This window comes from Pseudomonas sp. TWR2-1-1 (assembly GCF_049897045.1).
Classification (GTDB): domain Bacteria; phylum Pseudomonadota; class Gammaproteobacteria; order Pseudomonadales; family Pseudomonadaceae; genus Aquipseudomonas; species Aquipseudomonas versuta.
In genome coordinates this window covers 1-57671 of record NZ_JAFCVM010000009.1, presented here as the reverse complement: position 1 = coordinate 57671, position 57671 = coordinate 1, and the positions used below count along the sequence as shown (strand labels likewise).

Below are 57671 nucleotides of genomic sequence, written 5' to 3'. Positions count from 1 at the left end.
GGGTGCCCACTGCAAACACCGGCATGCTGTTCATGCCGGTACGCCACTGCTGGCCGTTGGCTTCAGTGAAGCGCAAGGCCAGGCTGCGGATCGGCACGCTGCTGTCGGGGGCATACGGGTTGCCGCTGGGCAAGGCAAAGCGCCCCACCACCGGCGTGCGCCCCGTCTCGAAAACCTGGGCTCTGGACAAGCCATGGGCATTGCCGCTGCTCTCGAAATACCCCACCACACAGATGCCCTTGGCATGGTTGCGTCGATACCCTGCAAACACACCATTATTGTGCTCCAGCGCGTTCACCAGAGTTTTAGGGCGCAGACGTTGCGAATCCAGCGTACCGTTGACGTAATAAAACGCCCCGGCAATAACGGCCACCACCACACCGATCCCCGCCAGGCGCAGCATCACACTGACGGGGCTCAGCGGTGGTTTGCCAGGCCCCACGGGCGGCAATTGATCTACCATAAAAAACTCCAGGGCCACGGGGCCGTCAAGGTGGATTGCCTATGAGACGAAGGCCGGACAGGCTTATTCCCGCAGTAGAGGACAATTTTTCAGGGATTTATTTTTGCGCCTCGGGAATAACCCTCAATCCTAGTCGTCTGCTGGGTTCTAACCCCGACTAACAGACCAACGCCTTGCAGGTGCCCATGCCACCCTTTGACGAGCAACTGCGCGAACTCATCCCGCGCCTCAGGCGATTTGCACTGTCGCTGACGCGCCACTCCAGCAATGCCGACGATCTGGTGCAAATCTGTCTGGAGCGGGCACTGGGCAGTGTTGCCAGCAAACGTCCTGACGGCGATTTGCGGGCCTGGCTGTTCACTATTTTGTATCGCCAGTTTGTCGACAGCCATCGGCGTTCGCGGCGCTATGCCCGCATGCTCGAATTTTTTACCGGGCGCGATGACACACAGCCCTCTACCGAACGCACGGTCATCGCGCAGTCGACGTTGCAGGCATTCGAACGCCTGAGCACCGAGCAACGCGCCCTGCTGCTGTGGGTCTCGGTCGAGGGGTTGAGTTACCAGCAAGTGGCCGACATTCTTGAGGTGCCGATTGGCACCGTAATGTCGCGCCTGTCACGCGCACGCCAGGCCTTGCGCCAACTCAGCGAAGGCGAAATCACCCGCCCTGCCCTGCGGAGACTGAAATGATCACCACCCCGCCCAGTGAGCGCGACCTGCACGCTTATGTCGATTACGCGCTCAGCGAGGCTGAACGCCATCAGGTTGAGCAGTACCTGCAGGCCAACCCTGAAGTCGCCGCCCGGGTGCAAGCCTGGCAGCGCGATGCACAGGCGCTGCGCACCGCCCTGCAGCAAAGCCTGCAGCAGCCGGACAATTCGGCACTCGACCCCGGCTCCATACGCCAGCGTCGGCGCCAGCAGTCACGTCGCCACTGGGCCACGGCTGCGGTGCTGTTGATCGCCGTCAGCGTCGGTGGTCTCGGCGGCTGGCAGGCCAGGCAAATCATTCAGCCTTCCAGTAGCTTGCCCATGGCCGATGCACTGGCGGCACACCGCATGTTTGCGCAACAGGGGTTTCTGCCTGCCGACTACAACGTGCAACAAAGCCATGACATTCAGGGCTGGCTGGACGGGTATTTCAATCAGGCCCAACGCTTGCCGGATTTAAGCGGTTCGGGGTTCAGGCCAGTCAGCGGCCGGTTGCTCACCACCGATCAGGGCGGTGCCGCGATGGTGCTGTACGAAAACAGCCAGGGACAACAAATCAGCTTCTACATCCGCCCGCCCGGCCCGCACAACAACCTGCTGCCACGGGGCAGTCGGCGCGATGGAGATTTAGAGGCTCAATACTGGTCCGGCCCTGGCTACAACTACGCCATGGTCGGCACGGCCGAGGGCCCAACGGCAAAATTGCTAGAGACAGGACACAACCTGTAGGAGCGAGCTTGCTCGCGAGCTGTTCCCGGCAAAGCTGAAGAGTTCGCGAGCAAGCTCGCTCCTACAGGGGGGGGCAGGTAATTTCAGGATTGGGTTTTATGGTCCAGGGCGGCATAGAAGTTGGCGCTTTGCTGCAGGTATTTCTGGGTATAACTGGGGGATTTTTTGTCGCTGATGAGCACGCTGGCGCTGGCAGGCAGGGCTACGGTGGCAGAGATGGCGGAGGCAGCAATCACGGAGAAAAGATTGAAATTCATGGCGGTAACCCTCGACGATTCAGTTGGCTTGCTTGCCTTTTCAGGCCGTGAAGCCAACTTAACGCCAAGGGTCATCGCACAGAAATTCATTGCAGCACTAGCCTCTATCAGCGCGATTGATAGAGGGCTGCAAGCCTGTGTTTACGGGCGATTGATGAACTTCAGATCTGAAGGCGCATCCATGGCCAGGGTTTGCAGGGTTTTACCCAGCTTGCCGGTCTGCGGGTCGCGCTCCAGCACCACGATGGCATTGCTCATCTGGTTGGCGATCAACAGGAACTTGCCGTTGGGGCTCAGGGCAAACTCGCGAGGATGATCCCCCTCAACCGAACGACGTTGAATTTCGGTCAACTCACCGTTCGCCGGATTGATCGCAAACACCAGGATTTCATTGGCCTTGCCGCGATTGCTCACGTAAAGAAACTTGCCATCGGGCGAAGCATGCACAGCACCCGCGGCACGATTTTGCGCTGGCTGGCCGTGGGCCAGTTCCAGCGCCTGGCGCTGCTTGAGCTGGCCGTCCGCATAGTCGAACACAAATACCTGGGCACTCATTTCAGTGGTCAGGTACGCGTGTTTGCCGTCCTTGGAGAACAACAAGTGACGCGGACCACTGCCCGCAGGCAATTGGACGTAGGCCGGATCGGCAGCTACCAAAGGATGCTCGGGGTTGGCAGCCGGATCGTACTTATAGACAAAAATCTTGTCGGCCCCCAGGTCACTGGCGAACACAAACTTGCCGTCCGGTGAAGACACCACCGAATGCACATGAGCCGACATCTGGCGCTCAGGGTTTACCCGGCTGGACGGGTGGCTGCTCATCTGGGTCACAGGTTGCAACTCGCCCTGGGCGTTTATCGGCACCACGGCCAGGCTGCCGCCCGGTTCGGCGTGCACACCATAGTTGGCGACAAACAGGTAGCGCTCGTCGCCGCTGAGGCTGGAATGGGTCGGCTCTTCGCCCAGGGTTTTGACCTGGTTGACCAGGCTCAACTGGTTGGTTTTCGGGTCGATCGACAGGCTGCTGACACGCCCCACCACATCGGCCTGGCCCTGCCCGTTCTCATTGACCACAAACAGGCGGCGCTGGTCACGGGACAAGGTCAGCCACGAAGGGTTGGCGGCCTTGAACACTTGCAACGGCTCGGGTGTGAGCCGCCCGCTCTGACTGTCGAACTGTAAACGGTAAATGCCCTGGCTCTTGCCCTGGGTATAGGAACCCACCAGCAACTCGACATCAGACCCGAAAGCCGCCTGTGCCGACATAGCGCCAATGCTTGAAGCCATCAACAAGGGTAACCATTTAAACTTCATCAACCACCTCAGTGTCATCGTCGTCATTGCTCGCGCTAAATGCGCTGAGGCAAACCAGGCGGTGCTCACCCGAGTCGCCGGTAAGGGTCCAGCTTTTCAACGCTTCGTCAAACACGGCTGCATCCAGCTGTGCGAGGGTGAAGCTCCAACGCTTTTCGGCACGACCATCCATGCACTTGATGAGCAACTGCACATCGTCCAGAGAAAAATCCCAGGCATGCAGCCCGTCAATTTCCAGCATGTCACTGGTTTCAAGGGCTGCACGCAAGGTCTGGTTTGAATCGCTCATTAATCATTCACCTGTTTGAAAGGCGTAATGATAGGTCAAACCTGCGCACTAACCCACGGCTGAATAACTCTGCCGGCTGATTAATGACCGGTGACAGGACGTGCACTGGTCGCAAATTCGTCGGATTCAAGCGCATGTTTGCGCTCCAGAGTGCGATACACCACCACCGTCAGGAATAGCCCGAACACCATCACCCCCGACAGGAAGTACAGGCCCGAGGCCAGGTTGCCGGTGTATTCCTTGAGCGCACCGATCACGAACGGACCGATATAGCCGCCCAAGTTGCCCACCGAGTTGATCAGGGCAATCCCGGCAGCGGCACTGGCACCGGCAAAGAAGCGCCCGGGCAATGTCCAGAAAATCGCCGTGCAGGAGAATAACGAGAAAGCCACCAGGCACAGGGCCCCCAGTTGCAGCACCGGCACCGTCAACCATGCACTCAGGAACAGGCCGATCGCGCCCAGTACATAAAGGCCGCCCAGGTGGCCATAACGATCATTCAGGCGATCGGAACTGCGGGGGATTATCAGCAGGCCGATGATGCCGAAGATGTAGGGCACCGAGGACACGAAACCGGTTGTCAGATCGCTGCCACCAAACTGCTTGATCAGCGTCGGCAGCCACAGGCCCAGGCCGTAGATGCTCAGGGTGACCGGTAGATAGAACAGCGCCAGCAGCAGCACCCGCTTGTCTTTCAAAGCATGCAGCGGATTGCCGTGGCGGGTCTGGCCGTATTGCTGCAAGTCTTTTTCCAGCTCGCCGGCCAGCCACTCTTTCTCGTCGCGGGTCATCCATTTGACCTGTTGCGGGCCATCCGGCAAGTAGCGCAGCACCGGCCAGGTCAGCAGGATTGCCGGCATGCCGATGACGATGAACAGCCACTGCCAGCCATACAGCCCCAGCACTCCGTCCATGCCCAGCAGGCCGCCGGACACCGGGCCGGTGATCATCATGGCGATGGGTTGCGAGAGAATGAACAGGCCCAGGATCTTGCCGCGGTGGCGAACCGGAAACCATTGGGTGATGTAGTACAGAACACCCGGAAAGAAGCCCGCCTCTGCAACGCCGAGCAAAAAGCGCATCACGTAGAAACTGTGCGGCCCCTGGACAAAGGCCATGCCGATGGTAATCGCACCCCAGGTCAGCATGATCCGGGCAAACCAGCGCCGTGCGCCGAAACGCTCCAGCATCAGGTTGCTGGGGATCTCCATCAAGAAGTAGCCGATAAAGAACAGCCCCGCACCCAGGCCGTAGGCCGCATCGCCAATGCCGATGTCTGCGCCCATATGCAACTTGGCGAAGCCCACGGCAGAGCGGTCTAAATAGGCAATGAGGTACAGCAGGATCAGAAACGGAATAAGTTTTAGCGTAATGCGACGAATAAGCCCGGATTCCTGGCTCATATGACGGTCTCCCATTGTTTTTGTTATGGAACCTCTGGAGTGGCCTCAAGCGGGAAAACGCCAGGGACAGCTCTCAGTTGAAGCGGACTATATAGTAATACTATTTACCCAACAACACTTCCAAAGTGCCTAGTTTGAGGATAACTTAGACCATCAAAAACCAATTAGTCATACAATAAGAGAGACCGCAATGTCTGACAAAACCCCTCCACTGCGTTCCGCCCAATGGTTTGGCAGCGCAGATAAAAACGGTTTCATGTACCGCAGCTGGATGAAGAATCAGGGCATCGCCGACCACCAGTTTCAGGGCAAGCCCATCATCGGCATCTGCAATACCTGGTCAGAACTGACCCCGTGCAACGCCCACTTCCGCACTATTGCCGAACACGTAAAACGCGGCGTGATCGAGGCTGGCGGCTTCCCGGTTGAATTCCCGGTGTTTTCCAACGGCGAGTCGAACCTGCGCCCTACCGCCATGCTCACCCGCAACCTGGCCAGCATGGACGTGGAAGAAGCAATTCGCGGCAATCCGATTGATGGCGTGGTGCTGCTGACCGGGTGCGACAAAACCACCCCGGCCCTGTTGATGGGCGCAGCCAGTTGCGATGTGCCGGCCATTGTGGTGACCGGCGGGCCGATGCTAAATGGCAAGCACAAGGGCAAAGACATCGGTGCCGGCACCATCGTCTGGCAAATGCACGAGTCCTATAAGGCCGGCAATATCAGCCTTGACGAGTTCCTTTCCGCGGAAGCCGGCATGTCGCGCTCGGCAGGCACCTGCAACACCATGGGCACCGCCTCCACCATGGCCTGCATGGCTGAAGCCCTGGGCACGTCGTTGCCGCACAACGCCGCGATCCCTGCCGTGGATTCACGGCGCTATGTACTGGCGCACATGTCCGGCATGCGCGCCGTCGAAATGGTTCGCGAAGACTTGCGCCTGTCTAAAGTGCTGACCAAAGAAGCCTTTGAGAATGCGATTCGGGTCAACGCCGCCATTGGGGGCTCGACTAACGCAGTGATCCACCTAAAAGCTATCGCCGGGCGCATTGGCGTCGATCTGGAGCTGGACGACTGGACCCGCATCGGCCGCGGTACACCGACCCTGGTAGACCTGCAGCCTTCCGGGCGGTTTTTGATGGAAGAGTTCTACTACGCGGGTGGCCTGCCTGCGGTCCTGCGTCGACTGGGGGAAAACAACCTGATTCCGCACCCCGATGCCCTGACCGTCAATGGCAAAAGCCTGTGGGAAAACGTTAAAAACTCGCCGATCTATGGCGACGACGAAGTCATCCGTGCCATTGAAAACCCGCTGGTGGCCGACGGCGGTATCTGTGTGCTGCGCGGCAATCTGGCGCCACTGGGCGCCGTACTCAAGCCATCGGCGGCAACCCCTGCGCTGATGAAGCATCGCGGCCAGGCCGTGGTGTTCGAGAACTTCGACATGTACAAGGCGCGCATTAACGACCCGGATCTGCAGGTGACTGCCGAGTCGATTCTGGTGATGAAAAACTGCGGCCCCAAAGGTTATCCGGGCATGGCCGAAGTCGGCAATATGGGCTTGCCAGCCAAGCTGCTGGCCCAGGGCGTGACCGACATGGTGCGCATCTCCGATGCCCGCATGAGCGGCACTGCGTATGGCACCGTGGTCTTGCATGTGGCCCCGGAAGCTGCAGCCGGTGGACCGTTGGCGGCGGTACAGGAAGGCGACTGGATCGAACTCGACTGCGCCAGCGGGCGCTTGCATCTGGACATCAGCGATGCCGAACTGGCGGCACGTCTGGCCGATATTGCACCGCCACAAAAATTGCTGATTGGTGGCTATCGCCAGCTCTATATCGACCACGTCATGCAGGCCGATCAAGGCTGCGATTTTGACTTCCTGGTAGGTTGCCGCGGTTCAGAAGTGCCGCGCCACTCGCACTAAGCCCTGTAGGAGCGAGCTTGCTCGCGAGCTTTTCTCTCGCGCGTTGAAGAGCTCGCTCCTACAGCTTGTTCGACAGGTTTTGTGCCACCCACAAAACTCCTGCCTGCTATGATCGGCGCTTTCCAGCCACAGGACCGACCTGCTCCCAATGGATTACCGTCAGCCTTCCGAGCGCAAAAGCATGCACGCGCGCATCGTTCAGGAACTCGGCATGCAGATTGTTTCCGGACGTTTTAAACCCGATGACAAGCTGCCCGCCGAAGCCTTGTTGTGCGAAGAATATGCCGTCAGCCGCCCGGTATTGCGAGAAGCCACGCGGGTGCTGGTGGCCAAGGGGCTGGTGTATTCCAGGCCGCGGGTGGGCACCGTGGTCAAGCCGCGCCGTGAATGGCACATGCTCGACCCCGATGTGTTGCACTGGCTGATGCAAAGTTCGCCACAAAACGAGTTCTTTGCCTTGCTGACCAGCGTGCGTAGCATTATCGAGCCTGCTGTAGCCGCTCTCGCTGCCCAGCATGCCACCGATGATGAAGTCGCCTCGATCCGCGAAGCCTATGAGCGCATGGAGCATGCACAAACGCCCGAAGCGTTGTTGCAGCCCGACCTGGATTTTCACAGCCGGATCGCCGACGCAACTCACAACGACCTGCTGGCCAATCTGTGCAACATGCTGTCGCTGGCGTTGCGCGAAGCACTCAAGCACTCCAATCGCCGGCCTAACCTGCACGAACTGGCGTTGCCCCGTCACAAGGCGATTTTGACCGCGATAGAAAACCACGACGCCCTTGGCGCCCGGCATGCCACCCTGGTACAGCTGGACGATGCGCGCACCGCGCTGGATGTGGTGTTAGGACAGACGCACTGACACATCTTTGAACCTGTAGGAGCGAGCTTGCCTCGCGAGCTTTTAACAGCTCGCGAGGCAAGCTCGCTCCTACAGATTATTCAGATGGTTCAGGCCAGGCTTTTGCTGACCACTTCAAACACGTCGCTGGAAAGCTCGCCCGAGCTGCGGATGCGTTCCAGCTCTGCTTTCATCAACGCCTGACGGGCGCTGTCGTATTTGCGCCAGCGAGTCAGTGGCGCCAGTTGCCGCGAAGCAATCTGCGGGTTGAAGCCATTGAGCTGAATCACCAGGTCCGCCAGGAAGCGATAACCCGAACCATCGGCCGCATGGAAGTTGATCAGGTTCTGCCCGGCAAAGGCACCGACCAGCGCCCGTACCTTGTTCGGGTTCTTGATGTTGAAGGCCGGGTGCTCCATCAACTGTTGAACCCGCTGCAGACCACCTGGCAAACCGCTGCCCGCCTGCACGCTGAACCATTGGTCCATGACCAGCGGATTGTCTTTGAACTGATCGGCAAAGCTGGCCAGCGCCGCCGCCTTTTCTGCCTCGTACGGCGAGTTGACCAGCACCGCCAGAGCCGTCAGGCGCTCGGTCATGTTGTCGCTGTGTTCGAACTGATCCTGCGCTGCCGCCAGCACTTGCGGCTTGCCGCTGAGCATCAGGTACGACAGTGCGATGTTTTGCAGGGCGCGACGGGCAAAATGCTCGGCTTCGGCCACATACGGCGTGACTTTCGACACTTCGCGATTGGCCTGATAACGCGCCCACAAGCCGTCAAACAGGCTGTCGGCGAGCTGCTTGCGGGCGAACTCGCGGGCCGCATGGATAGCTTCTACGTCAGCCACTTCGCTGATTTCAGTGAGATAGGCTTCACCCGGCAACGACAGCATTTCGCCAATCATTGCCTGATCCAGTTGCTGATTGCCCAGCACAGTGCGCAATGCTTCGACCAGACGCGGGTCCATGACCAGTGCTTCGCCACGCTGATGTTGGCCAATCAGCTCCTGGAGCACCTGCACGGCCAGTTGCTGGCCGGCATCCCAGCGATTGAAACCGTCACTGTCGTGTTGCATCAGGAACATCAACTGGTCACGGCTGTACGGAAATTGCAGTTTGACCGGCGCCGAAAACTCGCGCAGCAGCGAAGGCAATGGCTGCTCATTGATGCCAACGAAGGTGAAGGTTTGCTCAGCTTCAGTCACGCATAGCACGCGGCTGGTGCCGCAAGCCGCCGACTCACCCTTGAGTTGCAGCGCGATTTCAGCGCCACGGGCATCCAGCAGGCCCAGCTGCACCGGAATCACAAACGGCAGTTTTTCAACCTTGTCCGGGGTGGCCGGGCAGCTTTGGGCGAAGCTCAGGCTGTAGGTTTTCTGGGCTGCATCATAGTGCTCGGTGACCGCCAGACGCGGAGTGCCCGCCTGGCTGTACCAGCGCTTGAACTGGCTCAGGTCGGCGCCGTTGGCGTCTTCCATGGCCTTGATAAAGTCATCGCAGGTCACGGCCTGGCCATCATGGCGTTCGAAGTACAGGTCGCTGCCTTTGCGAAAGCCCGCTTCGCCGAGCAGGGTATGGATCATGCGCACCACTTCCGAACCCTTCTCATAAATGGTCAGGGTGTAGAAGTTGGAGATTTCGATAAAGCTCTCGGGGCGCACGGCGTGGGCCATCGGGCCGGCGTCTTCGGCAAACTGATGGGTACGCAGATACGCCACGTCCTGAATGCGTTTGACCACCCGCGAGTTCATGTCTGCCGAGAACTCGGAATCACGGAATACCGTGAAGCCTTCCTTGAGCGACAGCTGGAACCAGTCACGGCACGTCACGCGGTTACCCGACCAGTTGTGGAAGTATTCGTGGGCAACTATCGCCTCGACCCGCTGATGTGCGGCGTCAGTGGCGGTTTCGGCACGGGCCAGCACGGCGCTGGAGTTGAAGATGTTGAGGCCCTTGTTCTCCATGGCGCCCATGTTGAAATCATTGACGGCAACGATCATGAAAATATCCAGATCGTATTCGCGGCCGTAGGTTTTTTCGTCCCAGAGCATGGACTTTTTCAGACTGGTCATCGCGTGCTGGCACTTGTCGATGTTTTCCGGCTCGACATAGATGCGCAGTGCCACAGTGCGGTCAGTCATGGTGGTGAAGCTGTCTTCAACGCACCACAGATCTCCGGCCACCAGGGCAAACAGGTAGGCCGGTTTCATGAACGGGTCTTCCCAGGTCGCCCAGTGCCGGCCGTCTTCGTCCGGGCCGCTGGCGATCGGGTTGCCGTTGGACAGCAGGACCGGATAGCTGTGCTGCTCGGCCACCACGGTGGTGGTGAACTTGCTCATCACGTCCGGACGGTCGAGGTAGTAGGTGATCTTGCGAAAGCCTTCGGCCTCGCATTGGGTGCAGAACATCGTGCCGGACTTGTACAGGCCTTCCAGCGCGGTGTTGGATTCGGGGTGGATCTTGACGCTGGTATCAACCACGAAATGTTCGGTTGCGGGGTGCAAAATCAGGTGGCTGTCGGTGAGCTGGTAATCAGCCCCGGTCAACTCGGCGTCGTCGAGTTTGACCGACAACAGCTCCAGTTGCTGACCGTCCAGCTCCAGTGCCGGGAAGCCCGCGCCACGTGCAGGGTTGCGGCGCATCACCAGTTGCGCATGGACCAGCGTGTGGTCCTCGAACAACTCGAAGGTCAGGTGCGTCTCGTCGATCAGATACTCGGGAGCCTGATAGTCCTTCAGGTAGATCATTTGCGGTTGTTCGGTGCGCATGCTGGAGTCCTTTTACTGATGCACGGCCAGCTGGTAGGCCGTGTATTTGCGAATATTGATAACGCCGGTGTCAAAGATCAGGTACTGCCCCTTGATCCCCATCAGCGTGCCTTCAACGATCGGATCTTTGTCCAGGTTGAAACTCACGATTTTGCTCGGGTACTGCTCAACCGGGTAACGAATCTCGACAGGCTCGACGCTATGCAAGGCTTGGACCGCTTGCAGCCCGAAACGCTCCTGCAAAGTTTTCATGCCCTCGGCACAGCTCTCGAACAGTTGATCGCGCACCGCCAGCAGATCAACCGGTGCTGCATCGCCCTTGAGCAGTGCACGCCAGTTGGTACGGTCGCCCACTTGCGAGCGAAACAGGTCCTCGACAAAACCCGATTGCTGACGGGTTGCCACTCGCACAATCGGCAGCGCCTGGCTGGCGCCCTGATCGAGCCAGCGGGTCGGCAACTGGGTGGCACGGGTAATGCCGACCTTGATGCCCGAAGAATTGGCCAGATACACCACGTGGTCGGTCATGCAGAACTGCTCGCCCCACGACGGATCACGGCAGGTGCCTGCGTCGTAATGGCAACGCTCCGGGCTCATGATGCACATGTCGCATTGCGCCAGCTTGGTCATGCACGGGTAGCAGTAGCCCTGGCTGAAGCTTTTCTTGGTTTTGCGTCCACAGTGAGTGCAGTTGATCTCACCCAGGTATTCCAGACGCAGCCGGGTACCGATCAATGGATTGACCGGCAGCTCGGTATCGCCCAGACGAAACGCATATTGAACGGTCGGCGACTCCAGGCGTGCCGACATTTTGCTGATTGCACCGCGACCAATCTCAATCAATGGATAGCATCCGACTTGAACAGGATGTTGGGCACCGGTGCCGATTTCGAGCTGCACTCTTGCGGGCCCATGTAGCCGGTGCGCTGGTCTTCAGGCAGGTTATTGACTTCCCAGGCAATCATCGCCTGCAACGACAGCTCGCGCTGCTCGGCAGTGAGTTTGTTGCCGTCTGCCCATTTACCGATTTCAACGGCCAGTTTCAGGCTCTGATAAATCTCGGGGGTGATGTTTTGAATCATTTCGTTGAAAGAGGACATGGTTCTGTTTCCGCTCTAAAAGTTGATATGACAAACAGGATTCAATTGTGGGAGCCGGCTTGCCGGCGATGCAGACAACCCGGTGTACGGATAAATCGCGATGATGCTTTCGCTGGCAAGCCAGCTCCCACAAGGTTGCCGTGTTTTATGCTGCCTGTTTACGCCGGGCCCAGAGGCCGCCCAGCAAACCGGTCAGGCAGCCGATCAACAGGCCGCCGACATGGGCTGCGTTGGCGATCTGGCCAAAACCTATCATCGACACCAGCCCGGACATGCACAGCGCCAGCCACACCAGCATCATTACCAGCACCCCGCGCGGCAGGTGGTACATCGGGTTGGGCGCCATCAACTGGTAAATCCAGATATGCCCCAACAGGCCGTACAACACCCCGGACAACCCGCCAAACAGGCTCGGGCCACCAAACAGGTATTGGGCGAAGTTGGAGACCAGGCTGAACAACAGGCTCAGGCCGATCAGGTTGATGCTGCCCTGGCGCATTTCAATCCGGCGCCCCAGCTCCCAGTACCACATGCCGTTCATGGCAATGTGCAGGAAACCGAAGTGGATCAGCATCGGCGTGAACAATCTCCACCACTGCCCCGCTGCCAGGCTATCCGACAAAGGTGTGAACTGGATGTACTGCCCGTGAATGCTGAAATCGACAAAAGTCAGCGCACTCAAGGTCGACAGGTTGTCGCCCAGTTGCGTGACAGCGGCCACGATCAGGCACAGCAATAGAACGATGGCCGTGGCCGGGCTGTCGCGCACTTGCTGGACGAACCCCGGGCGGGCCATGGCGGGCGGGCGCTCGACAATGGGCAGTTCATGCTCGGGGTCACCCGCCGGAAAGCGCTGATACAGGCTGCGCACATCATCGGCAATGGTTTCGGGTGCCCACAGCACCAGCTCGCCCGCCTCTTCGCTGACCCGGTGGGGCACCTGCATGCGTTTGAGCAAATGAACAAAACCGCTGAGGTCGGTGGACAGCGGCAAACGTAAAACAGCAACAGCACTCATTGAATCGCCTCCGGGCGTTCTACATCTACCCACACGAACTTGTTTGGATCGAGTCGGGTTTCCTGGTCAAGGCGATAAGCCACCAGCTTGCCGTACAGCACCGCGCTGTAATCCAGGCAGGCCAGGTTGGGGCGGATAGGAGCGGGTTTACCACTGCGCCAGTAATGACCGACAAACAACAGCGGTTCATGGCCGGGGTAACGCAACAACGTTCCCTTTTCAGTGCTGGACAGTGGCTTTTGCGCCACGCCCTCGGGCAGTGCGTCAGGCTGAAACACAATATCGCCGTAGGTCTTGGGGTCGTCTTCCCAGAATTTGGTGCGAAAGAACGCCCGCGTCAGGCCATCGCCGCCCGTCAGCGTCATGCCGTCCGGCAAGCGCATGTCGGTACCGCGCAGCAATCGGTTGAAGCTCATGTTGGCGAAGCTTTCAGGTATGGCTGCGGCCTGCAGGAAGTGCTCGTCAATGCAGCCATCGGGATATTGTGCGCGCAAGGTTGCGATTACCTGCGCATCCCAACAGGCATGCACCACCCGAAAGCGCCCGGCGTCGACAAACAGCGGCATGTCGTAAAACCACTGCACGAACTCGCGCCATTCGTCTGGATACGGGGCAAACTGTTCGAGGGTTTCGTGGATCAACCGGGCATGGCGCGGGGTGTGCTCACGCACATGCTGCTTGCCACTGCCCGCAGGAGCCGGGGTGCACCAGCCCAGCGCGTTGAATTCATGGTTGCCCATCAGGCACAGCGCCTGACCGGCCTGGACCATGTCATACACAATATGCAGCGACTCGCGAATGCGCGGGCCGCGGTCAATGATGTCACCGAGAAACACCGCCATCCGTTGCGGGTGTCGCCAGATACCGGCGAGTTTGCGATAGCCCAGACGTTCCAGCAGGTGCTCAAGGGTATGAGCACAGCCATGCACGTCACCGATCAAATCGTAACTGCGCGCAGGATCTAGCATCAGTCAGCCCTGCCGCCCAAACGGCTGCCCCAGCCGAGTTTGGTCCTGCACACTTCGTAGTAGTTGTGGTCCAGCGGATGGATCAGGCGCAGCTTCTGCGCTTTTTTACTGACGGTAATGGTGTCACCCGGCGCGCAGGTGAAATGGTTCTGACCGTCGCAAGACACTTGCGGGTAGATCTGCATGTCCTTGGCCACCACGATTTTCAGTTCGCTGTTGCCATCCACCACGATCGGGCGGCTGCTGAGTGTGTGCGGGTACATCGGCACAATGACGATGGCGTCCAGCTTGGGATGCATGATCGGGCCGCCGGCCGACATGGCGTAGGCGGTCGAGCCGGTGGGAGTGGCCACAATCAGGCCGTCGGCCTTCTGGCTGCACACGAACTGACCGTCGATATGCAGTTCGAACTCGATCATGCGCGTTGACTTGCCGGGGTGCAGCACCACGTCGTTCAGGGCATCGCCCTGGCCAATGGCTTCGCCGTGGCGGCGTACTTCGGCCTGCAGCAGAAAGCGGTTTTCCACCAGATAGTGGCCATCCAGCACTTCGGCGACCTTGACTTCCAGTTCATCGGGACGGATGTCGGTCAGAAAGCCCAGGCTGCCACGGTTGATCCCCAGCACCGGTACATTGTGCCGCGCCAGGGCCCGGGCCGCGCCCAGCAAACTGCCATCGCCACCGACCACAATCACCATGTCGCAGACTTCACCGAGCATCTTGCGCGATGAGGTTTGCAGGCCATGGCCAGGTAAAACCTCGCCAATGGTGTCTTCGAGGATCACATGCATGTGCCGCTCAAGCAGGAATTTTTTCAGTCGGCGAACCGTATCGAGCACCTGTGAACTGCCCAAACGACCAATGATGCCGATATTACGAAATTGCTCCATGAGGCTCCTGCAAGGTTCTAGGCGTGCGAAAACAGCGATTATGGGCGAAACGGGACGATAGACAAAACCCTTTCAGTCGGTGTGCAAACAGCTATGCTCGCACAATGATCCTCTTCCCCGACCTGCTCAACCTGCCCCGTCAATTGCGTCACCCCGAGGTGCGTGATCTGGCGTGGGTGATTCTCGCCCCGCCCATGCTCGAACAGACACCCTGGCCGCAGCGTCATCCCCTTGCCGGCAGTGACTGGGTCCAGGCCCCTGAACAACTGGAACACTGGCTACGGGCACTAGACAGCAACAGCGAACCCTTGCAGCAGTGGCTGGCCCTGGCTACCACCCGGCGCCTGGGCCGTTATTACGAACGGCTCTGGCAGTTTGCCGTGGAGCATGCACCCGGGGTCGAACTGATCGCCGCCAACCTGCCGATCCGCCTGGGCGGGCACACCCTGGGCGAACTGGACATGGTGCTGCGTGATCGCGAGGGCGTGCATCACCTGGAGCTGGCGATCAAGCTCTACCTGGGCCCGCAGCAAGGTGATGGCAGCGACCCTGCGCAGTGGCTGGGCCCCGGCAGCAATGACCGGCTGGACCGCAAGCTCAAGCATTTCAGCCAGCACCAGCTGCCCATGTCGCAGCGCCCTGAAAGCCGCGAGATTCTCGCCGGGCTGGATGTACAGACCTTCAGCGCCCACATGTGGCTGGGCGGCTACCTGCTCTATCCGTGGCCCGGTCTGTCGCAATCACCGGCCGGTGCCAACCCGCAGCACTTGCGCGGCAAATGGCTGCATCAAAGTGACTGGCCTGCTTTTATCCGGCAAAGCGCACTCGGTTGCTGGCAACCGTTGCCCCGGCATGCCTGGCTTGCCCCGGCGCACTATGACCCGCAAGGGTTATGGAGCGCACAACAGCTGCAGGTCTGGCTTGAAGAACTGCACCCGCAAGCCCCTGCCCAACTGATGGTACGCCTGACAGAAAACGCCCGGGGCGACTGGGAAGAAGCCGAACGGCTGTTTCTGGTGGCCGATCTTTGGCCAAATTTGCCGGGAACCCCGGAAAACTGACACATCACAAGTGCAAGCTGGCACAACCCGTTTAAAGTAAAGCCACTCCGTCGAACTAGAACGGAGGTTTAAGACCTGAACTGTGAGGAAACACCATGTCCTGGAAAAGCACCGCCGATCACTACAGTCGAATGTCCATCGCCCTGCACTGGCTCATGGTGCTGTTGTTTGTACTGATTTATGCCGCCATCGAGTTTCGCGGGATATTCCCCAAAGACAGCGATGGCCGCAATCTGATGAAAGACGCGCACTTCATGCTCGGCCTCACGGTATTTGTGCTGGTGTGGCTGCGGTTGCTGGCCCGAACCCTGGGTGTTGCACCGAAAATCACCCCGACGCCGCCGGCCTGGCAAACAGCCCTCGCCACCCTGATGCACTGGGCGCTGTACCTGTTCATGATCGCCATGCCGGTACTGGGTTATCTGATCTTGAGCAACAACGGCAAATCGGTGTTTTTCTATGGTTTCGACCTGCCACCGCTGACCGCCAAGGACGTGGACTTCGCCAAGCAAATCAAGGAGTGGCATGAACTGGGCGGCACCATCGGTTACTGGCTGATAGGTTTGCACGCCTTGGCGGGCCTGGCGCACCACTACCTGATCAAGGACAACACCCTGTTGCGCATGCTGCCCCGCCGCGGCTAAACCAGCTGTGAACTGTGAACTGTAGGAGCGAGCTTGCTCGCGAGCTCTTCGTCATTGAAGAGCTCGCGAGCAAGCTCGCTCCTACAGTAATGGTCCGGCACCAGACCGGTTCGTGCCTACAGCCGGGCTTCAAACCCCCGGCGGCCTTGCAAGCCGCCGGTGTGCACAAACACCAATCGCTGACCTGGGGTAAAACGCCCCGCCTCCACTGCCTGCTTGAGCGCCATCAGCGCCTTGCCGGTGTACAACGGCTCCAGCGGTAAAGCGCTGGCCGCTTCGCTGTCGCGGATAAAGTCCAGCAACCCCTCATCGACTTTGGCAAAACCACCGCGACTGGCATCTATCAGTTCAAAATTGCGCTGCACCCGGCCGGCCGGCAACAAAATCTGCTCTACCTGCGGCGCCACGCCATGGTCATCCGGCACCGCCAGTGCGCCATAAACCGTTCGCTGCGGGTCTTCGCCCAGTACCAGCCCGGCCAGCGTAGTGCCCGTGCCTGCAGCCAGCCACCAACCGTCATAATCGTCCCAACCCAGGGCATTCAACTGCTCGCGCACCTGCGTCACCAGTGGCATGCAGCCCGCTGCACCCGCCAGCCCCCCGCCGCCTTCGGGCACGTTATGCAGCAGCGGATACTGCGCCTGCCAGGGCTCCCAGAAACCCGCGGCATGCCGCGCCCGGTACCCGGCAAACCCCAGCCAGTGCAACTGCATGCCAAAGCGCTCAAGATCGAGGGTGGTCGGGGTTTGCTGGGGATGCCCGCGCAACAGGCCCACCGTCGCGAAACCAAAGCGCTTGCCTGCTGCCGCCAGGGCATGCAGATGGTTGGAGTGGGCACCGCCCAGACTGATCAGGCCGTGGGCCCCTACAGCGTGCGCCGCCTGCAGATACCCGGTGAGCTTGAACCACTTGTTGCCGCTGATCAGCGGATCAATCCGGTCCAGACGCAGCACCGCCACCTCGACCCCGGCCCGCTGCAGCCAGTCAAAGTCCACAGGCTGCAACGTGGCTCGGGGGTGCCAGTCAATCAAGGGCAGCATCAATGCAGATTCCATGCAAAAGGAAGCCAGTTTACAGCACCTGATTCCCCGAGCAGCCTGTCGGTTTTCGCATGCCAGTCGACCAATAAACCGACTCGACACCCGGCTTCTTGGTAAGGTGTGCGCCGACTTTCGTAGCCAGCTAACGACCCGCTGGCCGCTGCTTTGTGTTTACTGACGTGAGACGCCCCAGAAATGCCCGAGCCGATCCCTCTTAAAGATCACGAAACCGAGAAGCGTCTGGTCAATAAACGCCTGATCGCCTGCGCCCTGCTGGTGCTGACGGTCAGTTGCACCCTGATCGGCCGAATGTACTTTTTGCAGGTCACCGAATTTGACTACAACTCGACGGTGTCCGAGAACAACCGGGTGCACGTGCTGCCAATCCCCCCGGAACGCGGCTTTATCTACGACCGCAACGGCGTGCTGCTGGCCGACAACCAGCCTAGTTTCAACATGACCATCACCCGCGAACGTGCCGGCGATACCGCCAAAGTGCTGGACTCGGTCATGAGCATCCTGCATTTGCCGGAAGAAGACCGCGCGGTCTTCGCCAAATCAATGAAGCAGGCTCGCCACCCGTTTGACCCTTCGACCCTGCTGTATGAATTGAGCGAAGAACAGATCGCCCTGCTGGCGGTCAATCAGTTCCGGCTGCCAGGCATCGATGTCGAAGCCCAGTTCGTGCGCCATTACCCCCAGGGCGACCATTTTGCCCACTCGGTGGGATACGTCGGGCGAATCAACGAAAAAGAAGCCAAACAGCTGGACCCCACCCAGTACCGGGGCACGCAATCAATCGGTAAAACCGGTATCGAGCGCTTCTACGAGCCTGAACTGCACGGCAAGGTTGGCTTTGAAGAAGTCGAGACCAATGCTCAGGGCCGCGTGATGCGGGTGCTGCGCCACACCGACGCGGTGGCCGGCAAGAACATTGTGCTGAGCCTGGACATCAAGCTGCAGGAAGCCGCCGAGGAAGCCCTGGGTGACCGGCGCGGCTCAATCATCGCCCTGGACCCGAAAACCGGGGAAGTGCTGGCGATGGTCAGCAGACCCAGCTTCGACCCCAACTTGTTCGTCACCGGCATCAGCTCCAAGGATTACTCGGGGTTGCGCGATTCAGTCGACAAGCCGCTGTTCAACCGGGCCCTGCGCGGCCTGTATGCACCGGGTTCGACCATCAAGCCTGAGGTCGCGATTGCCGGTCTGGACAGCGGCGTGATCTCGGCCTCGACCCGGGTATTCGACCCCGGCTACTTCCAGCTGCCCAACGTCGACCACAAATACCGCAACTGGAACCACAGCGGCGACGGTTGGGTGGATTTGAACGCGGCGATCATGCGCTCCAACGACACCTATTTTTATGACCTGGCGTCCAAACTGGGCATCGACCGCATGCACGACTACATGGCGATGTTCGGGCTGGGGCAGAAAGTCTCACTGGACATGTTTGAAGAATCCTCGGGCCTGATGCCGTCCCGCGAATGGAAACGCAGCACCCGCCGCCAGGCCTGGTTCCCCGGCGAAACGGTGATTCTGGGCATTGGCCAGGGCTACATGCAGGTCACCCCCCTGCAACTGGCACAAGCCACCGCGCTGATTGCCAACAAAGGCGTGTGGAACCGCCCGCACCTGGCCAAAACCATCGACGGCACGCCGCCTGTTGATGAGCACCCGATCGCCAATATCGTGCTGCATGACCCCAGGGGCTGGGACCAGGTCAACCATGCGATGCAGTTGGTCATGCACGACCCGCGCGGTATTGCCCGGGCGGCCGCCCAGGGTGCGCAATACCGGATTGCCGGTAAAAGCGGTACCGCGCAAGTGGTGGCGATCAAGCAGGGTGAGCGCTACAACCGCCTGAAAACTGCGGAACGCAATCGCGACAACGCCTTGTTTGTCGGCTTCGCCCCGGCCGAAGACCCGCAGATTGTGATCTCGGTAATGATCGAAAACGGCGAGGCCGGTGGCCGCGTAGCAGGCCCGGTAGTGCGCAAAGTGATGGACGCCTGGCTGCTCGACAATCAGGGCGTGCTCAAACCGCAATATGCCAGCCCGCAGGTCAAGCCCCATCCAAACCCGCATGTGTGATTAACTTTTCGCACATTCACCGGTCATTAACCGCTGTAGGAGCGAGCTTGCTCGCGAGCTTTTAAACAGATCGCGAGCAAGCTCGCTCCTACAGGAAATCACTGGGCTCAGTAGCGGCACAGGCAACGGCTGGCCGCTCATCGAGCGCCGGAAACGACCGTGCCGCGCATTGGCAAGTCGTCCTTGCCCGCAGGCAGCGACTTCAGGTAACTGGCGATCGCCGTGAGGTCTGCGTCAGTGAAATGCCGGGTACTTTGATGAATCACCTCGGCCATGTTGCCCGATACCGTGGCAAAGCGGTTTTTCCCGGTTTTAAGCCATTGCACGGTGTCTTCAACGGTCCACAAGTTGCGCAGGCTGAGGGCGCGCCAGTCTTCAACGGTTTGCCCGGCCAGATAGTATTTACCGCTTCTGCCGGCATCGCTCATGGCCTTCTCCTGAAAAGCTGCCCCGCGCGGGGTATGACACGAACCACAATGCCCCAGCCCCTGTACCAGATAGGCCCCGCGGTTCAACTGCTCGCTGCGTTGGGGGTCGGGTACGAACGGCTGGCTATCGACAAACATCAGGTTCCACAGCGCCAGCCCCCAACGCTGATTGAACGGAAAACGCATGTCGGCTTCCAGGTTCGCCTGCCTGACCGCAGTCACACCCCTCATCAGATAGGCGTACAGGGCACGCATATCGTCCTGGCTCATTTTTGCGTAGGACGGATACGGCATGACCGGGTAAAGACTCTTGCCGTCAGGGGTCATGCCTTGACGCATGACAAGGTCAAATTCGTCGAAGCTGTACTGGCCAATCCCGGTGCCGCGATCTGGGGTGATGTTGCTGGAGTAAATCGTGCCCATCGGGGTTTTCAGTTCCAGCCCGCCCGCCAGCACAGCCCCGCCTTTGGCGGTATGACAGGCAATGCAGTCGCCAAGCCGGGCCACATACAGACCCCGTTCGATCAAGGCATTTTCATGCAGCGGATCGGCGTCAGCTGCCGTTAGCGACTCGATGGCCTGGGCCTGAACCGTGCACAACAGTGTCAGGCCGGCGAGCGCTATACGTGGAAGGGTAAAAACCATGCGCTATTCCTTTAAGGCAACGGCCTGGGTAGCTCCCCTCGGCCCTGCTGTTTTTTGTTACGAACGCCTCACACTCAGTTGTAGCCGGTTTTCAACCCGCGGTGTTTGACCCGGCTCAGTCACAGGCCTTCAGGCCCTGTGAGCCAACGCTCTAAGCTAGTTCCAAAACGGTATTTTCCCCTTTTATTTAAAGCACTTAGATTCAGCCCACCGGACCGCCGGCGCTTTACTTGAACCTCACTTTCAGTCCATTACAACAAGGTCCGGCCCATGTCCCTGCGCACCCTTTTCGTTGCCCTGTCACTCGCAGGCCTGAGCCTCGGCGCTCAAGCCGCCGACCTGACCATCGGCTATATCACCGGTATCGACCCGACCAAACTGGCCCAGGCTGAAGGCCGCTACGACAAGGCCATTGGCCAGAAAATCGACTGGCGACGCTTCGACTCGGGCCCAGCCGTGGTTGCCGCGCTGGCCTCCGGCGACCTGCAAATCGGTAATCTGGGCTCAAGCCCGCTGGCCGCTGGCGCCTCACGCAACGTGCCGCTGGTGACCTTTATCGTCACTGCACAAATCAAAGGTTCAGAAGCCCTGGTAGTGCGCGACGGCAGCGGGATCAAGGAGCCCCAAGACCTGGTCGGCAAAACCATTGCCACGCCGTTTGTCTCCACCTCCCACTACAGCCTGCTGGGGGCGTTGAAACACTGGGGCCTGACCCCGCAACAGGTGAAAGTGGTGAACCTCAGCCCGGCGCAAATTACCGCAGCCTGGAAACGCGGCGATATTGACGGCGCCTTCACCTGGTCACCTGCACTGGGCGAGATCCGCAAAACCGGGAAAATACTGACCGACGCGGGCCAGGTCAGCGAATGGGGCGCACCCACCTTTGAAGTATGGGTAGCGCGCAAGGACTTTGCCGAAAAGCACCCGGAAATCGTGGAGAAGTTCGCCAAAGTCAGCCTGGATGCCATTGCCGACTACAACGCTAACCAGGCCGCCTGGACTGCAGATTCGGATCAGGTACAGAAAATCGCCGCACTCACCGGTGCCAATGCCGCCGACATCCCTGAACTGCTGCATGGCGCGCACTTTCCTTCAACCGCAGAGCAAAAATCCCCGCAACTGCTGGGCGGTGGCACCGCCAAAGACATCGCCCAGACGGCCCTGTTCCTGAAGGAGCAAGGCAAGATCGAAAGCGTATTGCCGGACTATTCAGGCTATGTCAGCGATAAATATCTGCCTGAGTAACAAGCGGTTAATCACTGGCATAACAAATGCTTCCTTCGCTTGCAAAGCACGGTTCATACCCGGGGCTGAACGCCCCCCGGCTGTAATGAACCCTGTGAACCCCGACGCCAGACGCGTCCCGGAGCATAAGGAGGAACCTGAGGATGGCTACACCAGTAACAGCATCAACCATCAATCAGCCCACAGTGAAAACCGTGGGCTTTTTGGTGATACCAAACTTCACCACCATCGGTTTTGCCTCGGCCATCGAGACCCTGCGCATGGCCAATATGGCGGCGCGGCGCGAGATGTTTCGCAGTGTGATCATTGCCCCGAACCTGGACCCGGTCATCGCCAGCAACGGCATGCGCATCCTCCCCGACCATGCCGTTGGCGACACCCCGAAACTGGATATTCTGCTGGTAGTCGGTTCCAACCCCATCGTGTCCCACCTCAGCAGCCGGCCCGTGCTCAACTGGCTGCGCAAGCTGGCCCATGAGCAGGTGGTACTGGGCGGCATTTGCACCGGCAGTTACTGGCTGGCCCGTGCGGGTCTGCTCAAGGGTTATCGCTGCACCATCCACTGGGAAGACATTGAAACCCTCAAGGACCACTTCCCGGGGATCATCATCTCCAACCAGCTGTTCGAACTGGATCGTGATCGCTACACCTGCTCGGGCGGCGTGGCGTCGATGGACATGACCCTGCAATTGATTGCCCGCGAACCGGGCGGCCGGGAGATTGCAGCCCATGCCGCCGAACTGCTGCTGTGCGATCGCGCCCGTGGTGCCCAGGAGCAACAGCGCGTGCCGCTGCGGCAAAAGCTTGGCACCTCGCAGCCCAAGCTCAGCCAGGTAGTCGCCATCATGGAAGCCAACCTTGAAGAACCGGTGAGCCTTGAGGATCTGGCGCGCTTGAACGAGGTGTCGGTGCGCCAACTGGAGCGCCTGTTTCACAAGCACTTGCAGCGTACGCCAAGCCAGTACTACCTCGAACTGCGCCTGGCCCGGGCCCGCAGCCTGTTGCTGCGCAGCGAATCCCAGGTCCGCGACATCGCCCTGGCCTGCGGGTTTGTCTCGGCGGCGCATTTTTCCAAGTGCTACAGCCGCCTATTCGGGGTTTCACCCATTGGCGAACGCAAACAGGTGGCGGTGCATTAAGCACAAAACGGGCTTGCTGACGACAGCAAGCCCGCTTCTGTAGAGGCCGGGTATCAGTCCTGCAAAGCTTTGTGCGCCGTCTCCCGGCTGGCCAGCATCGCCACCAGCGCCACGCCGGCCGCCGCCAGTAAATACCAGGCCGGAGCCATCTTGTTGCCGGTCAGTTGAATCAGCCAGGTGGCAATAAACGGTGCGGTGCCGCCAAACAAGGCATTGGCCACGTTAAAACTGAAGGCAAAACCGCTGAACCGTACCCGGGTCGGGAATATCTCGGCCAGGAAGCACGGCAAGGTACCGTCGTTCATCGCCAGGATGGCGCCGAAGGCAATCTGGATCATCAAAATCACCACCAGCGACGGGTTGCCGAGCATGCCGAACAGCGGAAACGTCAGCAGCAGGAACAGCACCGATGCGGTCACCAGCATGGTCTTGCGGCCAAAGCGGTCGGACAGCTTGCCCATCAAAAAGATCAGACCGATATAGGTCGCCAGGGACACGGTCGAGGCGATAAATGAATCGCTTTCACTCATGCCCATTTCCGTCGACAAGTAGGTGGGCATGTAACTGAGCAACAGGTAAAAGGCCACGGCATTGAGGCAGGTCACACCAATTCCGATCATCACAGCCCGGCGGTGAACCGTCAGCAGCTCACGAATCGGCGCATGGGTCGCGCACTCCTTGGCCTCCAGCCGTTGCTCCATCTCCAGGAATTTGGGTGAATCCTGCAAACTCATGCGGATATAACGCCCCACCAGACCAAAGGGTGCGGCCAGTAAAAACGGCAGGCGCCAGCCCCAGTCATGCAGGTTCTCGACGGTCATCAGGCTGTGCATGACGGCAACGAACACCGCGCCGAACAGAAGGCCGGCAGCCGTGCTCGCCGGCACGATGCTGGTATAAAACCCGCGCTTGCCGTCGGGGGCATATTCCGCCAGAAACGCCGAGGCCCCGGCATATTCACCGGAAGCCGAAAAGCCCTGGACCAGACGAATCAGCAGCAACAAGGCCGGGGCCCACAGACCGATATGGTTGTAGCCCGGCAGAATACCGATACAAAAGGTCGAGACGGTCATGATCAGAATCGACCACGACAAGGCGCTGCGGCGCCCGTACTTGTCGCCGAAATGCCCCCAGACCAGGCCACCGATCGGGCGCACGATAAACGACAGGGCGAACACCGCGAAGGTAGCCAGCAAACCGGTTGCCGCATCGGTCTGGGGAAAGAACGTCAGCGCAATCACTGTCGCCAGGTAGCCATAGGCTGCGTAGTCAAACCACTCGACAAAGTTGCCCATAAAGCTTGCGACTGCGGCGCGGCGCAGGGCCTTGCGCTCGCTCAGATGCTCAGTGTGTTGTGCTGCAGTCAGGGTGAGGATTGCACCTGGAGTACTCATCGGGCACCTCCCGAACAAGAGGTGGCGGCGTGGAAAACGGACAGCAAAGCCGGGACATGGGACATGACAAATACCCTCATTGTGTTGTTCTTGGCAGGGGTAATGGGTCAGCAAGCGCTGCGCGTCTGGGCACGCATGCGCGGGTTCTTGGCAACGACCGTTAAAGCGATTCACCGGTTTTACGATCGCAGCCTCACCTGTACAGCTACGTACTTCGTAGCAGCTGCCGCAGGCGGCGTCCGGCGGCGTAGCCGTCGTAAAACCGGACAAGCCCGATCCGCCGGACTTGCGATCGCTACGCAATCGATCGCGACCTCGCATGGCTCGACAGCGCCTACAAGTGCGCACTTCGTAGTCGCTGGCGCAGTCGTCGTAAAACTATTTCTTGATGATGTTGTGCTCCGGGCCATACGGGAAACGGGTGATGTTTTCCCCGCCATGCTCATTGACGATCAAAATATCGTGCTCGCGATAGCCGCCCGCCCCCGGCCGCCCTTCAGGGATCATGATCATCGGCTCGATGGAGATCACCATGCCCGGTTCGAGCACCGTATCGATGTCTTCACGCAGCTCCAGCCCGGCCTCGCGGCCATAGTAGTGACTCAGGGTGCCAAACGAGTGGCCGTAGCCGAAGGTCCGGTATTGCAGCAGGTCGTGCTCCAGGAATATCTCGTTGAGTTGCAGCGCAATATCCGAGCAACGCATGCCCGGCTTGATCAGCTTTAACCCGGCTTCATGCACCTTGACGTTGACCTCCCACAAGCGCAGATGCTCGTCAGAGCAGTGATCCAGAAACAGCGTGCGCTCCAGAGCCGTGTAATAACCGGCAATCATCGGGAAGCAATTGAGGCTCAGAATGTCGCCCTTATTCACCTTGCGCGTGGTCACCGGGTTGTGTGCGCCGTCGGTATTGATCCCCGACTGGAACCAGGTCCAGGTGTCCATCAGCTCGGAGTCCGGGAAGGTGCGGGCAATTTCGCGCACCATCGCCTGGGTTGCATGCAGAGCCACTTCGTATTCCGGAACCTGGTCGCGCAAGGCTTCAACAACGGCAGCGCCGCCGATGTCTGCAATTCGTGCGCCATGACGAATAATCGCGTGTTCTTCTGCTGATTTGATCATGCGCATACGCATGCACGGTGCGGCAATATCCACCAGTTCGGCCTGCGGGTAACGGCTGGCGAGCTTGTCGCGATTGAGCAAGTTCAAATGATCAAACTCGATACCGATGCGCCCTGCACTCGGTAGTGCCTGCTGGATCGCGACAAAGTAGTTATCGCGCTGCCAGTCGGTATACACAATATTGTGGGTACCCATGGTCCGGCGCCATGGCTGGCCGCCATCGATGTTGGCACTGATGGTGACTGCACCATCCTGGGTCACAACCAGCGCGTAATGCCTCCCGAAAGAGCAGTACAGGAAATCGCTGTAATAATTGATGTTGTGATACGAGGTAAACACCGCCGCATCAATATTGTTCTGCGCCATATACGCGCGCAGCTTGGCCTGGCGATTGGCATATTCCTGGGCAGAGAACGTTGCAGTGACTTTCTCACCGTTCTTGATCTCAATGGTTTTCGGCATTTGCATGTCAGTTACCCTGGTCTGTGATCGAACTTCGAAGCCGCCGTCAGGCGGGTCGTTGAGGATCATTCGAACAGATAAAAAGCTGACTTTTTTGTGTGAATCCGACCTGTAGTTGGTCATACCCGCTGTAGCCCCACCGCTCCCAGCCTGTAGCTTGAGGAAGGGATGTAGTCGCTGACGAGCAGGCCCCGCAACTGAAGGTCCTGCGGCCCTTATCGCAGCCTCGTGCCTCGACAGCGACTACAGGGACACTCGCTTTGCGTAGCAGTTGCCGAAGGCTACGTCCGATTGCGCAGCAATCGTAATCCTCAGTGCACGCCGGCCTCTCCGGAGTGCCACACCATCCAGACGCAGCCTACGGGTGCAGGGATGTAGTCGCTGACGAGGCACGAGGCTGCGATGGACTGCGCAGCAGGCCCCGTAACTGAAGGCCCTGCGGCCCTTATCGCAGCCTCGTGCCTCGACAGCGACTACAGGAACACCCGCTTTACGTAGCAGTTGCCGAAGGCTACGTCCGGTTGCGCAGCAATCGTAATCCTCAGCACACACCGGCCTCACCGGAGTGCCACACCACGCAGACGCAGCCTACGGGTGCAGGGATGTAGTCGCTGACGAGGCACGAGACTGCGATGGACTGCGCAGCAGGCCCCGTAACTGAAGGCCCTGCGGCCCTTATCGCAGCCTCGTTTCACTCGTCAGCTGCTACAGGGATACCCGCTTTGCGTAGCAGTTGCCGAAGGCTACGTCCGATTGCGAAGCAATCGTAATCCTCAGCACACACCAGACTCGCCGGAGTGCCGCACCACGCGGACGCAGCCTCGTTTTACTCGTCAGCTGCTACAGGGATACCCGCTTCTTGTAGCAGTTGCCGAAGGCTACGTCCGATTGCGCAGCAATCGTAATCCTCAGCACACACCAGACTCACCGGAGTGCCGCACCACGCGGACGCAGCCTCGTTTTACTCGTCAGCTGCTACAGGGATACCCGCTTTGCGTAGCAGTTGCCGAAGGCTAGGTCCGATTGCGCAGCAATCGTAATCCTCAGCACGCGACAGCCTCCACGGAGTGCCGCACCACGCGGACGCAGCCTCGTTTCACTCGTCAGCTGCTACGGGAGCTCCCCCGCTTTTCGTAGCAGTTGCCGAAGGCTACGTCCGGTTGCGCAGCAATCGTAATCCTCAGCACGCGACAGCCTCCACGGAGTGCCGCACCACGCGGACGCAGCCTCGTTTCACTCGTCAGCTGCTACAGGGCTACCCGCTTTGCGTCGCAGTTGCCGAAGTCTACGTCCGATTGCGCAGCAATCGTAATCCTCAGCACGCGACAGCCTCCACGGAGTGCCGCACCACGCGGACGCAGCCTCGTTTCACTCGACAGCTGCTACAGGGATACCCGCTTTGCGTAGCAGTTGCCGAAGGCTTCGTCTGGCGATGTGCCGTCGCTGTCGAGGTATGAGGCAATGGCTGTAGGACCCTTCCTAAAAAGCTGCGGCGTATTCCGCCTCATATGTGCTGCAAAATATTGCTACCCCACTACAAACCCCGGTATCTCTTCAGGGATGATGTTAAAACCCCAGCGGCGCAGCAGCCTCACAAAAGCTCCTGCAACAAGTGTGTGTACCCCCCATCACCTGTGGACACCCCAGTGTTTGAAATCACCAGCTATCTAGGGCTGTTTCTGGCCGCCTTCGGTGCCGCTTCATTGCTGCCAATGCAATCTGAAGCGGTACTGGTCGCCATGCTGCTTTCCGGCAAGTACGCGGTAACCACCCTGCTGATCGTGGCCACCCTGGGCAATGTTCTGGGCTCGATACTGAACTGGCTGCTGGGGCGCTCGGTTGAACACTTTCGGCACAAACGCTGGTTCCCGGTAAGTGAACAAAAGCTCGACAAGGCCCAACAGTTCTATCTGCGCTATGGCCGCTGGTCATTGCTGTTGAGCTGGGTGCCGATCATTGGCGATCCACTGACCATGATCGCCGGCGTCATGCGCGAACCGCTATGGCGCTTTGTGCTGATTGTCACAGTGGCCAAAGGCGCCCGTTATCTGGTGCTGACAGCAGTGGCCCTGGGCTGGGCATCCCACACTTGAAAAACCAATTGCCTACATAACTTTCGCTCAATTCCTAAAATCTCAGAGACACGGCCTGCAGCCAGACTCAACGCAGCCTTGCACACTTGCGTAACCGAAAAATCCTGATGCTCAATTGCGTCAGGACGACCGCAGCGCAAGGAAAAGCGGATGTACCGTTCACTGCCCCAGCCTCGCTATAACCTGAGCCCTGAAGGTTTTGGCATGGTTCCTCAACCCCCTTCTTTTGACCGCCCTCCCGGTGCTTTCGAGCAGGAGCCGAGCAACTGGCCTTGGGTATCAATGGTGACCGGCGAAGTACGGCTCAGGCTGAGCGATGGCACACTCAACGGGCCCCTGCCGTTTGAATGGACACGCCTGTATTGCACCCGTTTCGTAGACACGGCCAGTGATCTGGGATTTGGCTGGAGCCACAGCCTGTGCCACCACCTGCAACGGGATGACGACGGTCTGCTGTGGACCGATAGCGAGAATCGCCAGACCCGCTTTGTGTGGCCCGGCGCGCAACGTCCGGCAATCACCTGCGCGCAGGTCAACGCTACCATCTACCTGGGCAACACCGACGGTGAACTGATCATCGCCCAGGCGGGAAAGCACTGTCGTTTCTTTCACTTTCAGGACCTCAAACTGTCCGCCGTCAGCGATGCCTACGGCAATCGCCTGAACATTGACTGGCACCTCGGACGCCTGCAGCGCATCGACAACGGCGCCGGGCGCGCCCTGTTGCTGCGCTACCAGCAAGGTTTGCTGTGCGCAGTGGACTACCAGCACTATGACGACAGTCATGAATCCGGCGATGCCCGGGGTCAGCAGCGGGCCGATCGCTGGTGCACCCTGCACACGCTCGTCACTTACGGCTACAACGACGCCGGGCAACTGACCGGCGCCAGCAATGCACTGCAAGAAACCGAGCAGTATCGCTACGACGCCTGGCATGTGATTCAGGAGCGGCAACTGGCCGGCGGCGCAGTGTCTTTCTGGACCTGGCAACACGCAGGCAAACACTCGCGCTGCATCCACCACACGACCAACTTCGGGCAGATGCATGTGGACTACCAATGGGATGACCGGGGCGCCGTCACGGTCAGGCATCAGGATGGCAGCCAGCACACCTGGGTCCATGACGCCAACGCCCGCCTCGTCAGCCACACCGGACCGGGCGGTGCCGAACACCATTACTCCCATGATGAGGAAGGCCGGCTGATTGCTGAAAAGGACCCTGCGGGCACCCTCACCCGATACCGCTACAACGAAGCCGGGCAACTCTCGGCGGTCATACCGGCCCTCGACGAACCCACGTTTTACAGCTACTTGAACGGTCACCTGCACAAGGTGCAACGCGGCCTGGCCTGCTGGATATACGAGCACAACGCCCGGGGCGACATCACCCGGCAAATCGACCCCAACGGTAATGTCACGACCTGGAGCTACACCTGCAGGGGGCAAATCAGTGCCCGGGTGCTACCCGACGGTGGCTATCACCGGCTCACCTGGAACCGCCTTGGCCAGCTACTGGACGAGACCCTGCCCGACGCCACGCAACAGCGTTACAGCTATGACCTGCGGGGTCTAAAAACAACCGCTCAGGATCAGTACGGCGCCATCACCCGCTACCAGTGGGATGCCCTTGGACGCCTGAGCCAAATGATCCTGCCCGGCGGCAAAACCCGCGCCTGGAGCTACAACGCCTATGGCAAGGTGATCGCCGAACGGGACGAACGCGGGCAGATTACCCGTTACGAATATGCCGACAACCTGCCCCTGCTCAGCAGCCGCATCAACCCCGATGGCAGCCAGCTCAATTACCGCTATGACAATTGTCTGCTGTTGCTCACCAGCATCGAAAACGAACGTAACGAACACTACCTGCTCGACTACCACCCCGGCGGCCTTGTCCGTCAGGAGGTCGGCTTTGACGGAACCAAAACTGGCTACAGCTACGACCTCAACGGCCGCCTGCTGGAGCAAATCGAATACCCGGATGCGGATTACCCTGACCAACAACCACTGATCACCCTTTATCAGCGTGACAGCGCCGGACGCCTGCTCCGCAAAACCCTGCCCGACGCCAGCACGATCGCCTGCACCTACGACAATCTGGGCCGTCTGACCCGGGTGACCGACGGCAAATGGCCGCTGGTTTACGAATACGACCTGCAGGACCGGCTGATCACCGAGCATCAGGGCCCGGCCATCCTGCGCTATCAATATGATGCTCTTGGCCAACTGAGCGCCTGCTACCTGCCTGACGGCAACCAACTGGTCTATCACTATCAAAAAGGCGCTGGCCTGTGCGCCATTGACCTCAATGGCGAACGCCTCAGCGAACACCAATTCGAAGCCGGCCGCGAAATTGCCCGCCAGCAAGGCAACCTGCACAGCCAGTACCGCTACGACCAGCAAGGACGATTGCAAGAGCATGCCATCACCTCCCGCAGCCCCGACCATGGCTTCGGTACCCGGCCGCTCTACAGCCGCCATTACCAATACGACGCCAGCGGCAATCTGCGCTTGCTTGGCGATAGCCGTCATGGCCAGCAAAGTTACAGCTACGACCTCCAGGGGCGGCTGATCGCAGTCAGGGGCAAGGCTGAAGAATGTTTCGAGCATGACCCGGCCGGTAACCTGTTGCGCCAGAGCGCCAGCGGCAGGGGGCGCAGCAGCCCGGCCAATGTCAAAGGCAACCGTCTGCTCATACAGGGCGACTGCCATTTCGTGTACGACGCCTACGGCAACCTGATCCAGGAGCGACGCGGCGCAGGTCAGCGTCTGGTGCGCCATTACCGCTATGACTGCCAGCACCGGCTGACGGCTATCACCCTGCCTGACGGCAGCGAAATCCAGTACCTCTATGACGCTTTGGGCCGGCGCATCGCCAAACAGGTCGATGACCGGAGCACCCGGTTTGTCTGGCTGGGCGAGTGCCTGCTCAGCGAAAGCAGCAGCCAAAAAGATTTACCGGCAAGTACCAGTTTCCGCAGTTATCTCTATGAACCAGGCACCTGTAAACCTCTGGCCCTGCTCCAGGGCGAAGGCCCGGGCGGCTCAATTTTCCACTATCAGCTAGACCCTTTCGGCACGCCCCTGGAGCTGACCGACCCGTGCGCAATAATCGTCTGGTCGGCCTGCTATCGCGCTTACGGCAACGTGCACACATTCGACATCGCCGACATCAGCAATCCCCTGCGTTTTCAGGGCCAGTATTACGACGACGAAAGCGGGCTGCATTACCACCGCCATCGCTACTACAACCCAAGCACAGGGCGCTATCTGAGCCCCGACCCGCTCAAACTGGCCGCTGGGCTGAACAGCTATCGCTATGAACCCGTGCTGAGGCAAGGCTGGAGGTGTAATACACCCCACAGGGGCATCAACAACCGCAGCGCCTGCAACACAGGCACTGCACCTGACCAGCAACGCCAGCATGCTGACTCCGTCAGGGAAACTGCGCCCCCGCCACTGCCACATGAATCATGTAGAGCGAGGTATTGGCCGTAATGAACAGCCGGTTACGCCGTGGCCCGCCAAAGGTCAGATTGGCCACTGTTTCCGGCAGTTTGATCTTGCCCAACATCACCCCGTTGGCATCAAAACATTGAATGCCATCCCCCGCGCTGGTCCAGATGTTGCCCTGCACATCAACCCGAAGCCCGTCAGGAATCCCCGGTTCGATATGGGTCAACACCCTCGACTCCCCCAGCCGGCAGTTGTCGATAACGCTCATGGCGCGGATGTGGTGGGCTGCATCCGGGTCGTGGGAACGGGCTGAGTCGGCGATGTACAGGGTTTTGCCGTCCGGCGAAAAGGCCAGGCCATTAGGTTGTTCGAAGTCGTCGGCAACGCAGGTGATGTGCAACGTATCAGGGTCGATGCGAAACACGTTGCGCCCGCTCTGCTCGGGCTCGGCCTGATAGCCCTCATAATCGCTGAGGATGCCGTAGGTGGGGTCGGTGAACCAGATACTGCCATCGCGATGGACTACCACGTCGTTGGGCGAGTTCAGGCGTTTGCCTTCATATTGATCAGCCAGGGTGGTGATGCTGCCATCCGGTTCGGTGCGGGTGACGCTGCGCGTACCGTGCTGGCAGGTCACCAGCCGCCCCTGCAGGTCGCGGGTGTTGCCATTGGCGAAATTGGACGCCGGACGAAACACCGAAACCCCCTGCTCCGGGGTCCAGCGCAGGATGCGCTCGTTGGGGATGTCACTCCACAACAGGTAGCCGCCGTCGTTGAACCACACCGGGCCTTCTGCCCAGCGGCACTTGTCGTAGAGGCGCTCAAGCTGGGTGTTGGGCAGGGTCAGGCTGCGAAAACGCTTGTCGTGAAACTCGTAGATATCATCATTCATGGTTCTGTCCTCAAAGGCTGCGCAGCGTCTTGCGCCCGCTGACGGCGGCAATTACCGCGATTATGATGACGCCGGTGAGGATCAGCCGCACACCGGCGCTGGCGCCAAAGGTGTTGAGCATGCTCACCAGCAAGTAAAGAAACAGTGCCGCGCCCCACAGGCCCGGCACGTTGGAAAACCCGCCCGCTACCGACGTGCCGCCAATCACCACCACCGCAATCGATGCCAGCAAGTATTCCTCGCCCATGCTCAGGGACGCGCCTCCGGAAAACCCGGCCAGCAGCACCCCGCAGACACTGGCAAACACCGCACTCAGCACATAGGTGGCCCAGCGCACCCGCTCGACCCGTACGCCGGCCAGTTCGGCAGCACGCATGTTCTGGCCGATGGCCAGGGTCCAGCGTCCATAGCGGGTGCGCGTCAACAGGTAACCGGCGAGTACCGTAAGCAAGGCGACGGCCAGCGCCAGATAAGGAATGCCCAGCCACTTGCCGGTAGAGAACTGGTAGAACAGCTCCGGCGGCGCGATCCGCACGCTGCGCCCGTAGGCAATGGCCATGGACTGCAACAGAAAGCTTGCCGACAAGGTGGCGATGATCGGCGGGATGCGCAGCAGGCGGATCAGCGCGTAATTGGCGCACCCCACCAGCACGCCAACCCCCAGCACCCCGGCCACACCCAAGGCAATCAGGCCGTTCTGGCTGTCCATCAACTTCATGCCGACCGCACCGCTGAGGGCGATATTGGCCGGAATCGACAGGTCGATATTGCCGGGGCCGGTGGTGATGACAAACATCTGCCCCACGCCGACGATGACAAAAAATGCCGAGAACGACAGCGCACTGGAGGTCAGCGCACCCGCGCCCTCACCGGCGGTAAACGCCAGGGTGGCCAGCCATACCAGCAAGGCCGCCAGAAACGACCACAACCAGGGTTTGCTGCGAATACGGTTCAGAGCAATGGGCAGGTTCATACCGGACGTACCTCCAGACGGTTGACGGCCGTGCGCAGGGCCAGCACCAGGATCAAAATCGCGCCCTGGGCACCGATCTGCCAGTCGGGGGATATGCGGATAAACGACAGCAGTGACCCGGCCAGCACCAGCGTCAACGCCCCCAGCACGGCACCGACGGGGGATACCCGGCCGCCGGTAAATTCACCACCGCCCAGAATCACTCCGGCAATCGACAGCAAGGTGTAACGCAACGCCATGTTGGCGTCGGCCGAGGTGGTCAGGCCCACCAGGAACAACCCGGAAAGCACACCGAAGCCTCCCGCCAGGGCATACAGCGTGACCTTGATCCGCAACAGCGACCAGCCAGCCTTGGCCATCGCCAGCGGGTTACCGCCGGCGCCACGCAAGACCACGCCAAACCTGGAACGCATCAAAAACAGGTGCACCGCCGCGGCCAGTACCACGCACACCACAATGGCGAACGGCAGTACCGGGGTCTTGATTTTGACCAGAGCCTGCAACCATTGCGGCGCACTGCCGCCGGGTGCGGGCAGCAATAGCACCGCGCCGCCGACCCAGATGAACGACATGCCCAGGGTCACCACAATGGCCGGTAACCGGCGAGTGTGAATCAGCGCCCCGAGCAACGCGTAAACCCCGATGCAGCCCACCAGCACCAGGCCTCCCAGCAGCGGGTGGTCGTTGAGCAAGGTAGCGGCCACGCAGGCCACAAAGCTGATGAAACTGCCCAGCGACAGATCAAGGTCGTTGACCGTGATGATCAACATCTGCGCGATGGTGGCCAGGGCAATCGGCACTGCCAGGTTGAGCATCAGGTTCATGCCCATGTAACTCATGGCCCGCGGCTGCATGATGAAAATCGTCACCAGCAGCACCACCAGAGAAATGGCGGGCAAGGCGTTGCGCAACCAGCGGGCGCGATTCACCGCCCCGGTTGCCGATCCCGGAACATTGGGCGCAGCTGGAGTTTTTAACGTCATGGGTTGAGGCGCGTTCATGCCACCTCCTCCTGAAAGGAACTGCGCAGGATTTGCGCTTCGCTCAGTTCATTGCGCGGCATGTCTGCCACGGCCTGACCGTTGCGAAACACGTAGATGTGATCACAGTGGTTGAGCTCTTCAAGTTCGGTGGAGTACCAGATGAAGGTGCGCCCGCGGGCCGCCTCTTCCTTGATGATGGCGTAGACCTCGCGCTTGGTGCCCACATCGACCCCGCGCATGGGGTCGTCCATCAGAATCAGCTCGCTGTCACTGGCCAGTGCCCGGGCAAACAGGGCCTTTTGCTGATTGCCGCCGGAGAGCGACAGAATCGGATTATTCATGTCCGGGGTGCGGATGTTCATCCGCTGCTGCCACTTGGCCGCCATCGCCTGTTCTGCCTGCGGGTCGATCAACACCCCGTGCCTGAGCGCCGCCAGAGAGCTGATGGTGATGTTCTCGGCAATGGACCACAAACTGAACACCCCGTCGGTCTGCCGGTCGCCTGCCACCATGGCCACCCGCTGCCCGCTGGCAACCCGCTCGCGCAGCAACTGCACCAGCAATTGGCTCTGGCCCTGGCTGGCAAGCCCGGCCAGACCGACGATCTCACCGGGCCAGGCGGCCACTGTCTGCCCGTTCTGCTGGCGTGCCGGCAACTGCTCCACCACCGGGGTCTGCCCGTTGCGCCTGGAAATAAAGGCCTGTGCCTGATCCTGGGGTTTGCTCACCGTGCCCATGCACTCCACCAGTGAGGCGTGGGTGAAAGCACTGGCAGCCCGCACCTCGACCACACAGCCATCGCTCATGACCGCAATGCGGTCACAGGTGGCGAGCATCTCGCCCAGAATGTGGCTGATCAGCACCACGCAGCCGCCACTCTCGACGTAGCGCCGCACGTGGCGCAGCAATTGTTCGGCGACTCGCGCATCCAGCGACGAGGTGGGTTCATCGAGAATCACCAGCGCCAGATGCTCATCCACACAGGTAAAAGCACGGGCGATTTCGACCATTTGCCGCTGACCGATGGGCAAATCCGCCACCACATCGCCCGGGCTGATCCCGTGGCCCGGAAAAATGCTATCCAGAGTGGCCACAATCAATGCCCCCGCCTTGCGCCGCCAGCCAAAGCCGCGCAGGCCGGGGCACATCAACCGGGTATTTTCGGCCACGGTCAGGTTGGGGCACAGCGACAGTTCCTGAAACACGCAGCGAATCCCGTGTTGCCGGGCCACCTGTACCGAGTAGCCACTGCGCACATCCGCACCGCCCATCAGCACCGCGCCGCTATCGGCTCCCAGCGTCCCCGCCAGAATATGCATCAGGGTCGACTTGCCCGCGCCGTTATGGCCGATCAGCCCCAGACACTCGCCGGAGTGAAACATCAGATCTACATCATTTAATGCGCGCACGGCGCCAAAACGCTTGCCGACCCCCTTGAGGTCAACCAGCGCTGCTTGAGTAACAGTCATTGCGCTCTCCTCGACCGGCCACGCTTATTGAGGTGCAGGGCTCTTCAGTTGCGCAACGTCGTCGACGCTGTAGACGTGACTGACGATCCCGCCCTTCTCCAAACCTTTGAGCGAGCTTTCGAGGGTGTCCTGGGTGACGCTGATCGCGGGCGACAGCAGGTCATGGGGCAACTGTTTGCCGTCGAGCAATTGTTGGGCGACCCAGAACGACAGGCTGGAGATGCTCGGCGCGCTGGAGATCGAGAACGACTCGTAGCCGTTGGCGTCTGTCTGTTTTTTCCACCACGCCAGTTCTTCTTCGCGGTTACCGAAAATGATCACAGGCAGTGGCCGGCCCGCTGCAGTGAAGGCCTGGGCCACACCGAAGCCGTCATCCCCCTGGGTCACCACCGCGTCGATTTTTGGCAAGCTGGGCAAGATACCTGCCACCGCTTTTTGGGCCGCGGTCTGCGACCAGTTGCCGTTGACCGAGCCCACGACCTTCAACTGCGGGTGCTTGCTCGCGCCGGCAACGACCCCGGAGTGAATCATCTCGTCAACCGAGACCCCGGCCAGGCCGCGCACTTCAAGCACATTGGCGCCGTCGGGGAAGCGCTTGGCCAGATAGTCCATGCCATCCATGCCGCTTTTTTTGAAATCCATGGAAATTCTGTAGGCGCAGGGTTCAGTGACGATGCCGTCGAAAGACACCACAACAATTCCCGCATCGCAGGCCTGTTTGACCGCACCGTTGAGTGCCGTGGGCGAAGCCGCATTGATCACGATGGCGTTGTAGCCCTGCAAGATCAGATTCTGGATCTGCGCCGCCTGCTCGGTGGCCTGGTTTTCACCCGTGGTGAAGGAGTCCGCACCGGCAATGATCCCGGCCTTGACCGCCTGATCAGTGGTCTGCTGCCAGCTGTTGAGCATGCTCTGGCGCCAGGAGTTACCGGCGTAGTTATTGGACAGCGCGATGGTTTTGTCGGCCGTGTCGGCCTGGGCGTGCATGAAGGGGGTAATCAGCAAGGCAGTGGACAATAAGGCGCAACGCAGCGTGTGACGTTCCATGACATGACCCTTGTTATTTTTGTGGGCTAATTGACACCCTCAGTCTGATCGGGCCACGGGCCTCTGTCTGGGGCGTTGATGCACACTTGATACCCTTTGCGCGCAAATAACCTGCGGGAACCCGCAAAAGAAACGCGTAAATGTGCAGGGTTATTGCCCCTGACCGGACGCTGCTTTGGGTCATACTCGGGTATCGGGCCGCCAGCGGGTGCGCCTCTGACGGATTGCAGCACATGAGCCAAAGAGTCCCCATTGCAGCTGAAAACGTATTGCATCATTTTCTCGGGATTTCCCGCGCGCTGGCCGGGCGCCTGGACTTTCAGTCAATGATCGAAGCGGTCTCCGAAGAGATCCGTTTTATCCTGCCCCACGATCATCTTGACGTCAGCCTGCTGCTGGATGACGACAGTCACCTGTCGGCCTACGAAACGGGTTTGCACACCTCCTGGAGCGATTTTGCATTTCATCCGCTGGAGATTGCCCGCAGCCCCATCCGCGCGCTGTTGCTGGGGATGGAGCCGTATATCCTCAGCGATGATGCGATGAATGACCAACGCTTCCAGTTCCCCGGTGCGCTCAATCACCCGATTTTCGATGCCAATTTACGCAGCCGCCTGCACGTCCCGTTGCGTGCCCGGGGAGAAGTGATCGGCGCCCTGAGTTGCTCAACCCACGCTGCCAACTTCTACACCCTCGATGATGTGCGCCACACCCAGCATGTAGCCGATTTGCTGGCGTCTTATCTATATGCCCTGCGCCAGACCGAACAGGCCAAGCACCTGGCAATCGCCGAAGCGCAGATCCGGGCCCGCGAAGAAGGCCTGCGCCTGGGTGTGCTGCGCCTGACCGAAGAACTGGAAAACGAGCGACAGCGCATCGGCATGGACCTGCACGACCAGACCCTGGCCGACATGACCCGCCTGCACCGGCGTATTGCCCGCCTGCAACTGCTGGAGCAGATCCCGGCGGCAGAATTGGTCCCGGTCGGCCAGGCCCTGCAAGAAAGCATGCAGGAACTAAGACTTATCATTGATGCGGTCAAACCTACCGTGTTGCAGCTGTTCGGTTTTGTCGAAGGGCTCGAAGACCTGCTGCTGCGCAGCGTTCGCAACAGCGGTTTAAACATTGTCACGCGCCTGCGTGACAACACCGGCGGGCTGGCCAACGACCTGGCCGAACCCCAGCAGATCGCCTTGTTCCGGATCATTCAGGAAGCGGTCAATAATGCGATCAAGCATGCGGCACCGAATGTGATAATCGTCGAAATCACCGCCTCCGGCAGCCACTTGCAGCTGACCATTGTTGACGACGGCCCCGGGCTGGACAGCGTCAGTCGACTGGAAACCGGCGGTATTAAAAACATGCGCATACGCGCACAACTGCTTGGCGCGCAGGTACAGATCGAGAAAGGTCCGGATGACAAAGGCACCTGCGTGCAAGTCAGCCTGCCACTGCCAGCGCAGGCCGAATAGGTAGAGAAAACACCATGGAAATCCTGTTGATCGAAGACGACCCGGTGCATCGCGCCTTTTTCAGGGAAGTGATCGAGGTCGCGCTGCCGGAATGCGAGCGCCTGCATGAAGCCGAAGACGGTCTGGCCGGCGAGCGTCTGGCCCATGAATTTGCCGTTACCTCGGTGGTCATGGACCTGCAAATGCCCAAGCGCACCGGGGTCGAAGCCGCACGGGCGATCTGGCGCGAGCGCCCGCACACCTCAATCATGTTCTGGTCCAACTATGCCGACGAAGCCTACGTGCGGGGCATCTCACGCATCGTTCCCGAGGGTGCGGCGTACGGCTACATCCTCAAGACCGCTAGCGAGGATCGCCTGCGTCTGGCGCTGCGCAGCCTGTTTATCGAGCAGCAATGCGTGATCGATCGCGAAGTGCGCGGTGTGCAGCAAAAGAGCCAGAACCAGTTGCTCGGCCTGACCGATACCGAATACGAAGTGTTGCAGGACATCGCCCTGGGCCTGACAGACCGGATCATCGCCCAACGTCGCAACCTGTCGTTGCGCAGCGTGCAAAACCGCCTGCAGCAACTGTATGAAAAGCTCGGCGTACGCCAGCCCTCGACCGACAGCGACAGCACCCCGGCCTTCAACCTGCGCTCAAGAGCAGTCAACGTGGCCCTGCTACGCAAACTGCTGAACCGCACGGCCCTGGAGCAAGCCGAGATCGAATTGCAGGAATGGCTCAAAGACCCGCGCTTCAACTACCTGCGGCATTGAACCGCAACCTGTAGGAACGAGCTTTTCGACCAGCCAACAGCTCGCGAGCAAGCTCGCTCCTACAGAGGTGATCAACCTGGCGCGGCTACCCAAAATCCTGCACCGCACGGCCCTGAAACAGGCCTAGATAAAATTACAGAAATGGCCCCTGCGAACCGAAACCTGTAGGAGCGAGCTTGCCTCGCGAGCTTTTCAACCAGCCAACAGCTCGCGAGACAAGCTCGCTCCTACAGAGGTGATCAACCTGGCGCGGCCACCCAAATTCCTGCACCGCACGGCCCTGAAACAGGCCTAGATCAAATTACAGAAATGGCCCATGCGAACCGAAACCTGTAGGAGCGAGCTTGCTCGCGAGCTTTTCGACCAGCCAACAGCTCGCGAGCAAGCTCGCTCCTACAGAAGTAGCGGCAACAAAGGATTTCACGTTTTTTTCACATTCAGCTGCTATTCTGCGCGCCTCTTTGGGGAGTAGCTGGCCGTCACACGTGTGGCGGCGCTCTGGTCAACATTCTCGGCAACCTGCCGTGGCCATGGCATCCGTCAGGATTTGCGAGACCAACGACATACCTGTGCTGAAGTCGGGCGCACAGTGTTATGCCGTTGTCTTGAGCCCGACTGGATAATAAACATGAACCCGATTGCCCTGATTCTCCTCGCTTTCGCCATGTCGACAGATGCCTTCGCGGCAGCCATCGGCAAAGGCTCCAGCCTGCACAAACCACGTTTCACAGAAGCCCTGCGTACCGGCCTTATCTTCGGCGTGATTGAAGCCATTACCCCGGTGATCGGCTGGGCCATCGGCAACGCCGCCAGCAGCTACGTCACCCAATGGGATCACTGGATCGCCTTCACCCTGTTGCTGGGCCTGGGCCTGTACATGATCTACAACGGGGTCAAACCCGATGAAGAAGAAGCCGAAGAAAAACCGTCGCAGCACTCATTCTGGATTCTGGTGATCACCGCCATCGCCACCAGCATCGACGCACTGGCGGTCGGGGTTGGTCTGGCATTTGTCGACGTGAATATCTGGATGGCCGCCGGGGCCATCGGTCTGGCTACCATGACCATGGTGATCATCGGCACCATGCTGGGGCGAGCACTCGGCAGTCTGGTGGGCAAGCGCGCGGAAATCGTCGGTGGCGTGGTGCTGATTATCGTTGGTGCAACGATCCTCTATGAACACCTGAGCGCTGTTTAAAACCTCGCCGGGATCTGACGCAGGCGTTGCGTCAGATACCCGTGCTAATCAATCCGGCGTGGCAGTACGGTTGATGCGATACAGCGACCAGCTGTAAAAGGCCAGCGCCAGGCCAGCCAGCGCCCCGCCCACCAGGCCGATCCAGGCAAAACCGAGATGGCCGCCAACATAACTGCCCAGCAATGCACCGCCACCGATACCGATGTTGTAAATCCCCGAAAACATCGCCATCGCCACATCTGTAGCATCTGGCGCCAGCGTCAGTACCTTGGACTGCAACGCCAGGCCGAAGCCCATGATCGCCATGCCCCAGAAAATGCTCAGCACCCCCAGGGACTCAATCCAGCCGCTGGCAGGCAGCAGCAACAACAGGCAAAACGTCAGCAAGCCAACTGCCCCCAGCAAGAAACGCTGCGGATTGTGCTTGTGGAACCAGCTGAAGCACAGGGAGCCAATAATTCCGGCACCGCCGAACAGCAACAGGATCAACGTCACCATGCTGCCACTCATGCCGGCAACGCCCTGGACGAAGGGTTCGATGTAGCTGTAAGCCGTGAATTGCGCAGTCACCACCACCGCCGTCAGCACATAGATCGCCACCAGCGCCGGACGCTTGAACAGGATCGGCAGGCTTCTGAGCGAGCCCGAGTTCTGGCTCGGCAACAGTGGTAGCGTGCGGGTCAACCAGAACACCAGCAAACCGGCCAGCCCGGCAATCACAATAAACGTGGTGCGCCAGCCCATGGCTTCACCCAGCAAACGGCCCAGCGGCACCCCCAGCACCATCGCCAGCGAGGTACCGGTGGCCAGCAGACCCAAGGCTTGAACCTGCTTGCCCTCTGGGGCCAGACGCACGGCCAGGGAGGCGGTAATGGACCAGAACAGGGCGTGAGACAACGCTACCCCTATTCGGCTGAGTAATAAAATGCCGAAGTTGGTGGCCAGGCTCGACAGCACATGACTGACGATAAACAGCCCGAACAGGATGAGCAGCAGCTTGCGGCGCTCGACATTTCGCGTCAGCAACATGATGGGCAGCGAGGCCAGCGACACCACCCACGCATAAATCGTGAGCATCAGCCCGACGCTGGCCGTGGTCATGTCGAAGCTGGCGCCGATCGCGCTCAGCAGCCCGACCGGGACAAATTCGGTGGTATTGAACACGAACGCGGCCAGTGCCAGTGCGATGACCGGTTGCCAGTTAGCCTGGGATGCAGAAGTGGGGTTGCTCATTTAAGGGGTGAACTACTCGCTAGCGATGGTATGACAGGCCCGGGATCCGACCTTCCCTGATGCGCCATGTTGCATACACAACAGGCGCCATCTGGAAGCTTCGGGCCCGAACCACAGGGGCGCATTCTATAGACTTATTCAGTGACAGTTGGAGCACATCGAAATTCAAAACCGAGACATATGGCCGCACCCGAGGGGGGTAGTTCAGTCAGGTATTTGCAGTGCCCGGCTCAGGATCAAGGTTAGGTGTTGTTGCCGGCTTGTGCTTTAAAAGACGGTGCTGCTGCGACCACTCAATATCCGAAGCGACCCGCAGGCCCATCACATGCCGGAAAAACGACCCTGTAGTCGCTGACGAGCTATGCGAGGCTGCGATCGACGGCGCAGCCGTCGCAAACCGTCCATCCCTGGTGTGTCAGGTACATCAAGGATGAAGGGCTACGTGCCTTGCCTGATCCCAGCCTCGCGCCTCGTCAGCGACTACAACCCTGGGCCTGTAACGGATGCCCCCGGCTGCACCTTCGGCGCACGCAACACTATCTCGGTGATTTCTGAAGGCCGACCCAGTCGAACCGGGAAACCGTTCCACAACCCTGTGCCGTTACTCACATAAAGTTTCATGCCGTCCACTTGATACAGCCCCGAGACAAAGCCTTCATTGGCCCACTTTGCAATTACATGCGGACCCAGTATCTGCCCGCCATGGGTATGCCCCGACAATTGCAGGTCAACACCCTGCCCCGCGTTGGCCAGCGCACCGCCCGGTCGATGGCTGAGCAATATGACAGGATCACCCGCCGGGACACCTTTGAGGGCCTTGAAGATATCCGGCTCCGGCAGTTTGAACGGTTGCGCCGCTTTGTCGGTGACCCCGGCCAGTATCAGGTCACGCCCGTTATGAGTGATCCGCTCATGGTCGTTGAGCAGCATATGCAAACCCAGGTGCTCAAAGGCCGGCAACCAGTGCACGTAGTCGACGTAGTATTCGTGGTTGCCCGGGATGGCAAACACACCATGGCGGGCGCGCAGGTTTTTGAGCGGTTGAACATCCTCGACCCTGGCCTGGGGCGAACCGTCCACCAGGTCTCCGGTGATCAGGATCAGATCAGGTTTCAGTGCATTGGTCTTGTCCACCACAGCCTGGAGCCAGGGTGCCTGCAACAGTCGGCTGGCATGCAGGTCGGTGAGCTGCACAATGCGCAACCCGTCGAGTTCTTCAGGCAGGCTCGGCAAGACGATCTCCATGGTCTTGACCTCAGGCACGCGAATCGCCTGCCACACCCCGACAGCCGCCAAGCCCATGCTGATCAGGCCAAGGGCAATCCCCAGACGTCGCCCGCCCAGCAAGGCCCGAGCGGTTCTACGCGACAGCGGCCAGACCGCAATACCCGCCAGATCCCGAACCAACAACAGCAGCGCCAGCAGTATCAGGCTGGCAAATGCCCACCCCAACACCACAAGCACCTCACCCGGCACTTCGGGCGACGCCATGCTGCCAAAGAAGGTACGGGTGACAAGGTGGTGCTCGGCGATCAATAGCAGCACAACGCCCAAACCGGACCTGCAGGCCTTGCTCATCGGGAGCGGCCAGACAAAACGCCAGATCACATAAAGAGCAATGAACGCGGTGATGATATGAAACATGTTTACCCCTGCCATAAGCCTATACGTCTGACTCGCGCACTCTGGCGCAGGCGAGACCGATTTGCACGCGAGCCTGACAACCCGGTCGTATCAGTGCAAACGGCAATGCTTACAGAATGTATCCAAGACCTGAAAGCCGCCCAATGGATCCATTAAACCCAAAACAAAAGATTATCCGTTCGATAATCGGCTATTAACGGCAGACTACATTGACCAGACAGCCCAGGTTGATTCTTAATGGATCCATAAAAGCAATAACACCTGATCTGGAGATTGGTCATGTACCCAAAAAACACCTGGTACGTCGCGTGCACCCCCGATGAAATTGCAGACAAACCCCTGGGCCGGCAAATTTGTGGTGAAAAAATCGTCTTCTATCGCGCCGGAGAAAACCGGGTTGCCGCGGTCGAGGACTTTTGCCCCCATCGCGGCGCTCCGCTGTCATTGGGGTATGTCGGTAACGGCAATCTGGTCTGCGGCTATCACGGCCTGGTCATGGGCTGCGACGGCAAGACCGTCGAGATGCCCGGGCAACGGGTTCGCGGTTTTCCGTGCAACAAAACCTACGCCGCGGTCGAGCGCTATGGCTTTATCTGGGTCTGGCCCGGCGATCAGGACCTGGCCGACCCCGCACTGATCCATCATCTGGAATGGGCTGTCAGCGATGAATGGGCCTACGGCGGCGGGCTGTTTCATATCAATTGCGATTATCGCCTGATGATCGACAACCTGATGGACCTGACCCACGAGACCTACGTCCACGCCTCCAGCATCGGCCAGAAAGAAATCGACGAAGTTGCCCCGACCACCACCGTCGAAGGCCATGAGGTGGTCACTGCGCGGCACATGGAAAACATCATGCCTCCACCCTTCTGGCGCATGGCATTGCGCGGCAATGGCCTGGCTGACGACGTGCCCGTGGATCGCTGGCAGATTTGCCGCTTTTCACCGCCCAGCCATGTACTGATTGAAGTGGGCGTGGCCCACGCGGGCAAAGGCGGCTATCACGCAGCCCCCGAGTTCAAGGCGTCGAGCATCGTGGTCGACTTCATCACCCCCGAAACCGAAACCTCGATCTGGTACTTCTGGGGCATGGCGCGCAACTTCAACCCCCGGGACCAGACCCTCACCGATACGATCCGCGAAGGTCAGGGGCAGATTTTCAGCGAAGACCTGGAAATGCTCGAGCGCCAGCAACAAAACCTGCTGGACCATCCACACCGCGCCCTGCTCAAACTCAATATCGACTCAGGCGGTGTGCAGTCACGCCGGGTACTGGAGCGCATCATCGCCAGCGAACGCTCCCCCGAACCGCAACTGATCGCCAGCGCACAGTAAACACCCGCGCTCGGCACTCGCTGGCGTGCCAGCCCCCTCATAAGAACAAGGAACCGGCATGATTGATGTGGTGGTGATTTCACGCAAAAACGAAGCGCAAGACATCTGCAGCTATGAGCTGGCCAGTGTCGATGACAGCGCCCTGCCCGGGTTCAGCGCCGGCGCGCATATTGATGTGCATCTGCCCGGCGGGCTGATCCGTCAGTACTCCTTGTGCAACCATCCCGACGAGCGCCATCGTTATGTGATCGGCGTGCTCAAGGACCCGGCTTCACGGGGCGGTTCGCAACGCTTGCACGAACAGATCAAGCCCGGCGATCGCCTGCGCATCAGCGAGCCGCGCAATCTGTTCGCGTTGACCCGCGATGCCCGCCGCAGCCTGCTGTTCGCCGGCGGGATCGGGATTACCCCGATTCTGTGCATGGCCGAGCGCCTGGCCCATAGCGGTGCAGATTTCGAACTGCATTACTGCGCCCGCTCCAGTGCACGCGCCGCCTTTGTTGAGCGCCTGCGCAATTCGCCTTTTGCAGACCGGGTGTTTCTGCACTTCGACGAACAGGCCGAAACCGCCCTGAACGCCGCCCGGGTACTGGCCGACCCGCAGCACGACACTCACCTCTATGTATGCGGCCCGGGGGGCTTCATGCAGCACATTCTGGACAGCGCCCGGGCCCAGGGCTGGGAGGAAGCGGCGCTGCACCGCGAGTACTTCGCCGCAGCCCCCATGGACAGCAGCAACGACGGCAGCTTTTCAGTCAGGCTGGGCAGCAGCGGCCAGGTCTTCGAGATTCCGGCCGACAAAACCGTGGTCCAGGTCCTGGAAAGCCATGGCATCGACATCCCCATGTCTTGCGAACAGGGCGTCTGCGGAACTTGCCTGACCCGCGTACTTGAAGGCGTGCCGGATCACCGCGACATGTTCCTCACCGAGCAGGAGCAAGCCTGCAACGATCAGTTCACTCCCTGCTGCTCACGCTCGAAATCGCCGCTGCTGGTGCTGGATATCTAAACTCAGTCCGGGCGGTGAATCACTTTCATCCGCTCACTGGCCACTGCCGAGCCAAAGATTTCGGCGTAACGCAAGGTCGCGTTGGCGTGCTCGCGCATGATGGCTTCGGCGCGGGCACCCTGGCCACTGACCAGGGCATCGAACACCGAATGATGCTGCATGTGCGCGTAGTTGAAGCGCCGGTACTCGCGCACCATGTCCTTGCGATCGACCGCCAACGCGGTCACCGAAGCAAACGGCAAGTGATCATTGCGCGCCAGCGCATCGGCAATCGCCGGGTTATGGCTACCCTCGACAATCACCTGATGAAAACGCATGTTGAGATCGTGATAGATCTCGAGATCGTCCTCGGTCACAAAGCCCTTTTCGAACAGCTCATCGCCTTGCATCAGGCACAGTTCGAGGACCTTGCGCCCTTCGGCCGACAGCCCGCGCTCGGCGGTCTGGCGTGCCGCCAACCCTTCCAGCACACCGCGCACCTCGACCGCACCGGCAATATCATCGGCACTCACCGAGCGCACCTGAAAGCCGCGACCGCCAAAACGCACCAGCAAGCCTTCCTGCTCCAGGGTGCGAAACGCCATGCGCACCGGCATCCGGGACACACCGAACAATTCAGCGGTAGGGATTTCCATCAGGCGTTCGCCTGCGGCCAGTTCGCCTGAGGCAATCATTTTGCGCAGTGCGATCAGCACTAATTGACCGGGCTTGCTCATCCAGACAACTTCCAGAAAACAGGGGCGGTCATAGTAACAGGCACACCCAAAAACCCGTAGGAGCGAGCGTGCTCGCGAGCTTTGCGTGATGAAGAGCTCGCGAGCAAGCTCGCTCCTACGGGCCTGTCGAGGTTATATCGACAATGGGTAACTCACGATCACCCGGGTCTGGTCAAAGTCGCTGTTGAAGCTGCGCCGGTTGGTGGCGTTATTGATGCGCAGGCCGAGGTTTTTCAGGGCACCGCTCTGAAAGGTGTAACTGACCTCGGTATCACGCTCCCACTCCTTGCCGTTGGTGCCCTGCTTGGTGGTAGCGTTGTCACCATGACCATAACGGACCATGGCCAGCAACCCCGGCACTCCCAGTGCGGCAAAGTTGTAGTCATAGCGCGCCTGCCAGGAACGTTCATCGGCATTGCTGAAGTTACCGTTGAACATATCGTTGCCCAGGGTACGGCCACTGCTGCCGTACACCGACATCCAACCGGTGTCCCCACTCACCCGCTGCAAGCCCAGATACACGGTATGGCCGCCGGTTGCTGCCGAAAAAAGGCCATAGGCCGTGTGGCTGCTGACCTTGCCGATGCGGGCACTGCCATCGTCCCTGTCAATGAAGTAGCCAAGATTGGCCCCCAGCACCCAGTCGCCCACCGGCTGTTTGTGCAGCAGATTGAAATAGCTTTGCTGGTAGATATCTTCCAGCTGCGAATGCCACAGCCCCACCTGGGTGCGCTGCTGATTGAAACGGTACTCGGCCCCCGCGTAATTGAAGCGGTCGGAGGTGACCCCCGGCGCAGCCCAGGCCGAGAGGTCCTGCATATCCGAAGAGTTGCGCAAGCTGACGGATCTGTACTGACCCGCCTGCAACCCCAACCCTTCGATTTCTTTGGAGACCAGCATGGCACCGCGGAAAGTCTGCGGCAGCAGGCGACCATCGTCGTAGCGCAACACTGGAACATCCGGCAGCAGCTCACCGAGCTTCAACTCAGTAGCGGAAAAACGCGCCTTCGCCGCCACCCCGGCACGGCCGAAATTGTCAGCGGCGCGACCGTCATCATGTACCGGCAGCAACTCCGACCCGCTGGCCAGCCGGCTGCTGTCCAGCTTGACCCCGAACATGGCTATCCCCTCCAGACCAAAGCCCACCGGCCCCGGGGTGTAGCCCGAGTTGAACTTGAGAATAAAACCCTGCGCCCACTCATCCACCTTGCTTTTAGTGGCGCCCGGATCACGGAAGTCACGATTGAAATAGTAATTGCGCAGCAGCAAGTCGGTGCTCGACCCTTCAAAGAAACCCTCTTGCTGCGCCAGCGCCGAGGCGCAAAAGGTCAACGAGAGCAAGCCAATCATCATCTTCATTATTATTGTTCTCCGATTATCGGGCGCAGCCGCTCCCCGAAGCCGATACAGCCCGCCCGTTTTTATTGTTATTTAGAACTGTAGGAGCGAGCTTGCTCGCGAGCCGTGTGCGATTGAAAAGCTCGCGAGCAAGCTCGCTCCTACAGATAAAACAGGATCAAGCCGACGCCAGCACCGGCTGCGCCTGCACGGTCGAAGGCTTGAGCAGCAACAGGCAGCCCGCTGCGACCACAAATACGATGGCAAACACCCCGTACAAGTGCAGCGGCTGCCAGCCGGCGTCCAGCAAAAACCCGGCAGCGACTGGCGACACAATGGCGCCGATACGGCCAATCCCGATGCCCCAGCCCACCCCCGTCGCCCGCACGGAGGCGTCATACACCACCGGCGACAGTGCATAGAGGCCGGCAACACAGCCGTTGGAAAACAACCCGATCAGCAATCCCAGCCCCAGGGCAGCCATCACCGAAGACGCCGAGCCGACAAACAGCACCAGCAAACCGGCGGTAACCAGCATGAATAGCGAGAGCACCCGGGCCAGCGGCCAGCGCGATGACAAGCCGCCAATCAATGCCGCACCGAAGATCCCGCCAACACTCAGCAGTACACCCCCGGTAATCCCCTGTTGCGCGGAAAGCCCGGCAGACACCAGCAACTTGGGGGTCCAGCTCATCACAAAGTAGAAGCCGAACATCACCAGGAAGAACAACAGCCAGATCACCAGCGTGGTACGACGCATTGCAGGCCCCAGCAGAGCACCAAGGGCATTACGGCTGCCGGACGCACTTGCGACCACCGGCGGCATTTGACTCAGGGCCGGCTGCCCCAAACGCCGGGCCAGCCGGTTGATGCGTTGCAAAGCGGTGACCGGACGGCGCGCCAGCAGAAAATCCAGCGACTCGGGCAGCCACAACAGCACCAGCGGAATCACTGCAAAGGTGACCAGCCCGCCGAACACAAACACCGAACGCCAGCCCCAACGGGTCAGCAACCAGACCGCCAGCAAGCCGCCCAGCGTTGCCCCAAGTGCATAGCCGGTGGACTGCAGACTGACCGCCAGGCCGCGCCAGCGCTTGCTCGCATATTCACTGGCAATCACGTTGCTGCTCGCCAGAATCCCGCCAATCCCAAGCCCCGTCAGACCGCGCAACAAAGCCAGTTGCACGGGGCTCTGACTCATGGCTGAAAGCAGCATGCCGGTGCCCGAGATCACCAGACACAACAGGATCAAAGGCCGACGACCGATGCGGTCAGCCCAGGGCGCGATAAACAAGGAACCTGCGGCCATACCGAACAAACCGGCACTGAGCAGCAAACCGATCTGCGCACCGTTGAGTGCCCACTCGGCCGATACCGAAGCCGCCGTGAACGCCATCACCAGCACGTCAAACCCGTCAATCATGTTCAACACAATGCAAATACCGATCGCCAGCAACTGAAAGCGACTCATCGGACCGTTATCCACGGCGGCTTTCAGACCCATAGACATGGCTGTGCCTCCGTGTCGCTAAAGACCGGGACCACGAAAAAAACGGTAGTGCACACAGATGTAAAGTCAGCAGAACTCAGGCAGTTCTGTGCCCTGGATAAGCCATTCATGACGAGACCCTTTTTTTGTAGTTTTTATGGGTGACGCTCAGGAGGGGGTCCTGCCATCACCTTGCGCTAGTCAACCCGTTAATGGATCCACAGGCAATATGAGGGGACCGTGTATTGACTGAATTTACTTCATAAAAACGGCCTTTCCTGAAAACATAAATCAATATTTACTATACTTTTCAATCGCTTAAACAAAGCCAAAATCCTCACGATTAGCGTGCGATTATCGACCAATCTCCTTATATTCGGGGCCAAGGGCGATATCGCCAGGTTTTCAGGCCTGCACCCCAGCCCATTGGATCCACTAAACCTGAACCACTGGTTAGATCGCAGCCGATAAAGGTGGTGTCAGAGGTTAAGAAACCCGCTTTGTTTAGAGCTTGGCGATGTCAGGATCCAAAGGTTTGCAACCTGACTTCGCGCTGCTGTCTGCTATTAAGGTTCGACGCTTACGTACAACAAAAACCGAACCCCAAGGAACACCCTGAATGCCATCCACTGCATCCGCTGCCCCGTCGCCAACCCATGGTGTGTTCGGCCTCTTCTGCCTGGGCAGTTACTTACTGTCAGTGTCTTACGGCACCACGTTTTTATTGGCCATGGTGCTCAGCGCCCACGGCGGCAGCGAGTCCGATGCCGGCACGATCATTTCGCTGGCCATGCTCAGTACCTTTGGCGCGGTGATTTTTTCCGGGCATCTGACCGATCTGTTCGGTGCACCAAAGGCGATTGCCGCTGGCGCCGTGCTGCTGGCGGCAGCGTGCCTGGGCTTCGCAACGGTTCCGGCCTATGGCGTTGCGGTGCTGGTATCCGGCTTGCTGCTGGGCTTTGGCTGGGGGGTGTTTTACACCCTGGGGCCGATCATCGTGGCGATGATGATTGAGCCTGCGCGCCGGGTTAAATACTTCGCCCTGCTGTCTGGCAGCATGATGAGCGGCATCGGTAGCGGCCCCCTGACAGGTCGCGCGGCCCAGGCACTGGGGTATCCAGTGGAATCGGCCTTTGTAGTGGCTACCGTTGCCAGCCTGCTGGGCGGCCTGGTGTTTGTGCTGATCGGCCCGAAAATCAAACGCCAGAGCGCCGCCGTCGGCCCCGTCAGTGTGTGCAAAATCACCCTGCCGGCCGCGCGCCTGGTGCTGCGCTCAAAGGCTGTATTCGCGATTGTCATGGTCGGCCTGGGCGGTGCAATCTTCGGCGGGCTGTCGAGTTTTCAAACGTCTTACGCCAGCCTCAATCATCTGGATTACTCACTGTTCTTCCTCGGATTCATGGGCGCAGCCATCTCGTGCCGGCTGTTGATCGCAGGCTTTATCGTCAAGCGCGACCCCTACGTGATGGCCTGCATTCTGACGGCCATGATCGTAGCCTCGGTGTTGATGTTCATGTTCTGCGTCAGTTCGGCCAGCACTTACTTGCTGGCCGCGATGACCCTGGGTGTCGGATACGGCCTGACCTACTCGGTGATCAATGGCCTGGCCGCCAACGAAGCCCCCGCCGGGCACACGGCGCAGTCGCTGGTGCTGTTCAGCCTGGCGTACTTTGTCGGGGTGTTCGGCTTTCCATGGCTGGCCGGGCACGTGATCGTCAACTACGGCATCCCGGCCCTGCTCTCAGTCATTCTGCTGATTGCCCTGTGTAACTGGTCGATTACCCTCGGCCGGTTGCTGTGGCGACGCCTTGCTCTGAACGAGCGCGGCAGCCCTGCCAAACCTCGCGCATCAGCGTCTTGAGCATCAGGGCTTCGGCCCAGCGATCACTGATATCGCGCCCGTCCGCCCCGGTAATGGCATAGGGCGGCGGGCCCAGCTCACAGGTAAAGGACAGGCTCTGCGGCGTGTCCGTGCGGGCCAGCCAGTCCTCTATGCCGTACTGCCACCAGCCCAAAAAGCGCTGCAACCAGGGCTGATGCTGGGCGAAGCTGATGGGAACCTGCACCTGTTCGCTACAGGCGACACGGCCGTGAAAGCCCCAACTGTTACGCAAAATGGTGTGGATCATGGCGTCGTCTTCGGCGCTGGCCTGCACCGGCAGTTCGCGCCCCACCACGTAGTGGGACAAGTCCGCCAGCAGCTTGAGAGCCGGCATTTCGGCCAGCAGATCGAGGGTAAAGAACAGATCGTTGGTCAGGCGATAACGATGGGTTTCCAGCAATACGGGAAAGTCCACCTGCTCGGCCAGCCGCTGCCAGCCTTCGGCCAGTTTGACCGCCTGCGACAGGCTGCGCGGGCGCACATCGGCCTGTAGCGTCAGGTGATGGCAACCGTATTGGGTGGCCACGTCGAGCGCTGCCGCCAGATCATCCACCGAACGCGGAAATACCTGGCCTTCGATCTGTAACCCCCGGTCTCTGGCTGCCTGGTGCAGGCGCGCAGCAGGCTGTGGCAGCCAAAAGTGATCGGTGACGCCATCAAACCCGGCGGCCACTATTTTATCCAGCTGGGCTTCCAGAGGCTGGTCGGTTTGACCGTTGTGGTCCTGCATGGCCCAGAGGGACTGAAACACCAGAAATTCACGCATATCAGTTCCTCAACAGTTGTTTGAGCGACACATTGGCGTCCATCAGTCCAGGCACCAGCAGCACTGTGCGGCTGGCGATCAGGCGTTCGCAGAGTTTGATGTCCCGGGCCAAGCTGGTGCCCTGGCCCCAGCTGCAGGCACCTTGCAAATGTTGCTCGGCATCGAGGTAAAACATCAGAAAGCCGCCGTCTGCTGTCACCCGCAGGGCAGAAGGTGCGGCGCTGCTGATCTGGCCGCAGGTTTGCAAACCCCAGTCATAGTGATCGGACCAGAACCCCGGAATGCTGTCGAAGGGCAGTTCGGCGCCCAGCAGATTGAGAGCCGCGTGATGGCCCTGATGTTCGGCATTGCGCCAGGTTTCCTGACGCTGGTACGGACCTTGCGCGTGCAAACGGAATTCACACACATCACCCGCCGCAAAGATGTCCGGCGCACTGGTCTGCAACCGGGCATCGACCCGGATGCCCTGCCCCACCTCCAGCCCGGCAGCCCTGGCCAGTTCGACGTTGGGTTGCATGCCGATGCCCACTACCAGCAGATCACAGGGCAGGCGCTGGCCGTCGACCAATTGCACGGCCTCGGCACGCTCGCTACCCAGCACCGCTTCAATGGCCACGTTCAGGCGCACGTCAACACCCCGGGCCCGATGCAGGTCCAGCAATACGCCAGACAAGCGCTCGGGCAGCACCCGCCCGGCCAGGCGCGGCCCCGCTTCAAGCAGGGTCACATTGCAGCCCAGGGCCCGTGCCGTGGCAGCCACTTCCAGGCCAATAAAGCCGCCGCCGACAATCACCACCCGGGCGCCGGGGTGCAAGCCGCCGCGCAGGGCCAGGGCTTCATCGTGGGTGCGCAAATACAACACATTGCTCATATGCTCCGGCACATTGGACAGGCGCCGTGCCCGGCCGCCGGTTGCCAGCAACAACCGCCCATAGGGCAACCAGCTGCCATCGGCCAGTTGTAGCCGGTGCTGTTGCGGCGCCAGAGACTGCACCGGCCTGGCGGTCCAGTGCTCGATTTCCAGCTCATCCAGCCGGGTGCTGTCGCACAGGCTACAACCCGCCAGATCGGTGCTGCCTTGCAGCAACCCCTTGGACAGCGGAGGCCGTTCATAAGGTGCATGAGCTTCGTCGCCGATCAGGATCAGCCGCCCGCCGTATCCCTCGCTGCGTAAGGTCAGGGCCGCACGCCCGCCGGCATGCCCGGCACCGATAATCACCAGTGGAGCGTTGGCTGTATTCATGGTCTGGCTCCCTGCTCTCAAGCCGGTACGGCAAGAAACAAACGACCGGCCTCGACCCGCACCGGATAGGTCTTGAGGTTGACGCAGACAGGAGCACCCAGCGCCTTGCCCGAGCGGTAATCAAAGCGTCCGTTATGCTTGGGGCACTCGATAACGTGGTCCATCACCAGCCCGTCGGCCAGGTGGATGGACTCGTGGGTGCACAGGCCGGCAGTGGCGAAAAACTCGCTCTCGGCTGACCGGTACACGGCATAGGTGTGCGGGCCATGGTCAAAGCGCATCACATCTTCTTCATCTATATCGTCCACGGCGCAGACGTCGATCCATTGCTCGCTCATGATCTTCTCTCTTGTCGTTGTGGTTGCGATCAGCCGGTCACAGCCTGGCTTTGAGGTGCAGCATCAGCGCGTGGCCCTGTGGGGCGACGAATGAAATAACCCGGGTCTTTGCGCTGGCGCAGGATGGCCGGAATGATTTCCTTGAAGGCGCCAAGCAGATCGGGATACGGCGGCGGGCAGTCGTGGCGGATTTCCTCATGCAACTGCGCCAGTGCGTGGTAAGGCACCATCGGGTACATGTGATGCTCGAGGTGATAGTTCATGTTCATGTAGATAAAGCGCAGCAGCGGGTTCATGTAAATCGTGCGGCAGTTGCTGCGGTGATCCAGCGAGTCCTCGGCCAGCCCCACATGCTGCGACAGCCCGAACAGGTAAGACAGCCACGCGCCATACAGGCTCGGCAGGCCGATAAACATCAATGGCAACCAACTGTGCTGATACAGCGCCAGGCCGATCACCAGTGCGTAAATCACCAGCCAGATCCGCGCTGTACGCACCACCCCCGGCCATTCGGATTCGGGAATATAGGTCTTCTCTTCATCATCCATCTGCCCGGCTGCATGGCGAAATACCGAACGCAAGGTATTGAACCCATGGGGCAGGTTGAACAGGCTCAGGGCCATACGTACCAGACTTGGCGGACGCGGCTCGACGATTTCCGGATCGCGCCCCACGACGATGGTGTCAGTGTGATGACGGGTATGGCTCCAGCGCCTGACATGGGGTTCGAACAGGCACATGAAGCTCGCTACCTGATACACCGCGTCGTTCATCCAGCGGGTTTTGAATGCCGTGCCATGGCCCATTTCATGCCAGCGCGCATTGGAGGCAGTGCCATACAGCACCCCATAGGCCATAAAGAACGGAACGCAGGCCCAGGAACCCCAGAACCAGTAGCCGCCGAACCCGGTCACCAGCAAAGCCAGCCCCCACAATGCGGTGTCGCGCAGGGCCGGGCCGTCGCGGCGCTGCATCAGCTCCTTGAGGCGTTTACGGGAAATCGGGCATTGATACCAACTGGCCGAGACCAGGCCTTTGTTGGCGGCCCGCGCAGCTTCGGGGCCGGTCAATCGATAGTCGCGGCGTTCGGTTGAACTGGATTGAGACATGGAAGGTTCTCCGCAGGCTTGTTTATTGTTCTGGGGAAAATATAAGCAGCCATGCCATGGCCCTCAATGCCTTGAATAGATTCCCTTTCAAGCTATCATCGAGCCCCAGTGCAGCTTGATAGTTTTCTATCAAGGCCTCCTTCAGGGCTGATCATGAACAACAATAAACGCCCGACTATCGCCACTGTCGCCGCCCATGCGGGGCTGAGTGTGGCCACCGTAGACCGGGTGCTCAACGCCCGGGCGCCGGTCAATCCGGACACTGCCGAACAGGTGTTCCAGGCCGCCGAAGCGGTCGGCTATTTCGCCGCCCGCCTGATTGGCCAGCGCATCCGCGAGCGGCGCCCCGCTTATCGCTTCGGCATTCTGTTGCTGGGCACCGCCCAAGCGTTCTACGGCAACCTGGCAGCGGCCATTACCGAGGCCGCCCGACGCCAGCTCGAGGCCAACCTGAGCTGCCACTTCGAGTACATAGTCGACCGCAGCCCGGCCGCCATCGTGGCGCAAATCGAGCACATGGCCGTGCAATACGATGGCCTGGCGGTGGTCAGCTTCACCCACCCGCAGATCAACGCCTGCCTTGCCCAGATCCGCGAAGCCGGCGTGCCGGTCATTGCGCTGCTGTCCGACATTCATGAGCAAGGGCACGAGGCCTACGTCGGCGTCGACAATCACAAGGTGGGGCGCACCATGGGCTGGTTGCTGGCGCACACCTGCAGCGCACGCAAGGGCAGCATCGGCGTGATGCTGGGCGGGCACCGGTTCCAGGGGCATCAGGCGCGGATCGATGGCTTGCGCAGCTACCTGGCGCAACACGCTCCGGGGCTCAAACTGCTCAACCCGCTGATCAATATGGACAACAATGAAGTGACCGAAGAAGCGGCGCTCGACCTGCTGGCCCGGCATACCGATTTACGCGGCCTGTGCGTGGTGGGTGGCGGTGGCGACGGCATCATCCGCGCGCTGGCACAACAGCCCGGGCGCCCGGGTCTGTGCAGCATCCTGCCGGAATCCACCGAACTGTCGCATCAGGCGCTCAAACAGGGGTTGATCAGCCTGGTGGTGGACTCCCAGCCGAAGCTGATTGCGGCGGCGCTGATGGACTTGCTGGTAGAACTGCAAACCGCGCCGCAGTTTGATCCGTTGCGTCACCGCATCCATGTGCCGTTGCAGATCGTCACCAGCGAGAACCTGTGACGCGCCCATCGCGAGCAACCAAGGTGCGACATCCAGAGAGCTTTGCAGGTGTGCCTTAGCGGTATTCGTGCAGCTTTTTGTCACGAAGACACCTACAGCCCTTGCTCATTGTTTCCCATAAGTCAGCGCTTCTATTTTGCCACTCCTTTTCAGCGAACCACGGAGTAGCAAACATGCTTGAACCATCTGAGCACACCCCCGCAATCCAGTCCGCCGCCAGCCTGTTTAGCACTGGCGATGTTTATTCCGGCGCCTACAACTTCATGAGCAGCATCAGTGCCGGGGTCGATCCGCGTACCGGTATGTTTTCGGCCTCGGTAACCCTGCCTACCGGGGCCGCCAACGATTTACGCGGGCCCATCAGCCAATTGCGCCTCGGCTACAGCCCCTTGATGACCGAGGATCAGGGCTTTGGTCTGGGCTGGATGCTCGGCACTACGTCCTGGGACGGGGCCAGTCAGCAGTTGCAGCTCAATTCCGGCGAGCGTTTTCGTGGGGAGATTGTTGGTCAGAGCATGCGCTTCCCGGACGTTCGCTTGCCGGTGGTGACGGTCACGGTGCAGCGCCAGGAGATGTGGGTGCGGCATAACGACGGTACCTCCGAGCGTCTGATTCCGTTGGCCGGGCACCCGAGCCTGTGGGTGGTCAGCACCCTGGTGGGGGCCGATGGCAGTGCCCTGAGTTTTGACTGGCGCTCCATCGGTAACGCCGCTTACTTGCAAAAGGTCAGCGATGCCCAGGGTCGAACCGTGGTGGGGCTTTCCTACGAAGGTTTGCAAACCCATCTGACCCTGCAGCCGGACACCCCTTCGCGGATGGTGATGACTTTTCAGCGCATCTCCGGGCAGTTGCGCCGGGTGACGGTGGACGGGCTTCCCGACAATGGCTGGCAATTTGACTACAGCACTGCGAGCTCGGGGTTGTTGCTGTTGAGCAAATGCACCCAGCCCACCGGCAGCACCGAGGAAGTGACCTACAGCGAGGCCAACGGTTTGTACCTGCCTGCGGGTGCACCGTTCCCACGAATGCCGGTAGTCAGCCAGACCCGCAAGGATCCGGGCGACGGCCAGCCGGTGCAGCTGATTCGTTATGACTACGGCCTTTATGGTTCCAACAATTACTTCGGCTGGCCGGTAGTGCGGCAGTGGCGCAACCGTGAGGACAATCTTTACCACCTCACAGGGGGCGGCGATTTCCTATACGGCTCCACCGAAACCCTGATGGATGCCCGGGGGACTGTTTTGCAAACAGTGTCGCGCACCTTTAACCGTTTCCATCTGCTGACCCGCGAACGCACGTTGCAGGGCCAGACGCTGCAGGAAACCCAGACCACCTATTACGATGAACCCTGGCTACCCATTGCCCGGCAAGTGCCTTACTTCCAGTTTCCGCACAAGGTCATCACTCGCAAGGCGCACCTGGATGGTCAGCGGGTGCTGCGTGAACTGAGCACAGAAGAAGAAACCCGCTACGACGACTTGGGCAATCCTGTTTGGCACCGCAATGCATTGGGTGGCATTGAAGAGTCGGAGTATTACCCGGTCAGTGGTGAGACCGAGAACTGTCCGGCCGATCCGCTGGGGCGCATCACCCGTCTGAAAAGTCGCACCGCAAGCCCGCCACCCGGCAGCGTGGGCCCGGTCAAACAGACCCGATACCGTTATCAATCATTGCCCGTGCGTCAGGATGCTCCAGCATTTGCGTTGCCGACTTTCGTCCAGAGCAGTGAAGAACGCTTGTTGCTGGTTGAAGGTGAAAACCTGACTGAACTGGTGCATTCCGGCCAGACCTTTATCGTTGATCCGGCCTCGCCCCATCACGCTCGCATGTTGAGTGAAACCGAGACTGTGCAGGGTAAAAGCACGACCCGAACCTACAGCTACATGCTCACTCAAGCGCGAGGGGCTCGGTCGATTGAGCGTGCCGTACTGCAGGAAAACGTAACGGTCACTGGGCACGACGGGCACTCATCTGTCTCCCAATCCTCGCAGGATCTGTACTCGGGCCTGATGGTCACCGAGCAGACCGATGAACAAATGCGCATCGCCTTTGCCCACGATGCCCTGGGCCGTGTA

Annotated in this window: 46 protein-coding genes and 2 pseudogenes (1 of these 48 running past the window's edge); 19 read left to right on the top strand and 29 right to left on the bottom strand. The window is 60.0% G+C overall.

Annotated features, from left to right (window positions below):
- On the bottom strand, nt 1-463 hold the beginning of the coding sequence (locus tag ACP7BO_RS20630; protein WP_426212423.1) for a catalase family peroxidase. 620 nt of this gene lie to the left of the window's left edge; the window shows 463 of its 1083 coding nt (coding positions 1-463); the start codon lies at nt 461-463; the stop codon falls past the left edge of the window.
- 185 nt (nt 464-648) lie between these two features.
- On the opposite strand from ACP7BO_RS20630, the gene ACP7BO_RS20625 reads away from it, so the two are divergent.
- Both ACP7BO_RS20625 and ACP7BO_RS20620 read left to right on the top strand, forming a co-directional pair.
- On the top strand, nt 649-1155 hold the full coding sequence (locus tag ACP7BO_RS20625; protein ID WP_060691893.1) for a sigma-70 family RNA polymerase sigma factor: 507 nt from the start codon (nt 649-651) through the stop codon (nt 1153-1155).
- On the top strand, nt 1152-1904 hold the full coding sequence (locus ACP7BO_RS20620; protein WP_426212421.1) for an anti-sigma factor family protein: 753 nt from the start codon (nt 1152-1154) through the stop codon (nt 1902-1904). The genes ACP7BO_RS20625 and ACP7BO_RS20620 overlap by 4 nt, the downstream gene beginning before the upstream one ends.
- An 83-nt stretch (nt 1905-1987) precedes the next feature.
- Here ACP7BO_RS20620 and ACP7BO_RS20615 read toward each other — a convergent pair whose 3' ends face one another.
- From ACP7BO_RS20615 to ACP7BO_RS20600, 4 genes are all read right to left on the bottom strand, one after another.
- Nucleotides 1988-2161, bottom strand: coding sequence for a hypothetical protein (locus ACP7BO_RS20615; protein ID WP_003444762.1), 174 nt, complete (start codon nt 2159-2161; stop codon nt 1988-1990).
- 141 nt (nt 2162-2302) lie between these two features.
- On the bottom strand, nt 2303-3475 hold the full coding sequence (locus ACP7BO_RS20610; protein ID WP_426212419.1) for a lactonase family protein: 1173 nt from the start codon (nt 3473-3475) through the stop codon (nt 2303-2305).
- Nucleotides 3465-3764 carry a DUF5629 family protein gene (locus tag ACP7BO_RS20605; RefSeq protein WP_003444766.1) on the bottom strand — a complete coding sequence of 100 codons (300 nt, stop codon included), beginning with the start codon at nt 3762-3764 and terminating at the stop codon, nt 3465-3467. The genes ACP7BO_RS20610 and ACP7BO_RS20605 overlap by 11 nt, the downstream gene beginning before the upstream one ends.
- 80 nt (nt 3765-3844) lie before the next feature.
- Complete coding sequence (locus ACP7BO_RS20600) at nt 3845-5167, bottom strand: MFS transporter (protein ID WP_426212417.1); 1323 nt, start codon at nt 5165-5167, stop codon at nt 3845-3847.
- A gap of 190 nt (nt 5168-5357) precedes the next feature.
- On the opposite strand from ACP7BO_RS20600, the gene ACP7BO_RS20595 reads away from it, so the two are divergent.
- Nucleotides 5358-7094, top strand: a complete 1737-nt coding sequence (locus ACP7BO_RS20595; protein ID WP_060691886.1) for an IlvD/Edd family dehydratase — start codon at nt 5358-5360, stop codon at nt 7092-7094.
- Between the two features lie 148 nt (nt 7095-7242).
- Nucleotides 7243-7959, top strand: a complete 717-nt coding sequence (locus ACP7BO_RS20590) for a FadR/GntR family transcriptional regulator (protein WP_426212414.1) — start codon at nt 7243-7245, stop codon at nt 7957-7959.
- A gap of 89 nt (nt 7960-8048) precedes the next feature.
- On the opposite strand, the gene pepN is transcribed toward ACP7BO_RS20590, so the two are convergent.
- From pepN to ACP7BO_RS20560, 6 genes are all read right to left on the bottom strand, one after another.
- Nucleotides 8049-10706, bottom strand: coding sequence for an aminopeptidase N (gene pepN, locus ACP7BO_RS20585; RefSeq protein ID WP_426212412.1), 2658 nt, complete (start codon nt 10704-10706; stop codon nt 8049-8051).
- Between the two features lie 12 nt (nt 10707-10718).
- Entirely contained in the window at nt 10719-11549 is an 831-nt protein-coding gene (locus ACP7BO_RS20580) for a DUF2797 domain-containing protein (protein ID WP_426212410.1), read from the bottom strand.
- A complete protein-coding gene (locus tag ACP7BO_RS20575) occupies nt 11546-11806 on the bottom strand; it encodes a YeaC family protein (protein ID WP_048361615.1) in 261 nt (86 codons plus the stop codon). Before ACP7BO_RS20575 ends, ACP7BO_RS20580 begins: the two co-directional genes overlap by 4 nt.
- A 145-nt stretch (nt 11807-11951) precedes the next feature.
- On the bottom strand, nt 11952-12824 hold the full coding sequence (locus ACP7BO_RS20570; protein ID WP_426212408.1) for a rhomboid family intramembrane serine protease: 873 nt from the start codon (nt 12822-12824) through the stop codon (nt 11952-11954).
- Entirely contained in the window at nt 12821-13792 is a 972-nt protein-coding gene (locus ACP7BO_RS20565; protein ID WP_397456537.1) for a metallophosphoesterase, read from the bottom strand. The genes ACP7BO_RS20570 and ACP7BO_RS20565 overlap by 4 nt, the downstream gene beginning before the upstream one ends.
- Nucleotides 13792-14682, bottom strand: a complete 891-nt coding sequence (locus ACP7BO_RS20560) for an NAD(+) kinase (protein WP_060691873.1) — start codon at nt 14680-14682, stop codon at nt 13792-13794. Before ACP7BO_RS20560 ends, ACP7BO_RS20565 begins: the two co-directional genes overlap by 1 nt.
- Before the next feature lie 104 nt (nt 14683-14786).
- Here ACP7BO_RS20560 and ACP7BO_RS20555 point away from each other — a divergent pair, with 104 nt between their 5' ends.
- Nucleotides 14787-15743, top strand: a complete 957-nt coding sequence (locus ACP7BO_RS20555; protein WP_426212405.1) for a DUF1853 family protein — start codon at nt 14787-14789, stop codon at nt 15741-15743.
- A 95-nt stretch (nt 15744-15838) separates the two neighbouring features.
- Entirely contained in the window at nt 15839-16387 is a 549-nt protein-coding gene (locus ACP7BO_RS20550) for a cytochrome b (RefSeq protein ID WP_060691869.1), read from the top strand.
- Between the two features lie 116 nt (nt 16388-16503).
- On the opposite strand, the gene ACP7BO_RS20545 is transcribed toward ACP7BO_RS20550, so the two are convergent.
- Nucleotides 16504-17427 carry a 1-aminocyclopropane-1-carboxylate deaminase/D-cysteine desulfhydrase gene (locus ACP7BO_RS20545; protein ID WP_426212403.1) on the bottom strand — a complete coding sequence of 308 codons (924 nt, stop codon included), beginning with the start codon at nt 17425-17427 and terminating at the stop codon, nt 16504-16506.
- A 195-nt stretch (nt 17428-17622) separates the two neighbouring features.
- Here ACP7BO_RS20545 and mrdA point away from each other — a divergent pair, with 195 nt between their 5' ends.
- Nucleotides 17623-19518, top strand: a complete 1896-nt coding sequence (mrdA, locus tag ACP7BO_RS20540; RefSeq protein ID WP_060691865.1) for a penicillin-binding protein 2 — start codon at nt 17623-17625, stop codon at nt 19516-19518.
- A 167-nt stretch (nt 19519-19685) separates the two neighbouring features.
- Here the strand turns inward: mrdA and ACP7BO_RS20535 are convergent.
- Nucleotides 19686-20591: pseudogene (locus ACP7BO_RS20535) on the bottom strand (c-type cytochrome); the annotation flags it as partial.
- Nucleotides 20592-20861: 270 nt separating this feature from the next.
- Here ACP7BO_RS20535 and tauA point away from each other — a divergent pair.
- On the top strand, nt 20862-21836 hold the full coding sequence (gene tauA / locus ACP7BO_RS20530; protein ID WP_426212401.1) for a taurine ABC transporter substrate-binding protein: 975 nt from the start codon (nt 20862-20864) through the stop codon (nt 21834-21836).
- 143 nt (nt 21837-21979) lie between these two features.
- Nucleotides 21980-22975, top strand: coding sequence for a GlxA family transcriptional regulator (locus ACP7BO_RS20525; RefSeq protein ID WP_426212399.1), 996 nt, complete (start codon nt 21980-21982; stop codon nt 22973-22975).
- Nucleotides 22976-23028: 53 nt separating this feature from the next.
- Here ACP7BO_RS20525 and ACP7BO_RS20520 read toward each other — a convergent pair whose 3' ends face one another.
- Together ACP7BO_RS20520 and ACP7BO_RS20515 are read right to left on the bottom strand one after the other, a co-directional pair.
- A complete protein-coding gene (locus tag ACP7BO_RS20520; RefSeq protein WP_426212397.1) occupies nt 23029-24369 on the bottom strand; it encodes an MFS transporter in 1341 nt (446 codons plus the stop codon).
- A gap of 378 nt (nt 24370-24747) precedes the next feature.
- Nucleotides 24748-25959, bottom strand: a complete 1212-nt coding sequence (locus ACP7BO_RS20515; protein WP_426212395.1) for a M24 family metallopeptidase — start codon at nt 25957-25959, stop codon at nt 24748-24750.
- A gap of 1640 nt (nt 25960-27599) precedes the next feature.
- On the opposite strand from ACP7BO_RS20515, the gene ACP7BO_RS20510 reads away from it, so the two are divergent.
- Nucleotides 27600-28046, top strand: coding sequence for a YqaA family protein (locus ACP7BO_RS20510; protein WP_426212393.1), 447 nt, complete (start codon nt 27600-27602; stop codon nt 28044-28046).
- Nucleotides 28047-28322: 276 nt separating this feature from the next.
- A pseudogene (locus ACP7BO_RS20505) lies at nt 28323-31373 on the top strand (RHS repeat-associated core domain-containing protein); the annotation flags it as partial.
- A gap of 109 nt (nt 31374-31482) precedes the next feature.
- Here ACP7BO_RS20505 and ACP7BO_RS20500 read toward each other — a convergent pair.
- From ACP7BO_RS20500 to ACP7BO_RS20480, 5 genes are read right to left on the bottom strand one after another with little or no spacing between them, the layout of a single operon-like run.
- Nucleotides 31483-32394: an SMP-30/gluconolactonase/LRE family protein gene (locus tag ACP7BO_RS20500; RefSeq protein WP_426212391.1), complete on the bottom strand. Its 912-nt coding sequence runs from the start codon at nt 32392-32394 to the stop codon at nt 31483-31485.
- Nucleotides 32395-32404: 10 nt separating this feature from the next.
- Nucleotides 32405-33367 (bottom strand): ABC transporter permease, encoded by a 963-nt coding sequence (locus ACP7BO_RS20495; protein ID WP_060691841.1) that lies wholly within the window; start codon nt 33365-33367, stop codon nt 32405-32407.
- On the bottom strand, nt 33364-34368 hold the full coding sequence (locus ACP7BO_RS20490; RefSeq protein WP_426212389.1) for an ABC transporter permease: 1005 nt from the start codon (nt 34366-34368) through the stop codon (nt 33364-33366). The genes ACP7BO_RS20495 and ACP7BO_RS20490 overlap by 4 nt, the downstream gene beginning before the upstream one ends.
- Complete coding sequence (locus tag ACP7BO_RS20485; protein WP_426212387.1) at nt 34365-35819, bottom strand: sugar ABC transporter ATP-binding protein; 1455 nt, start codon at nt 35817-35819, stop codon at nt 34365-34367. Before ACP7BO_RS20485 ends, ACP7BO_RS20490 begins: the two co-directional genes overlap by 4 nt.
- Before the next feature lie 24 nt (nt 35820-35843).
- Nucleotides 35844-36866 (bottom strand): ABC transporter substrate-binding protein, encoded by a 1023-nt coding sequence (locus ACP7BO_RS20480; RefSeq protein WP_060691835.1) that lies wholly within the window; start codon nt 36864-36866, stop codon nt 35844-35846.
- Nucleotides 36867-37099: 233 nt separating this feature from the next.
- Between ACP7BO_RS20480 and ACP7BO_RS20475 the strand changes: the two genes are divergently transcribed.
- The 3 genes from ACP7BO_RS20475 (at nt 37100) to mntP (ending at nt 40294) form a co-directional block, all read left to right on the top strand.
- Complete coding sequence (locus ACP7BO_RS20475) at nt 37100-38338, top strand: GAF domain-containing sensor histidine kinase (RefSeq protein ID WP_397456521.1); 1239 nt, start codon at nt 37100-37102, stop codon at nt 38336-38338.
- Nucleotides 38339-38352: 14 nt separating this feature from the next.
- A complete protein-coding gene (locus tag ACP7BO_RS20470; protein ID WP_397456520.1) occupies nt 38353-39096 on the top strand; it encodes a response regulator transcription factor in 744 nt (247 codons plus the stop codon).
- 628 nt (nt 39097-39724) lie between these two features.
- Nucleotides 39725-40294, top strand: a complete 570-nt coding sequence (mntP, locus tag ACP7BO_RS20465; RefSeq protein WP_397456519.1) for a manganese efflux pump MntP — start codon at nt 39725-39727, stop codon at nt 40292-40294.
- A 48-nt stretch (nt 40295-40342) separates the two neighbouring features.
- Here the strand turns inward: mntP and ACP7BO_RS20460 are convergent, their stop codons facing one another.
- Both ACP7BO_RS20460 and ACP7BO_RS20455 read right to left on the bottom strand, forming a co-directional pair.
- The gene (locus ACP7BO_RS20460; RefSeq protein WP_397456518.1) at nt 40343-41527 is read right to left on the bottom strand and encodes a sugar transporter; all 1185 of its coding nucleotides are present in this window, start codon (nt 41525-41527) and stop codon (nt 40343-40345) included.
- A gap of 480 nt (nt 41528-42007) precedes the next feature.
- Nucleotides 42008-43171, bottom strand: coding sequence for a metallophosphoesterase (locus ACP7BO_RS20455; RefSeq protein ID WP_426212383.1), 1164 nt, complete (start codon nt 43169-43171; stop codon nt 42008-42010).
- Nucleotides 43172-43450: 279 nt separating this feature from the next.
- On the opposite strand from ACP7BO_RS20455, the gene ACP7BO_RS20450 reads away from it, so the two are divergent.
- Both ACP7BO_RS20450 and ACP7BO_RS20445 read left to right on the top strand, forming a co-directional pair.
- The gene (locus ACP7BO_RS20450; RefSeq protein ID WP_426212381.1) at nt 43451-44509 is read left to right on the top strand and encodes a Rieske 2Fe-2S domain-containing protein; all 1059 of its coding nucleotides are present in this window, start codon (nt 43451-43453) and stop codon (nt 44507-44509) included.
- Between the two features lie 58 nt (nt 44510-44567).
- Entirely contained in the window at nt 44568-45518 is a 951-nt protein-coding gene (locus ACP7BO_RS20445; protein WP_397456515.1) for a PDR/VanB family oxidoreductase, read from the top strand.
- A 2-nt stretch (nt 45519-45520) separates the two neighbouring features.
- Here ACP7BO_RS20445 and ACP7BO_RS20440 read toward each other — a convergent pair whose 3' ends face one another.
- The 3 genes from ACP7BO_RS20440 to ACP7BO_RS20430 form a co-directional block, all read right to left on the bottom strand.
- Nucleotides 45521-46234 (bottom strand): GntR family transcriptional regulator, encoded by a 714-nt coding sequence (locus ACP7BO_RS20440; RefSeq protein WP_073510124.1) that lies wholly within the window; start codon nt 46232-46234, stop codon nt 45521-45523.
- A 132-nt stretch (nt 46235-46366) separates the two neighbouring features.
- Nucleotides 46367-47593 (bottom strand): OprD family porin, encoded by a 1227-nt coding sequence (locus ACP7BO_RS20435; protein ID WP_426212378.1) that lies wholly within the window; start codon nt 47591-47593, stop codon nt 46367-46369.
- Between the two features lie 157 nt (nt 47594-47750).
- Nucleotides 47751-49082, bottom strand: a complete 1332-nt coding sequence (locus ACP7BO_RS20430; RefSeq protein WP_426212376.1) for an MFS transporter — start codon at nt 49080-49082, stop codon at nt 47751-47753.
- 598 nt (nt 49083-49680) lie between these two features.
- On the opposite strand from ACP7BO_RS20430, the gene ACP7BO_RS20425 reads away from it, so the two are divergent.
- Complete coding sequence (locus ACP7BO_RS20425) at nt 49681-50922, top strand: MFS transporter (protein ID WP_426212374.1); 1242 nt, start codon at nt 49681-49683, stop codon at nt 50920-50922.
- On the opposite strand, the gene ACP7BO_RS20420 is transcribed toward ACP7BO_RS20425, so the two are convergent.
- The 4 genes from ACP7BO_RS20420 to ACP7BO_RS20405 are packed head-to-tail and all read right to left on the bottom strand — an operon-like array spanning nt 50840 to nt 54399.
- Entirely contained in the window at nt 50840-51709 is an 870-nt protein-coding gene (locus ACP7BO_RS20420; RefSeq protein ID WP_426212372.1) for a sugar phosphate isomerase/epimerase family protein, read from the bottom strand. The genes ACP7BO_RS20425 and ACP7BO_RS20420 overlap by 83 nt on opposite strands.
- 1 nt (nt 51710) lies before the next feature.
- The gene (locus tag ACP7BO_RS20415) at nt 51711-52952 is read right to left on the bottom strand and encodes an NAD(P)/FAD-dependent oxidoreductase (protein ID WP_426212370.1); all 1242 of its coding nucleotides are present in this window, start codon (nt 52950-52952) and stop codon (nt 51711-51713) included.
- A 17-nt stretch (nt 52953-52969) separates the two neighbouring features.
- Nucleotides 52970-53290, bottom strand: a complete 321-nt coding sequence (locus ACP7BO_RS20410; protein ID WP_060691805.1) for a MocE family 2Fe-2S type ferredoxin — start codon at nt 53288-53290, stop codon at nt 52970-52972.
- 29 nt (nt 53291-53319) lie between these two features.
- Nucleotides 53320-54399 carry a fatty acid desaturase family protein gene (locus ACP7BO_RS20405; protein ID WP_426212368.1) on the bottom strand — a complete coding sequence of 360 codons (1080 nt, stop codon included), beginning with the start codon at nt 54397-54399 and terminating at the stop codon, nt 53320-53322.
- A 153-nt stretch (nt 54400-54552) separates the two neighbouring features.
- On the opposite strand from ACP7BO_RS20405, the gene ACP7BO_RS20400 reads away from it, so the two are divergent.
- Both ACP7BO_RS20400 and ACP7BO_RS20395 read left to right on the top strand, forming a co-directional pair.
- A complete protein-coding gene (locus tag ACP7BO_RS20400) occupies nt 54553-55596 on the top strand; it encodes a LacI family DNA-binding transcriptional regulator (RefSeq protein WP_397456509.1) in 1044 nt (347 codons plus the stop codon).
- Nucleotides 55597-55769: 173 nt separating this feature from the next.
- Nucleotides 55770-57671: hypothetical protein (locus ACP7BO_RS20395; protein WP_426212366.1), on the top strand; the 1902-nt coding region annotated here is incomplete at its 3' end.

Coding starts and splice junctions, on each gene's coding strand:
- ACP7BO_RS20625 (WP_060691893.1), top strand. CDS start 649: ATGCCACCCTTTGACGAGCAACTGCGCGAACTCATCCCGCGCCTCAGG.
- ACP7BO_RS20620 (WP_426212421.1), top strand. CDS start 1,152: ATGATCACCACCCCGCCCAGTGAGCGCGACCTGCACGCTTATGTCGAT.
- ACP7BO_RS20615 (WP_003444762.1), bottom strand. CDS start 2,161: ATGAATTTCAATCTTTTCTCCGTGATTGCTGCCTCCGCCATCTCTGCC.
- ACP7BO_RS20610 (WP_426212419.1), bottom strand. CDS start 3,475: ATGAAGTTTAAATGGTTACCCTTGTTGATGGCTTCAAGCATTGGCGCT.
- ACP7BO_RS20605 (WP_003444766.1), bottom strand. CDS start 3,764: ATGAGCGATTCAAACCAGACCTTGCGTGCAGCCCTTGAAACCAGTGAC.
- ACP7BO_RS20600 (WP_426212417.1), bottom strand. CDS start 5,167: ATGAGCCAGGAATCCGGGCTTATTCGTCGCATTACGCTAAAACTTATT.
- ACP7BO_RS20595 (WP_060691886.1), top strand. CDS start 5,358: ATGTCTGACAAAACCCCTCCACTGCGTTCCGCCCAATGGTTTGGCAGC.
- ACP7BO_RS20590 (WP_426212414.1), top strand. CDS start 7,243: ATGGATTACCGTCAGCCTTCCGAGCGCAAAAGCATGCACGCGCGCATC.
- pepN (WP_426212412.1), bottom strand. CDS start 10,706: ATGCGCACCGAACAACCGCAAATGATCTACCTGAAGGACTATCAGGCT.
- ACP7BO_RS20575 (WP_048361615.1), bottom strand. CDS start 11,806: ATGTCCTCTTTCAACGAAATGATTCAAAACATCACCCCCGAGATTTAT.
- ACP7BO_RS20570 (WP_426212408.1), bottom strand. CDS start 12,824: ATGAGTGCTGTTGCTGTTTTACGTTTGCCGCTGTCCACCGACCTCAGC.
- ACP7BO_RS20565 (WP_397456537.1), bottom strand. CDS start 13,792: ATGCTAGATCCTGCGCGCAGTTACGATTTGATCGGTGACGTGCATGGC.
- ACP7BO_RS20560 (WP_060691873.1), bottom strand. CDS start 14,682: ATGGAGCAATTTCGTAATATCGGCATCATTGGTCGTTTGGGCAGTTCA.
- ACP7BO_RS20555 (WP_426212405.1), top strand. CDS start 14,787: ATGATCCTCTTCCCCGACCTGCTCAACCTGCCCCGTCAATTGCGTCAC.
- ACP7BO_RS20550 (WP_060691869.1), top strand. CDS start 15,839: ATGTCCTGGAAAAGCACCGCCGATCACTACAGTCGAATGTCCATCGCC.
- ACP7BO_RS20545 (WP_426212403.1), bottom strand. CDS start 17,427: ATGCTGCCCTTGATTGACTGGCACCCCCGAGCCACGTTGCAGCCTGTG.
- mrdA (WP_060691865.1), top strand. CDS start 17,623: ATGCCCGAGCCGATCCCTCTTAAAGATCACGAAACCGAGAAGCGTCTG.
- tauA (WP_426212401.1), top strand. CDS start 20,862: ATGTCCCTGCGCACCCTTTTCGTTGCCCTGTCACTCGCAGGCCTGAGC.
- ACP7BO_RS20525 (WP_426212399.1), top strand. CDS start 21,980: ATGGCTACACCAGTAACAGCATCAACCATCAATCAGCCCACAGTGAAA.
- ACP7BO_RS20520 (WP_426212397.1), bottom strand. CDS start 24,369: ATGAGTACTCCAGGTGCAATCCTCACCCTGACTGCAGCACAACACACT.
- ACP7BO_RS20515 (WP_426212395.1), bottom strand. CDS start 25,959: ATGCAAATGCCGAAAACCATTGAGATCAAGAACGGTGAGAAAGTCACT.
- ACP7BO_RS20500 (WP_426212391.1), bottom strand. CDS start 32,394: ATGAATGATGATATCTACGAGTTTCACGACAAGCGTTTTCGCAGCCTG.
- ACP7BO_RS20495 (WP_060691841.1), bottom strand. CDS start 33,367: ATGAACCTGCCCATTGCTCTGAACCGTATTCGCAGCAAACCCTGGTTG.
- ACP7BO_RS20490 (WP_426212389.1), bottom strand. CDS start 34,368: ATGAACGCGCCTCAACCCATGACGTTAAAAACTCCAGCTGCGCCCAAT.
- ACP7BO_RS20485 (WP_426212387.1), bottom strand. CDS start 35,819: ATGACTGTTACTCAAGCAGCGCTGGTTGACCTCAAGGGGGTCGGCAAG.
- ACP7BO_RS20480 (WP_060691835.1), bottom strand. CDS start 36,866: ATGGAACGTCACACGCTGCGTTGCGCCTTATTGTCCACTGCCTTGCTG.
- ACP7BO_RS20475 (WP_397456521.1), top strand. CDS start 37,100: ATGAGCCAAAGAGTCCCCATTGCAGCTGAAAACGTATTGCATCATTTT.
- ACP7BO_RS20470 (WP_397456520.1), top strand. CDS start 38,353: ATGGAAATCCTGTTGATCGAAGACGACCCGGTGCATCGCGCCTTTTTC.
- mntP (WP_397456519.1), top strand. CDS start 39,725: ATGAACCCGATTGCCCTGATTCTCCTCGCTTTCGCCATGTCGACAGAT.
- ACP7BO_RS20460 (WP_397456518.1), bottom strand. CDS start 41,527: ATGAGCAACCCCACTTCTGCATCCCAGGCTAACTGGCAACCGGTCATC.
- ACP7BO_RS20455 (WP_426212383.1), bottom strand. CDS start 43,171: ATGTTTCATATCATCACCGCGTTCATTGCTCTTTATGTGATCTGGCGT.
- ACP7BO_RS20450 (WP_426212381.1), top strand. CDS start 43,451: ATGTACCCAAAAAACACCTGGTACGTCGCGTGCACCCCCGATGAAATT.
- ACP7BO_RS20445 (WP_397456515.1), top strand. CDS start 44,568: ATGATTGATGTGGTGGTGATTTCACGCAAAAACGAAGCGCAAGACATC.
- ACP7BO_RS20440 (WP_073510124.1), bottom strand. CDS start 46,234: ATGAGCAAGCCCGGTCAATTAGTGCTGATCGCACTGCGCAAAATGATT.
- ACP7BO_RS20435 (WP_426212378.1), bottom strand. CDS start 47,593: ATGAAGATGATGATTGGCTTGCTCTCGTTGACCTTTTGCGCCTCGGCG.
- ACP7BO_RS20430 (WP_426212376.1), bottom strand. CDS start 49,082: ATGTCTATGGGTCTGAAAGCCGCCGTGGATAACGGTCCGATGAGTCGC.
- ACP7BO_RS20425 (WP_426212374.1), top strand. CDS start 49,681: ATGCCATCCACTGCATCCGCTGCCCCGTCGCCAACCCATGGTGTGTTC.
- ACP7BO_RS20420 (WP_426212372.1), bottom strand. CDS start 51,709: ATGCGTGAATTTCTGGTGTTTCAGTCCCTCTGGGCCATGCAGGACCAC.
- ACP7BO_RS20415 (WP_426212370.1), bottom strand. CDS start 52,952: ATGAATACAGCCAACGCTCCACTGGTGATTATCGGTGCCGGGCATGCC.
- ACP7BO_RS20410 (WP_060691805.1), bottom strand. CDS start 53,290: ATGAGCGAGCAATGGATCGACGTCTGCGCCGTGGACGATATAGATGAA.
- ACP7BO_RS20405 (WP_426212368.1), bottom strand. CDS start 54,399: ATGTCTCAATCCAGTTCAACCGAACGCCGCGACTATCGATTGACCGGC.
- ACP7BO_RS20400 (WP_397456509.1), top strand. CDS start 54,553: ATGAACAACAATAAACGCCCGACTATCGCCACTGTCGCCGCCCATGCG.